General features: G+C 72.4%; 51 protein-coding genes and 1 tRNA gene (1 of these 52 only partly in view). 27 read left to right on the forward strand and 25 right to left on the reverse strand.

Features of this window, described 5'->3' with window-relative positions; all coding sequences use genetic code 11:
• Positions 1-189: 189 nt before the first annotated feature.
• Positions 190-1191 (forward strand): NAD-dependent epimerase/dehydratase family protein, encoded by a 1002-nt coding sequence (locus tag ACLQ2X_RS26555; RefSeq protein WP_425683815.1) that lies wholly within the window; start codon positions 190-192, stop codon positions 1189-1191.
• Positions 1192-1203: 12 nt separating this feature from the next.
• Here ACLQ2X_RS26555 and ACLQ2X_RS26560 read toward each other — a convergent pair whose 3' ends face one another.
• Positions 1204-2178, reverse strand: a complete 975-nt coding sequence (locus tag ACLQ2X_RS26560; RefSeq protein WP_425683816.1) for an Acg family FMN-binding oxidoreductase — start codon at positions 2176-2178, stop codon at positions 1204-1206.
• A gap of 187 nt (positions 2179-2365) precedes the next feature.
• On the opposite strand from ACLQ2X_RS26560, the gene ACLQ2X_RS26565 reads away from it, so the two are divergent.
• Positions 2366-3004, forward strand: a complete 639-nt coding sequence (locus ACLQ2X_RS26565) for a response regulator transcription factor (protein WP_354874710.1) — start codon at positions 2366-2368, stop codon at positions 3002-3004.
• 10 nt (positions 3005-3014) lie between these two features.
• Here ACLQ2X_RS26565 and ACLQ2X_RS26570 read toward each other — a convergent pair whose 3' ends face one another.
• Both ACLQ2X_RS26570 and ACLQ2X_RS26575 read right to left on the reverse strand, forming a co-directional pair.
• Positions 3015-4733 (reverse strand): GAF domain-containing protein, encoded by a 1719-nt coding sequence (locus ACLQ2X_RS26570; RefSeq protein ID WP_425683817.1) that lies wholly within the window; start codon positions 4731-4733, stop codon positions 3015-3017.
• 42 nt (positions 4734-4775) lie between these two features.
• Positions 4776-5786: an Acg family FMN-binding oxidoreductase gene (locus tag ACLQ2X_RS26575; RefSeq protein WP_425683818.1), complete on the reverse strand. Its 1011-nt coding sequence runs from the start codon at positions 5784-5786 to the stop codon at positions 4776-4778.
• A gap of 165 nt (positions 5787-5951) precedes the next feature.
• Here ACLQ2X_RS26575 and ACLQ2X_RS26580 point away from each other — a divergent pair, with 165 nt between their 5' ends.
• Positions 5952-8297, forward strand: coding sequence for a heavy metal translocating P-type ATPase (locus tag ACLQ2X_RS26580; RefSeq protein WP_425683819.1), 2346 nt, complete (start codon positions 5952-5954; stop codon positions 8295-8297).
• A 78-nt stretch (positions 8298-8375) separates the two neighbouring features.
• Here the strand turns inward: ACLQ2X_RS26580 and ACLQ2X_RS26585 are convergent, their stop codons facing one another.
• The 4 genes from ACLQ2X_RS26585 to ACLQ2X_RS26600 form a co-directional block, all read right to left on the reverse strand.
• Entirely contained in the window at positions 8376-9242 is an 867-nt protein-coding gene (locus tag ACLQ2X_RS26585; protein WP_425683820.1) for a universal stress protein, read from the reverse strand.
• Positions 9239-11641: a phosphoketolase family protein gene (locus tag ACLQ2X_RS26590; protein ID WP_425683821.1), complete on the reverse strand. Its 2403-nt coding sequence runs from the start codon at positions 11639-11641 to the stop codon at positions 9239-9241. The genes ACLQ2X_RS26585 and ACLQ2X_RS26590 overlap by 4 nt, the downstream gene beginning before the upstream one ends.
• Before the next feature lie 73 nt (positions 11642-11714).
• On the reverse strand, positions 11715-12539 hold the full coding sequence (locus ACLQ2X_RS26595) for a universal stress protein (protein WP_425683822.1): 825 nt from the start codon (positions 12537-12539) through the stop codon (positions 11715-11717).
• A gap of 83 nt (positions 12540-12622) precedes the next feature.
• Positions 12623-13423, reverse strand: coding sequence for a PP2C family protein-serine/threonine phosphatase (locus tag ACLQ2X_RS26600; RefSeq protein WP_425683823.1), 801 nt, complete (start codon positions 13421-13423; stop codon positions 12623-12625).
• Positions 13424-13573: 150 nt separating this feature from the next.
• Here ACLQ2X_RS26600 and ACLQ2X_RS26605 point away from each other — a divergent pair, with 150 nt between their 5' ends.
• From ACLQ2X_RS26605 to ACLQ2X_RS26620, 4 genes are all read left to right on the forward strand, one after another.
• Positions 13574-14581: a diacylglycerol/lipid kinase family protein gene (locus tag ACLQ2X_RS26605; protein WP_425683824.1), complete on the forward strand. Its 1008-nt coding sequence runs from the start codon at positions 13574-13576 to the stop codon at positions 14579-14581.
• A complete protein-coding gene (locus ACLQ2X_RS26610) occupies positions 14574-15575 on the forward strand; it encodes a YihY/virulence factor BrkB family protein (protein WP_425683825.1) in 1002 nt (333 codons plus the stop codon). The genes ACLQ2X_RS26605 and ACLQ2X_RS26610 overlap by 8 nt, the downstream gene beginning before the upstream one ends.
• 77 nt (positions 15576-15652) lie before the next feature.
• Complete coding sequence (locus tag ACLQ2X_RS26615) at positions 15653-17143, forward strand: phosphatase PAP2 family protein (protein ID WP_425683826.1); 1491 nt, start codon at positions 15653-15655, stop codon at positions 17141-17143.
• Positions 17144-17147: 4 nt separating this feature from the next.
• Positions 17148-17987 (forward strand): endonuclease/exonuclease/phosphatase family protein, encoded by an 840-nt coding sequence (locus ACLQ2X_RS26620; protein ID WP_425683827.1) that lies wholly within the window; start codon positions 17148-17150, stop codon positions 17985-17987.
• Between the two features lie 163 nt (positions 17988-18150).
• On the opposite strand, the gene ACLQ2X_RS26625 is transcribed toward ACLQ2X_RS26620, so the two are convergent.
• Together ACLQ2X_RS26625 and ACLQ2X_RS26630 are read right to left on the reverse strand one after the other, a co-directional pair.
• Complete coding sequence (locus ACLQ2X_RS26625; protein ID WP_425683828.1) at positions 18151-19041, reverse strand: alpha/beta fold hydrolase; 891 nt, start codon at positions 19039-19041, stop codon at positions 18151-18153.
• Complete coding sequence (locus tag ACLQ2X_RS26630) at positions 19038-20000, reverse strand: TIGR03557 family F420-dependent LLM class oxidoreductase (RefSeq protein WP_425683858.1); 963 nt, start codon at positions 19998-20000, stop codon at positions 19038-19040. Before ACLQ2X_RS26630 ends, ACLQ2X_RS26625 begins: the two co-directional genes overlap by 4 nt.
• Positions 20001-20299: 299 nt before the next feature.
• Here ACLQ2X_RS26630 and ACLQ2X_RS26635 point away from each other — a divergent pair, with 299 nt between their 5' ends.
• The 4 genes from ACLQ2X_RS26635 (at position 20300) to ACLQ2X_RS26650 (ending at position 23082) form a co-directional block, all read left to right on the forward strand.
• Positions 20300-21688 carry a cellulase family glycosylhydrolase gene (locus ACLQ2X_RS26635; RefSeq protein WP_425683829.1) on the forward strand — a complete coding sequence of 463 codons (1389 nt, stop codon included), beginning with the start codon at positions 20300-20302 and terminating at the stop codon, positions 21686-21688.
• Between the two features lie 94 nt (positions 21689-21782).
• Entirely contained in the window at positions 21783-22439 is a 657-nt protein-coding gene (locus ACLQ2X_RS26640; RefSeq protein ID WP_425683830.1) for a hypothetical protein, read from the forward strand.
• A 255-nt stretch (positions 22440-22694) separates the two neighbouring features.
• Entirely contained in the window at positions 22695-22856 is a 162-nt protein-coding gene (locus tag ACLQ2X_RS26645; protein ID WP_425683831.1) for a sigma factor, read from the forward strand.
• Complete coding sequence (locus tag ACLQ2X_RS26650) at positions 22849-23082, forward strand: sigma factor-like helix-turn-helix DNA-binding protein (protein WP_425683832.1); 234 nt, start codon at positions 22849-22851, stop codon at positions 23080-23082. The genes ACLQ2X_RS26645 and ACLQ2X_RS26650 overlap by 8 nt, the downstream gene beginning before the upstream one ends.
• A gap of 38 nt (positions 23083-23120) precedes the next feature.
• On the opposite strand, the gene ACLQ2X_RS26655 is transcribed toward ACLQ2X_RS26650, so the two are convergent.
• Genes ACLQ2X_RS26655 through ACLQ2X_RS26670 form a run of 4 tightly spaced genes read right to left on the reverse strand, consistent with a single transcriptional unit; the run spans position 23121 to position 28543 of the window.
• Positions 23121-25355, reverse strand: coding sequence for an alpha-galactosidase (locus tag ACLQ2X_RS26655; RefSeq protein WP_425683833.1), 2235 nt, complete (start codon positions 25353-25355; stop codon positions 23121-23123).
• Positions 25352-26236: a carbohydrate ABC transporter permease gene (locus ACLQ2X_RS26660; protein ID WP_425683834.1), complete on the reverse strand. Its 885-nt coding sequence runs from the start codon at positions 26234-26236 to the stop codon at positions 25352-25354. The genes ACLQ2X_RS26655 and ACLQ2X_RS26660 overlap by 4 nt, the downstream gene beginning before the upstream one ends.
• Positions 26233-27189, reverse strand: a complete 957-nt coding sequence (locus ACLQ2X_RS26665; protein ID WP_425683835.1) for a carbohydrate ABC transporter permease — start codon at positions 27187-27189, stop codon at positions 26233-26235. Before ACLQ2X_RS26665 ends, ACLQ2X_RS26660 begins: the two co-directional genes overlap by 4 nt.
• 22 nt (positions 27190-27211) lie before the next feature.
• The gene (locus tag ACLQ2X_RS26670) at positions 27212-28543 is read right to left on the reverse strand and encodes an ABC transporter substrate-binding protein (protein ID WP_425683836.1); all 1332 of its coding nucleotides are present in this window, start codon (positions 28541-28543) and stop codon (positions 27212-27214) included.
• Positions 28544-28825: 282 nt separating this feature from the next.
• Here ACLQ2X_RS26670 and ACLQ2X_RS26675 point away from each other — a divergent pair, with 282 nt between their 5' ends.
• The 4 genes from ACLQ2X_RS26675 (at position 28826) to ACLQ2X_RS26690 (ending at position 33471) form a co-directional block, all read left to right on the forward strand.
• Complete coding sequence (locus ACLQ2X_RS26675) at positions 28826-30841, forward strand: beta-galactosidase (RefSeq protein WP_425683837.1); 2016 nt, start codon at positions 28826-28828, stop codon at positions 30839-30841.
• Entirely contained in the window at positions 30841-31617 is a 777-nt protein-coding gene (locus ACLQ2X_RS26680) for a DeoR/GlpR family DNA-binding transcription regulator (protein WP_425683838.1), read from the forward strand. The genes ACLQ2X_RS26675 and ACLQ2X_RS26680 overlap by 1 nt, the downstream gene beginning before the upstream one ends.
• Before the next feature lie 56 nt (positions 31618-31673).
• Positions 31674-32396, forward strand: a complete 723-nt coding sequence (locus ACLQ2X_RS26685; RefSeq protein WP_425683839.1) for a hypothetical protein — start codon at positions 31674-31676, stop codon at positions 32394-32396.
• 100 nt (positions 32397-32496) lie between these two features.
• A complete protein-coding gene (locus ACLQ2X_RS26690) occupies positions 32497-33471 on the forward strand; it encodes a sporulation protein (RefSeq protein ID WP_425683840.1) in 975 nt (324 codons plus the stop codon).
• A 60-nt stretch (positions 33472-33531) separates the two neighbouring features.
• Here ACLQ2X_RS26690 and ACLQ2X_RS26695 read toward each other — a convergent pair whose 3' ends face one another.
• Positions 33532-33909 (reverse strand): hypothetical protein, encoded by a 378-nt coding sequence (locus ACLQ2X_RS26695; RefSeq protein WP_425683841.1) that lies wholly within the window; start codon positions 33907-33909, stop codon positions 33532-33534.
• A 291-nt stretch (positions 33910-34200) separates the two neighbouring features.
• Here ACLQ2X_RS26695 and ACLQ2X_RS26700 point away from each other — a divergent pair, with 291 nt between their 5' ends.
• Positions 34201-34623, forward strand: a complete 423-nt coding sequence (locus tag ACLQ2X_RS26700; protein ID WP_425683842.1) for a hypothetical protein — start codon at positions 34201-34203, stop codon at positions 34621-34623.
• A 45-nt stretch (positions 34624-34668) separates the two neighbouring features.
• Here the strand turns inward: ACLQ2X_RS26700 and ACLQ2X_RS26705 are convergent, their stop codons facing one another.
• On the reverse strand, positions 34669-36903 hold the full coding sequence (locus tag ACLQ2X_RS26705) for a HelD family protein (protein ID WP_425683859.1): 2235 nt from the start codon (positions 36901-36903) through the stop codon (positions 34669-34671).
• 241 nt (positions 36904-37144) lie between these two features.
• Positions 37145-38266 carry a LolA family protein gene (locus tag ACLQ2X_RS26710; RefSeq protein WP_425683843.1) on the reverse strand — a complete coding sequence of 374 codons (1122 nt, stop codon included), beginning with the start codon at positions 38264-38266 and terminating at the stop codon, positions 37145-37147.
• A 95-nt stretch (positions 38267-38361) separates the two neighbouring features.
• Here ACLQ2X_RS26710 and ACLQ2X_RS26715 point away from each other — a divergent pair, with 95 nt between their 5' ends.
• Together ACLQ2X_RS26715 and ACLQ2X_RS26720 are read left to right on the forward strand one after the other, a co-directional pair.
• The gene (locus ACLQ2X_RS26715) at positions 38362-39018 is read left to right on the forward strand and encodes a response regulator transcription factor (protein WP_425683844.1); all 657 of its coding nucleotides are present in this window, start codon (positions 38362-38364) and stop codon (positions 39016-39018) included.
• On the forward strand, positions 39015-40418 hold the full coding sequence (locus ACLQ2X_RS26720) for a sensor histidine kinase (protein WP_425683845.1): 1404 nt from the start codon (positions 39015-39017) through the stop codon (positions 40416-40418). The genes ACLQ2X_RS26715 and ACLQ2X_RS26720 overlap by 4 nt, the downstream gene beginning before the upstream one ends.
• A 3-nt stretch (positions 40419-40421) precedes the next feature.
• Here ACLQ2X_RS26720 and ACLQ2X_RS26725 read toward each other — a convergent pair whose 3' ends face one another.
• Both ACLQ2X_RS26725 and ACLQ2X_RS26730 read right to left on the reverse strand, forming a co-directional pair.
• On the reverse strand, positions 40422-42002 hold the full coding sequence (locus ACLQ2X_RS26725; protein WP_425683846.1) for a tetratricopeptide repeat protein: 1581 nt from the start codon (positions 42000-42002) through the stop codon (positions 40422-40424).
• A gap of 48 nt (positions 42003-42050) precedes the next feature.
• The gene (locus ACLQ2X_RS26730; RefSeq protein WP_425683847.1) at positions 42051-42521 is read right to left on the reverse strand and encodes a MarR family winged helix-turn-helix transcriptional regulator; all 471 of its coding nucleotides are present in this window, start codon (positions 42519-42521) and stop codon (positions 42051-42053) included.
• Positions 42522-42570: 49 nt separating this feature from the next.
• Here ACLQ2X_RS26730 and ACLQ2X_RS26735 point away from each other — a divergent pair, with 49 nt between their 5' ends.
• Both ACLQ2X_RS26735 and ACLQ2X_RS26740 read left to right on the forward strand, forming a co-directional pair.
• The gene (locus ACLQ2X_RS26735) at positions 42571-43089 is read left to right on the forward strand and encodes a VOC family protein (protein WP_425683848.1); all 519 of its coding nucleotides are present in this window, start codon (positions 42571-42573) and stop codon (positions 43087-43089) included.
• Positions 43090-43136: 47 nt separating this feature from the next.
• Positions 43137-44030 (forward strand): hypothetical protein, encoded by an 894-nt coding sequence (locus ACLQ2X_RS26740; protein WP_425683849.1) that lies wholly within the window; start codon positions 43137-43139, stop codon positions 44028-44030.
• A 66-nt stretch (positions 44031-44096) separates the two neighbouring features.
• Here ACLQ2X_RS26740 and ACLQ2X_RS26745 read toward each other — a convergent pair whose 3' ends face one another.
• Entirely contained in the window at positions 44097-44270 is a 174-nt protein-coding gene (locus ACLQ2X_RS26745) for a DUF4236 domain-containing protein (protein ID WP_425683860.1), read from the reverse strand.
• A 303-nt stretch (positions 44271-44573) separates the two neighbouring features.
• Between ACLQ2X_RS26745 and ACLQ2X_RS26750 the strand changes: the two genes are divergently transcribed.
• Positions 44574-45140 carry a flavin reductase family protein gene (locus ACLQ2X_RS26750; RefSeq protein WP_425683861.1) on the forward strand — a complete coding sequence of 189 codons (567 nt, stop codon included), beginning with the start codon at positions 44574-44576 and terminating at the stop codon, positions 45138-45140.
• Between the two features lie 10 nt (positions 45141-45150).
• Here the strand turns inward: ACLQ2X_RS26750 and ACLQ2X_RS26755 are convergent, their stop codons facing one another.
• The gene (locus ACLQ2X_RS26755; RefSeq protein ID WP_425683850.1) at positions 45151-45606 is read right to left on the reverse strand and encodes an RrF2 family transcriptional regulator; all 456 of its coding nucleotides are present in this window, start codon (positions 45604-45606) and stop codon (positions 45151-45153) included.
• A gap of 7 nt (positions 45607-45613) precedes the next feature.
• A complete protein-coding gene (locus ACLQ2X_RS26760; protein WP_425683851.1) occupies positions 45614-46528 on the reverse strand; it encodes a helix-turn-helix transcriptional regulator in 915 nt (304 codons plus the stop codon).
• Between the two features lie 150 nt (positions 46529-46678).
• On the opposite strand from ACLQ2X_RS26760, the gene ACLQ2X_RS26765 reads away from it, so the two are divergent.
• The gene (locus tag ACLQ2X_RS26765) at positions 46679-47455 is read left to right on the forward strand and encodes a glucose 1-dehydrogenase (RefSeq protein WP_425683852.1); all 777 of its coding nucleotides are present in this window, start codon (positions 46679-46681) and stop codon (positions 47453-47455) included.
• A gap of 73 nt (positions 47456-47528) precedes the next feature.
• On the opposite strand, the gene ACLQ2X_RS26770 is transcribed toward ACLQ2X_RS26765, so the two are convergent.
• On the reverse strand, positions 47529-47960 hold the full coding sequence (locus ACLQ2X_RS26770) for an SsgA family sporulation/cell division regulator (RefSeq protein WP_053653619.1): 432 nt from the start codon (positions 47958-47960) through the stop codon (positions 47529-47531).
• 272 nt (positions 47961-48232) lie between these two features.
• Here ACLQ2X_RS26770 and ACLQ2X_RS26775 point away from each other — a divergent pair, with 272 nt between their 5' ends.
• From ACLQ2X_RS26775 to ACLQ2X_RS26795, 5 genes are all read left to right on the forward strand, one after another.
• Complete coding sequence (locus ACLQ2X_RS26775) at positions 48233-48769, forward strand: TIGR02611 family protein (protein ID WP_425683853.1); 537 nt, start codon at positions 48233-48235, stop codon at positions 48767-48769.
• Positions 48770-48819: 50 nt separating this feature from the next.
• Positions 48820-48891: transfer RNA gene (locus ACLQ2X_RS26780), tRNA-Val, on the forward strand.
• Between the two features lie 396 nt (positions 48892-49287).
• Positions 49288-49596: a hypothetical protein gene (locus tag ACLQ2X_RS26785; protein ID WP_334463776.1), complete on the forward strand. Its 309-nt coding sequence runs from the start codon at positions 49288-49290 to the stop codon at positions 49594-49596.
• 424 nt (positions 49597-50020) lie between these two features.
• Entirely contained in the window at positions 50021-50335 is a 315-nt protein-coding gene (locus tag ACLQ2X_RS26790) for a hypothetical protein (RefSeq protein WP_334463777.1), read from the forward strand.
• Between the two features lie 281 nt (positions 50336-50616).
• The gene (locus ACLQ2X_RS26795; protein WP_425683854.1) at positions 50617-53232 is read left to right on the forward strand and encodes a PHP domain-containing protein; all 2616 of its coding nucleotides are present in this window, start codon (positions 50617-50619) and stop codon (positions 53230-53232) included.
• Between the two features lie 51 nt (positions 53233-53283).
• On the opposite strand, the gene ACLQ2X_RS26800 is transcribed toward ACLQ2X_RS26795, so the two are convergent.
• The 3 genes in view from ACLQ2X_RS26800 to ACLQ2X_RS26810 are tightly spaced (each overlapping or abutting the next) and all read right to left on the reverse strand, a layout consistent with a single transcriptional unit that may run on beyond the window.
• Complete coding sequence (locus tag ACLQ2X_RS26800; RefSeq protein WP_425683855.1) at positions 53284-55068, reverse strand: ADP-ribosylglycohydrolase family protein; 1785 nt, start codon at positions 55066-55068, stop codon at positions 53284-53286.
• A complete protein-coding gene (locus ACLQ2X_RS26805) occupies positions 55065-55778 on the reverse strand; it encodes a DarT ssDNA thymidine ADP-ribosyltransferase family protein (protein WP_334463782.1) in 714 nt (237 codons plus the stop codon). The genes ACLQ2X_RS26800 and ACLQ2X_RS26805 overlap by 4 nt, the downstream gene beginning before the upstream one ends.
• Positions 55775-55887: the end of a 3'-5' exonuclease gene (locus ACLQ2X_RS26810; RefSeq protein ID WP_425683856.1), read on the reverse strand. Its footprint extends 997 nt past the window's final position; only the last 113 of its 1110 coding nucleotides appear in the window; its start codon lies off the right edge, out of view; it ends in the stop codon at positions 55775-55777. Before ACLQ2X_RS26810 ends, ACLQ2X_RS26805 begins: the two co-directional genes overlap by 4 nt.

A 55887-nucleotide genomic window follows, 5' to 3' on the forward strand; every position in this document is an offset into this window, starting at 1 on the left:
CGCCACCGACCCGACCGCGATTCCGCCGCCAGAGTGCCGCCCACCACCGCCGAACCGGACACCCCACCCACACCGACGCCGACAGGGCTTGCGGGCGCCGCGCGGCTCCGGGGCGGTTCTGCCCGTGGCAGATCCGCTGACGGTGAACGGGGGTGCCGGGCGGTGGCCCGGGCCGGGAGGCTGGGGCGCATGCGACTTCTGATGCTTGGCGGGACGGGATTCGTCGGTGGTGCCATCGTGGCCGAGGCGGTACGCCGCGACTGGTCGGTGACTGTGTTCAACCGGGGCGTGCACGGGCGGCTGCCGGCCGGCGTACACCGGTTGCGGGGTGACCGCACCGCCCCGGACGGGCTGGCCGCGCTCGCCGGCGGCGAGTGGGATCTGGTGGTGGACACCTGGGACGGCGCGCCCCGCGCGGTCCTCGACGCGGCGCGGACCCTGGCCGACGCGGTGCCGCACTACGCCTACGTCTCCAGCGGCTCGGTGTACGCGCCTCCGGTCGCCGACGGGACCGGGGAGGAGGCGCCGACGGTGGCGGCCGAGCCGGACGCGGAGGACGGCGACTACCCGCACAACAAGGCCGGCGCGGAGCGGGCCGCGGTGCGGGTGTTCGGCGACCGGGCGTTGCTGGCCCGGGCCGGGCTGATCCTCGGCCCAGGCGAGGACATCGGGCGGCTGCCGTGGTGGCTGCACCGGGTCGCCCGGGGCGGGGACGTGCTGGCGCCCGGCCCCCGCGACCTTCCGCTGCAGTACGTGGACGTGCGTGACCTGGCGATCTGGCTCCTGGACCGGGGTGCCGAGCACGTGGGTGGGGCGTACAACGTGGTGAGCCGTGCCGGACACACGACGATGGGTGAGCTGCTCGACGCGGCGGTGGCGGCGACCGGGTCGGACGCGACGCTGCGGTGGACCGCGCCGGAGCCCATCCTGGCGGCCGGGGTGGAGCCGTGGAACGACCTGCCGATCTGGGTTCCCCGGGGCCACGAGTACCGCTGGCTGCTGGAGTGGGACGTGGCGCGGGCGTACGCGGCGGGGCTGGTCTGCCGGCCGGTGACCGAGACCGTCGCCGACACCTGGCGGTGGCTGCGTGAGGTGGGGCAGGTTCCGGCCCGTGCGGGCCGGCCGGCGCGCGCCCCGGTGGGTCTGGCCCCGGAACGGGAGGCGGCGCTGCTGGCCGGCCTGCCGGCCTGACCCGCCGGCGGGTCAGGCCGACACGACCGGCAGGTCGAGCACCTCGTCGACCGGACGGCGGGGGGTGGCGCGGCCCGGCTGGCCGAACCCGACCCGCATCACCATCTGCGGGGTACCGAACCGGCCCAGCGACATCCGCAGCGCCTCCCGCGCCGCCGGCACCTCGATCGGTTGGGACAGCATCGACGCGCTCAGGCCGGCGTCGGTGGCGGTGAGCAGCACCCGTTGCAGCGCCTGCCCGGCGACCACCTGGTCGGCGGGGGTGTTGCCGGGCGAGCCGAGCACCGCGACCAGCGGCTCCGGTTCGAAGTCCCGACCGGGGGCGCGGTTGCGACCACCGAACCCGCGCTGCGGCAGCAGGTCCTGCGGTTCGCTCTGCGGTCCGCCGGCCGCGGCGGGCACCCCGTCGGGCGCCGGTTCGGTGCGGATCCACTCGGCCCGCTCGGCCACGTACGCGGGGTCGCGCTCCAGCACCCGGTGGGCGCTGCGGGCCACCTCGGCGACCGCGTTCACCGCGCTGGCGCCGATGACCAGTTCCAGCCAGCACTGTTCGGCGCGGGCCGCCTCACCGAGCCGCCAGCGGGCCTCGGCCGGCACCGGGTCGGGCCAGAACGGCGCCCGGTTGCTGTACCGGCGGTCGATCGCCGCGTGCAGGCTCTGCTCGGCCGGGGTGGGCCGGCGCGGCCGGTCGGGCACGAGGCGGGCGACCACGTCCGGGTCGGTCGGGTACGGGCGCAGCCGGACGGTGGCCGGGGTGCCCGCCACGGCCAGCGCCAGGCGCAGGTTGAACAGGGCCGCGCCGGCGGCGACGCGTGCGCCCCAGCCGGTCGGGTCGGTGGCGGGCAGGCCGCGCAGCCGGTCGACGGAAACCTCGATGCCCCCGTCGACGAGTCGGAACCGCCACGGCTGGGTGTTGTGCAGCGACGGCGCCCGGACCGCGTCGACGGCTGCGTCCCGTAGCTGGGCGACGGTGTACTCGGTCGTCATGGTGGTGCTCCCTCCGTGCCGCGCCGGCTCCCCCGGCCGGGATACCACCTACGTTCCGTCAGCCGGCCCGGCCCTGAGCAGGGCCGGAGGTCCCCACCTGCACCTGTCGGTCGGTCCCGGGCGGCCGGGGGGAGGACGGGACCTTCGGCCCGTGCGTGGGCGGTGGGCGAGCGGGTAGAAAAGACGGATGATCCGGGTGTTCCTGCTCGACGACCACGAGGTCGTCCGTCGTGGCCTTGCCGAACTGCTGCAGAGCAGCGGCGACATCGAGGTGGTCGGCGAGTCCGGCCTGGCCCAGGAGGCGGCGCGCCGGATTCCGGCGCTGCGCCCCGACGTGGCGATCCTCGACGCCCGGCTGCCCGACGGCAACGGCATCGACGTGTGCCGGGACGTCCGCGCCGTGGACTCCTCGATCAAGGGGTTGATCCTCACCTCGTACGAGGACGACGAGGCGCTGTTCGCGGCGATCATGGCGGGTGCCGCCGGTTACGTGCTCAAGCAGATCCGCGGCACCGACCTGGTGGACGCGGTCCGCCGGGTCGCCGCCGGGCAGTCCCTGCTCGACCCGGCGATCACCACCCGGGTGTTGGAGCGCATCCGCAGCGGTGTGGAGCAGCCCCGGGAGTTGAAGTCGCTCACCGAGCAGGAGCGGCGGATCCTGGAGTACGTGGCGGAGGGGCTGACCAACCGGGAGATCGCCGGCAAGATGTTCCTGGCCGAGAAGACGGTGAAGAACTACGTCTCCAGCGTGCTGGCGAAGCTCGGCCTGGAACGGCGTACCCAGGCGGCGGTGCTGGCCACCCGCCTGCTCGGCAAGAACACCTGACCCGGGCGGGTCAGTCCAGCGGGACGCTCCACCGCACCTCGGTGCCGCGCGGCTCGGCCCGGCCCAGCGTGAACTCGCCGCCGAGCCGTTCGGCCCGCTCCCGCAGGTTGACCAGGCCACTGCGGGCGGCCTCCGGGTCGCAGCCGACGCCGTCGTCGGTGACGGTGACCTCGACCCGGCCGGCGTCGACGCGCACCCGCACCCGCACCCGGCTGGCCTGTGCGTGGCGTACCGCGTTGGACAGCGCCTCGCGCAGCACGGCGGTCAGTTCGGGGCGCAGCTCGTCGGGGACGGCGCTGTCGATCGGCCCGACCAGTTCCAGATCGGGGCGGTAGCCGAGCAACTCGGCGGCCACCTCGATCGCCTCGCGGATCTCCGTGCGCAGCGCCGCGCTCATCGGGGTGCGCAGTTCGAAGATGGTGCGGCGGATGTCGCGGATGGTGGCGTCGAGGTCGTCGACGGCCTGGTTGATCCGCCTGGCCGCGTCGGGGCGGGCGTTCATCGCCCCGCTCTGCAGTTGCAGGCCGGTGGCGAACAGTCGCTGGATGACCACGTCGTGCAGGTCGCGGGCAATGCGTTCGCGGTCCTCCAGGACCACGAGCAGTTCCCGTTCCTCCTGCCCGCGGGCCCGCTCCATGGCCAGCGCGGCCTGACCGGCGAAGCTGGCGAGCAGGGTGAGGTCGCCGTCGGCGGCGGGCCCGTGGTCGGGCCGGTGTGCGGTCACCAGGACGCCGTGCAGCGCGTCGGCGGCGGCCAGCGGGGAGATGACCGCCGGGCCGGTGACCACCGGCCGGGGCCAGGGCGCGGCGGCGGCGAGGTTGTCGACCTGCTCGTGCCGGCCCTCGGTGACGGCGGCGGCGAAGCTGGTCTCGTTGGCCGGCAGCACCGCGCCGACCAGTTCCCGGGCGCCCGGGTCGGCGCCGTCGACCACCTCGACGGTGAACTGCGCCTCGTCCTCGTCGTAGAGCAGCACCAGAGCCAGTTCCGCCTCGGCGACCTCACGGGCCCGGCGGGCCACGAGCGTCAGCGCGTCGGTGCGGCGCACCTCACCGAGCAGCACCGAGGTGATCTCGGCGGTGGCGGCGAGCCAGCGTTCCCGGCGGTGGGCCAGCGCGTACAGGCGGGCGTTCTCGATCGCCACGCCGGCCGCGGCGGCCAGCGCGACGACGATCTCCTCGTCGTCCTCGGTGAACTCGGCGGCGCCCTGCTTCTCGGCCAGGTAGAGGTTGCCCCACACGTGGTCGCGGATGCGCACCGGCACGCCGAGGAAGCTGTGCATCGGCGGGTGGTGCGGCGGGAAGCCGTACGAGTTGGGGTGCTGGGTGATGTCCGGCATGCGCAGCGGCTTCGGCTGGTCGATGAGCAGGCCGAGCACGCCCCGCCCGTGCGGCAGCTCGCCTATCTTGGCGTGCTGCTCGGGGCTGATGCCGTGGACGATGAAGTCGTGCAGCATCCGGTCGGGGCCGATCACCCCGAGCGCGCCGTACCGGGCGCCGGCCAGCTCGCACGCCGACTGCACGATCCGTTGGAGGGTGCTGCGCAGGTCGAGGTCGGAGCCGATGCCGACGACCGCGTCGAGCAGCGCGCGCAGTCGCTCACGGCTGGTGACCACCTCGCCGACGCGGTCGAGCATCTCCTGGAGCAGTTCGTCGAGGCGGACGCGCGACAGCGGGGACAACCCGAGCGACGGCGTGACGTGCTCGTGCCGGGACTGGGGTTCGGCGGCCATCGGGCGATGGTATCGCCCGACGGCCGCCGTGATCGGGACCGGTCAGGCCAGGTGGTCGCGGACGGCGGAGGTGTCCACGGTCTGCGCGGCCTCCAGCCGGGGGGTGTGCGGCGGGCCGGCGTGGGTCGGGTCGGCCACGCCGAGCCGCATGCTCAGGTACGGGAAGCCGAGCCCGGCGAGCATCTGCCGCAGCACCTCACGGGTGCCGTCGACCTCCACCACCCCGGACAACGGCACCAGGGACACCCCGTGGCGGGTGGCGGCGAGCCAGGCGGCGGAGAGTCCTTCCCCGGCGCGCAGCCAGCTCAGCGGTTCGTCGTCGGCGCCCCACAGGATGCCGTAGACGGCGGTCTTGTCGTGCCCGGGGCCGATGGGCAGCGAGCCGGCGCGGCCGAAGTCACGGCCCGGCACGGTGGTCTGCGGTGCCTGGTCGGGCAGCACCTCCGGCGGCAGCCCGGTGCCGGTGCCGGAGCGGCTGGTCCAGTAGGCCAACTCCTCGCGCAGCTCAGGGCTGTCCGCCTCGACGGCGGCGGCCTGCTGGGCCGCGCTGGCCAGCTGGATCTTCTGGGTGTCGTCGAGCAGTTGCAGGTTCACGCCTTCGAGGGTGGCGGCCCGGTCGATGTCGCCGAGCGCGGCGGCCGGGATCTGCTCGTCGCTGACCGGGCGCCGGTCGGTGTGCCGCACCCGCATGCACTGCACCAGGTGCATGGCGTCCGGGTCGGTGCCGGTGTGCGACAGGCCGGTGATCCGGGCCATCAGGTCCGGCTGGCGGGCGTCGGGCAGCCGCTCCACCACGGGCGTCCAGCCCTCGGCGGCCAGGGCCACCCGGGCGTGGTGCAGGGCCGCACCGCAGCTGACCACCAGCAGTCGACCCTCCGGGTCCATGGCGCTGAGGTGTCGTTCGCGCACCACCCGCAGCTCCAGCGCGTCGGGCAGCACCGTCCAGTGCCACGGCTGGGTGTTGTGCACCGAGGGGGCGTGGCCGGCCATTCCGGCGGCCTCCGCGAGGGCGGTGGTCAACGGGCGATCGGTAGCCGGCTTCTCGTGGCTCATCGTCACGACCTTTCCTGTTTTCCCCATCGTGCCCCACGCCCGGCGTACCGGGTGGGGATGCCGCCCCATCCTCGGTCATACCGGCGGGGCGCGCAGGGTTCCGTCGACCGCCGATTACCCGGATTCGCCCTGCCTGTCCCACCTGCGGGCTGAGATGATCCGCACGTGGGGACCGAACCGCAGGAGTGCGTACCCGAGCATCCGGCCCGCGTCCGGCGGGCCGGGGCGCAGTGGGCGCCGCTGGCCCTGGTCACCCTCGCCGTGCTGGTCGGGGCGGGCCTGTGGTTCGCCGGCGCACGCGACGCCGGCCGGCTGGTGTGGGCGGCGGTCACCGTGGTCGCCCTGGCGCCGGCGGCCTGGACGACGCTGCGGCAGTTGTGGCTGCGCCAGTTCGGCGTGGACGTCATCGCCGTGTTGGCGCTGCTCGGCGCGCTGCTGGTGGGGGAGTACCTGGCCGGCGCCCTGATCGCGGTGATGGTCGCCACCGGCCGGGCGTTGGAGGAGTACGCCCAGCGTCGTGCCACCCGCGACCTGCGGGCGCTGCTGGAACGCGCGCCCCGGCAGGCCCGCCGCCGCGCCGCCGACGGCCGGATCGAGGTGGTGCCCCTGGACCGGGTGGCCGCCGGTGACCGGCTGCTGGTCGGCCCGGGTGACGTGGTGCCGGTCGACGGGGTGGCCGAGGAACCGGCCACGCTCGACGAGTCGGTGGTCACCGGTGAGTCGCAACTGGTGGCCCGGGCGGCGGGGGAGCAGGTCGCCAGCGGCGTGGTCAACGCGGGCGCGGCGTTCGGGCTGCGGGCCCGCGCGAACGCGGCGGAGAGCACCTACGCCGGCATCGTCCGGCTGGCCGGCGAGGCCACCGCCCGCAAGGCGCCGATGGTGCGGCTCGCCGACCGGTACGCCGCCGCGTTCGTGCCGTTCACCCTGCTGCTGGCCGGCCTGGCGTGGCTGCTGTCCGGCGAGTTCACCCGGGCGGTCGCGGTGCTGGTGGTGGCCACGCCGTGCCCGCTGCTGCTGGCCACCCCGATCGCCGTGGTGTCCGGGCTGTCCCGGGTGGCCCGACGCGGCGTGCTGGTGCGCGACGGCGGGTCGTTGGAACAGCTCGGCCGCGCCCGTACCCTGCTGCTGGACAAGACCGGCACGCTCACCGCCGGTCGGCCCCGGGCGGCCGAGGTGGTGGTCGCGCCGGGCGGCGACCGGGACGAGGTGCTGCGGCTGGCCGCCTCGGTCGAGCAGCTCTCCCCGCACGTGCTTGCCGCCGCACTGGTCCGGCAGGCCCGCGAGCACGGCTTGCCGCTGACCGAGCCGATCGGGGTGACCGAGGAACCGGGGCACGGGGTGACCGGGCGTGTGGACGGGCGGCTGATCCGGGTGGGTCAGTTCACCGGGGAGCCGCCGCGGTGGGCGGGCCGGCTCGGTGAGCGCGCCGAACGGGCCGGACGTTCGGCGGTGTGGGTCAGCGACGAGAACGGGCCGCTCGGCGCGATCCTGCTGGAGGACCCGGTCCGCCCGGACGCCCGGCGGACCGTGCGGCGGCTGCGCCAGGCGGGCCTGACCCGGCTGGTGATGGTGACCGGTGACCGGCCGGAGCCGGCCCGGCAGGTCGCCCAGCTCGTGGGCGTGGACGACGTGATCGCCAGGTGCTCGCCGCAGGAGAAGGCCGAGCGGGTACGCCAGGAGTCGGCGCACGCGGTGACGGTGATGGTCGGCGACGGGGTGAACGACGCCCCGGCGCTGGCCGAGGCGCACGTCGGGGTGGCGATGGGCGCGACCGGGGCGACCGCCTCGGCGGACGTGGCCGACGCGGTGCTCACCGTGGACCGGTTGGACCGGCTCGCCGACGCCGTCGAGATCGCCCGGTACGCCCGCCGGATCGCGGTGCAGAGCGCCACCGTGGGGATGGGTCTGGCGGTGCTCGCCATGCTGGTCGCCGCCGCCGGCCGGCTGCCCCCGGTCGCCGGGGCGTTCCTCCAGGAGGGCATCGACGTCCTGGTGATCCTCAACGCGTTGCGCGCGCTCGGTGGCGGTCTGCGCCGGCGTGACCTGCCCCCGGACACCGTCGCGCTGCTCGACCGGTACGCCGGTGAGCACGGCGGTGTGCGGGACGTGCTGGCGCGGCTGCGGGACACCGCCGACCTGGTGGCGATCCGCCCGGACGACCCGGCGTGTGTGCCCGCGGTGCGGGACGTGCACCGCCGGCTGGTCGACGAGGTGCTGCCGCACGAGGCGGCCGAGGAACGGCAGCTCTACCCGGCTCTGGCCGGCCCGCTGGGCAGCGCCGAGGCGACCTCCACGATGAGCCGGGCGCACGTGGAGATCGTGCGGCTGGTGGAGCGGATCGGTGGACACCTGGCGGCGCAGCCGGACGGCCGGTTGCGCCACGACGAGGTGCCGGACCTGCTGGCCGCGCTCTATGGCCTGGACGCGGTGCTGCGGCTGCACCTGGCCCAGGAGGAGGAGGACTACTTCTCGCTCAACCCGTCCGACGGGTCCACCGCCGCCGACCGGTGAGTCGCGGCCGGCGGGCGGTGGGTCGCGGCCGGCGGGCGGTGGGTCGCGCGGCGACCGCGACCATCGCGCGGGAGGGTCTCAGCGCTCGCGTACCACCGCGACCGGGCAGTGCGAGTGCTGGATGAGCTGCTGGCTGACCGAGCCGAGCAGCATGCCGCGCAGCCCGCCCCGGCCCCGGGTGCCGACCACCACGAGCTGCGCCGACCGGCTCGCCTCCACCAGCAGCGCCGCCGCGCTGCCGGGGACGGCCTCGATCTCGACCGGTACGTCGGGGAAGGACTCCCGCCACGGTGCCAGCTCCGCCTCGGCGGCGGCCCGCTCCGCCGCGGCGGTCTCCTCCGGGTCGAAGTCCGAGGGCACCCGGCGGCCGCCGGGCGGCTCCCAGACCCGCAACACCCGCAGCGGCACGTCCCGCTGGGCGGCCCGCTCGACCGCGAAGCCGAGTGCCAGCAGCGCCGTCTCCGAGCCGTCCGAGCCCACCACCACCGGCCCGGACGTGGCGCGCTGCCCGTCGCGGACCACCACCACCGGACAGTGGGCGTGCGCGACGACGGAGACGGCTGTGGAACCGGCGAGCAGCCCACCGAAACCGCCGTGGCCCCGGCTGCCGAGCACCAGCATGCCCGCCTCGGCGGAGCGTTCCTGCAACACCAGCGCGGGCGGACCGTCGAACACCTCACCGTGCACGGTGAGGCCGGGCCGATCGGCGGCGGCGTCCGTTGCCGCCTGGCGGACCAGCTCCTCGACCTGCTGACGGGCGGCCTCGTCCGGCCACACGCCGGGGGCCACCCCGGGGCCGATCCAGCCGGTCACGGTCAACCACTCGAAGACGTACGCCAGCCGCACCGGCCGATCCGAGCGGCCCGCCTCGTCCAGCGCCCACTGCACGGCGATCGCCGCGTCGGCCGAGCCGTCGTAGCCGACCAGGATCTCTTCCCCACTCATGCGCCGCTCCTCACGTCCGGGTCGTTCTCACGGATCCACCGCCACTCGACGACCCGCGGATCGTCCTCACCGTACCGGCGGGTGTGGTCGCGGCACGACTGGCGTGCGTCCACCATGTCCTGCCGCAGGTGCGCGGCGCGCGAGCGCAGCTCCGGCACCCGGTCGATCACGTCGATGACCAGGTGGAAGCGGTCCAGGTCGTTGAGCATCACCATGTCGAACGGCGTCGTGGTGGTGCCCTCTTCCTTGTAGCCGCGGACGTGCAGGTTGTCGTGGTTGGTGCGGCGGTAGGTGAGCCGGTGGATCAGCCACGGGTAGCCGTGGTAGGCGAAGATGGTCGGCTTGTCGCGGGTGAAGATGGTGTCGAACTCGTCGTCCGGCAGGCCGTGCGGGTGTTCCGACGGCGGTTGCAGGCGCATCAGGTCGACCACGTTCACCACCCGGACCTTCAGGCTCGGCAGGTGCGTGCGCAGCAGCTCCGCCGCGGCGAGCGTCTCCAGCGTCGGCACGTCACCGGCGCAGGCGAGCACCACGTCCGGCTCGGTGCCGTCGTCGCTGCTGGCCCAGTCCCAGATGCCCAGGCCGCGACGGCAGTGCTGGATCGCCTCGTCCATGCTCAGCCAGTTCGGTGACGGCTGCTTGCCGGCCACCACCACGTTGACGTACTGCCGGCTGCGCAGGCAGTGGTCCATCGTGGACAGCAGCGTGTTGCCGTCCGGCGGCAGGTAGACCCGGACCACCTCGGCCTTCTTGTTGACCACGTGGTCGATGAAGCCCGGGTCCTGGTGCGAGAAGCCGTTGTGGTCCTGACGCCAGACGTGGCTGGACAGCAGGTAGTTCAGCGAGGCCACCGGCTCCCGCCAGGGGATGCCACGGGTCACCTTGAGCCACTTGGCGTGCTGGTTGACCATCGAGTCGACGATGTGGATGAACGCCTCGTAGCTGGTGAAGATGCCGTGTCGGCCGGTCAGCAGGTAGCCCTCCAGCCAACCCTGGCACAGGTGCTCGGAGAGCACCTCCATCACCCGGCCGTCGGGGGAGAGGTGGTCGTCGCCGGGAACCCCGGCGCCGACGAACGCCCGGTCGGTCACCTCGAACGCCGCGCCGAGCCGGTTCGAGGCGACCTCGTCCGGGCCGAACAGGCGGAACGTCTCCGGGTTGCGGACGATCACGTCGCGGACCCAGGGGCCGAGCGCGCCGGTCGCGCCGGCCATCGGCTCGCCCGGGGTCGGCACGTCCACCGCGTAGTCGCGGAAGTCCGGCAGCTCCAGGTTGCGCAGCAGCCGGCCGCCGTTGGCCACCGGGTTGGCGCTCATCCGCCGGTCACCGGTGGGCGGCAGCTCGGCCAGCTCGGCGACCGGGGCGCCGGCGGCGTCGAACAACTCCTCCGGCCGGTAGCTGCGCAGCCAGCGCACCAGCTCGGCCAGGTGCTCCGGGTTGTCGCGTACCCCGGAGATCGGCACCTGGTGGGCGCGGAAGGTGCCCTCGACCTGCTTGCCGTCCACATCGCTCGGACCGGTCCAGCCCTTCGGCGTACGCAGGATGATCATCGGCCAGCGGGGGCGCTCGACGTGCCCGCCGCAACGGGCCCGGCGCTGGATCGCGGCGATCTCGTCGAGTGCCCGGTCCAGGGTCGCGGCGAGCAGCCGGTGCACCGTGGCCGGATCGTCGCCCTCGACCAGGTACGGCTGGTAGCCGAAGCCGCGCATCATGTCCCGCAGGTCGTCGGCGGGGATCCGGTCCAGCACGGTCGGGTTGGCGATCTTGTAGCCGTTGAGGTGCAGGATCGGCAGCACCGCCCCGTCGCGGACCGGGTTGAGGAACACGTTCGACAGCCAACTGCCGGCCAGCGGGCCGGTCTCCGCCTCGCCGTCACCGATCACGCAGGCCACCAGCAGGCCCGGGTTGTCGAACGCGGCGCCGTAGGCGTGGCTCAGCGCGTATCCCAGCTCGCCGCCCTCGTGGATCGAACCCGGCACCTCCGGCGCCACGTGGCTCGGGATGCCGCCGGGGAAGGAGAACTGGCGGAACAGCCGCCGCATGCCGGTCTCGTTCCGCGGGATGTGGTGGTAGAGCTCGCTGTAGGTGCCCTCCAGCCAGGTGTTGGCGACCAGCGCCGGGCCGCCGTGGCCGGGGCCGGTGACGAAGATGGTGGACAGGTCCCGGTCGACGATGACCCGGTTGAGGTGCGTGTAGAGCAGGTTGAGGCCCGGACTCGTGCCCCAGTGCCCGAGCAGCCGGGGTTTGATGTGCTCGGGTTTGAGCGGCTCGCGGAGCAGCGGGTTGTCGAGCAGGTAGATCTGCCCGACGGTCAGGTAGTTCGCCGCCCGCCAGTAGGCGTCGAGCCGACGCAGCTCGTCGTCGGTCAGCGTGCTGTGCAGGTCCGGCGCGGTGTCCATGCGGCGTCAACCTCTCGCGGCTCGGGGTCGGGTGGGTGTCGGTCCGGGCCGGAGGTCCCGCCTCGTGCGGTCGTCACGACCCGCTCCCGGCGGCGAGTCCCCGTACGACGATCAGCGGGGCCGGCGAGTGGTAGAGCAGGGACTGGCTGACCGCCCCCAGCGTGGACCGCACCGGCCCGTCGCCGCGCGCGGCGACCACCGCGAGCTGCGCCGTGCGGGACCGGTCGAGCAGGACGGTCTCCGGTTCCCCGTGCAGGGTCTGGCAGTCGGCGGTCACCCTGGGGTGCCGCCGGACGTGCCGGCCGACCGCCTCCTCCAGCAACCCGTCGTCGCCGGCCCGGTCCTCCGGCTCGACCACCCGCACGGCGAGCAGCCGGGCGCCCCGGCGTTCGGCGCAGTCGAACGCGTACTCGAGTGCCGCGCGGGAGGCCTGCGATCCGTCGAAGCCGACCATCAGCGGCCCCGGCGGGGCCGCCTCGGTGCGCCCGACCAGGACCGGGCAGGTGGCGCGGGCGGCCACCGTCACGGCTGGCGTCTCGGTCGGTACGTAGGTCGGGTAGGCCGCCATGCCGCCGTCACCGAGAGCGACCAGGAATGCGGTTTCGGCGACCCGCAGCAGCGCCTCGACCGGCGAGCCCTCCACGATCTCACCGCTGACCGGCACCTCGGGCGCGCACTCGGCGGCCACCTGACCGGCGGCGGCCAGCAGGTGCTCGGCGTCCTGGCGGGTGCCGCCGGCCGGGGCCCCGCCGGGCGCCGCGGTCCAGTTGAACGCGTGCAGCAGGTGTAGCGGCCGGTCGTGGGCGGCGGCCTCCGCGGCGGCCGTGCGGACCACCGTGAGGTCCTGCGCCGACCCCCCGACGCCGACCACCACCGCGCCGTGGCTGGGTGCGGCCACCCGGCTCACCTCCCACCCCGCTTTTCACCCAGCGTAGTCGCGAGGGTGGGGGTGCCGGACCGGGTCGGCGGAACCGGTGGGGGTCAGCGCGGCTGCGGCAGAGCCGGGTGCACCCGCAGCACCACGGCGGTGGCGTTGTCCTCGCCGCCGGCGTCGAGGCTGGCGGCGAGCAGTGCCTCGACCGTGCGGGCCGGGTCGCGGCGCGCGGCGAGCAGGTCCCGCAGCCGCGGGTAGCCGATCTGGTCGCTGATCCCGTCGGTGCACAGCAACCAGGTGTCGCCGCGCCGCAGCGGCACCGCCAGCAGGTCCGGCTCCGGGCGGTCCGGATGGCCGACGTAGCGCAGCAGGTGGTAGCGGGCCTGGGCCGCCTCCGGCGAGTCGGCCGGCCACCAGCCGTGCAGCAGGCCGAGCCAGGCCATGGTGTGGTCGACGGTGACCAGTTCCAGCAACCCGTCGCGCAGCCGGTAGGCCCGCGAGTCGCCGATCTGCACCAGCCAGCCCTGGTCGCCGTCCGGCTCGGCCACCAGCGCGGTGAGCGTGCATCCGGTCAGCCCGGTCTGCGCCGCGCCGGCCTGTCGTACCCGGCGCTGGGTCTCGGCGACGGCGGCGCGTAGCCGGAGCCCGTCCACGGTGGGCCAGCCGGCGCGGACCTGCGTCACGAACGTCTCGGCCGCGGTCGCCCCGGCCACCCGGCTGCCCTCGCCGTCGCCCATGCCGTCGCAGACCACGGCCAGCGGCAGGGTCGGGTCGACGTGCAGCACGTCGTAGTTGGCGGGGTAGCGGTTCCCCACCACGCTGCCGCCGGCGATCTCCAGGGTGAGCCGGCCGGCGGTGAGCCGGCGGGCGGCCTCGACCGGCCGGTCCGGAGGGTGGTGGCGAAACATCAGCGGACCGTAGCACCGGGACCGGCCCGGGGAGGGGCAGGCCGGGTTGTGTGTCAACCGAGGTGGACGGATTCCAAACCTGTTTGCGGTTCTCGCGACGTCCCGCTCCGCCGGGTCGCCGTCACGCCCCGTGTCCTGCACACTGACGCCGTGGACGGTGCAGACGACAAGCGCCCGGGGAACGCGGAGAACCGCGCCCCGCGCTCGGCCGTGGTGGTCAACCCGGTCAAGGTGGCCGACCTGGACGAGTTCCGCCGGACCGTGGACGGCGCGCTCGCCGCCGCCGGGTGGCCGGAACCGACCTGGTACGAGACGACGGTCGAGGACCCCGGCCGGGGGCAGGCGGAAGAGGCGGTCAAGGCCGGCGCGGAGGTCGTCTTCGCCTGCGGCGGGGACGGCACGGTGATGGCCTGTGTCACGGCACTGGCCGGCACCGACGTGGCGCTGGCCGTGCTGCCGCAGGGCACCGGCAACCTGCTCGCCGCCAACCTGGGTCTGTCCAACGACCTCGCCGCCGGGCTGGAGGTCGCCGTCGAACGCGGCATGCGCCGCCTCGACGTGGGCGAGGTAGGCGACCAGTGCTTCGCGGTGATGGCCGGGATGGGGTTCGACGCGCAGATGCTCGACTCCACCTCGGAGACCACCAAGAAACGGATCGGCTGGCCGGCGTACGTGGTGGGCGCCGCCCGGCACCTGCGGGACCGGCCGATGCGCGTATCGGTACGCATCGACGGCAAGCCGCCGCTGCGGCGCCGCGCCCGTTCGGTCCTGGTGGCCAACGTCGGGCGGCTCCAGGGCGGGGTACGGCTGCTCACCGACGCCGAGCCGGACGACGGCTGGCTCGACGTGGCCGTGCTGACCCCGCGTTCGCTCGGGCACTGGCTGGCCCTGGGCTGGGCGGTGCTGCGCCGCCGGGACCGCGTGCCCGGGATGGAGGTGTTCCGGGCCCGCACCGTGGAGATCACCAGTAACCGGGCGCAGCCCCGCCAGCTCGACGGGGACCTGATCTCCGCGAGCCGGTCGCTGAAGGCGACCATCCGCCCCGAGTCGCTCTGGTTGTGCGTGCCGCGGCCCGAGGAGGACCCCGACCTGGCGGTGGACGCCGACGCGGTGGGTGAGCGCGGGGAGCATCTGATCGAGGAGGCCCGCGGTGAGTAGCACCAAGCTGGTCCCCGAGACCCGGTTGATGACCGAGGACGAGCTGTCCGCCGACGACGCCTGGCACACGCTGCGCCGGCAGGGCGGCTGGTGCCTGATGCGCGACGCGTTCGTCCGGTTCCGCTACGGCGACGGGTTCAGCCACGCCCGCGCCCTGGCGTTCCAGCTCTGCCTGGCCGTGGTGCCGTTCCTGATCGCGCTCACCGGTCTGATCACCGACCTGGGTGTCACCGAGGGCGGCAAGGTCGTCGCCGACACGGTGCTGGCGATCACGCCCGGCCAGAGCGAGTCGATGGTGCAGGAGCTGCTGACCGACAGCGAGCGCACCGAGGACGCCGGCGAGCTGGCCCTGACCCTCGGTCTGCTCACCGGGCTGGTCGCGCTGACCAGCACGATGGCGCAGATCGAGCGGGGCGCCAACCGGATCTACGGGGTGGAGCGGGACCGGCCGGCGCTGGCCAAGTACCTGCGGGCCACGGTGCTGGCGGTGACCGCCGGCCTGCCCGCGCTGGCCGGGTTCCTGATCCTGGTCGGCGGCGGCGCGATCGGCGACTCGGTACGACGGCACTACGAGTGGGGCGACCTCGCCATGGCCGCCTGGGACGTGGTGCGCTGGCCGTTGAGCCTCGGCCTGACCGTGCTCGCCGTGGCGGTGCTGTTCCGGCACGCGCCCCGACGCCGGCAGCCCGGCCTGTCCTGGCTGTTCTTCGGCGCCGGCATCGCCATCGCACTGTGGTGGCTGGCCAGCCTGCTGTTGGCCGCGTACGTCAAGTACAGCGGCGGTTTCGGTCAGACCTACGGCGCGTTGACCGGGATGATGGCGCTGCTGCTGTGGGCGAACCTCACCGGCATCGCCCTGTTCGGCGGGCTCTCCTTCGCCGCCCAGTTGGAGGCGAAGCGGATCGGTGTGGAGGAGCCGGCCCAGCCGGATCTCTGGAAGCCGGAGGCGCAGCGCGAGTCGTTGCTGGACACCGGCGAGATGACCTCGCTCTGACGCCGCGCCGACGCGGCGTGTACGGAACGGCCTGATCGGGTACAGCGCGCCTCGCAGAGGAACGAGGGAGGTGCGGTGTGACCACGGTCAAGGAAGCCGGACGCCGGCCGCTCGGCCACTTCGCCGAGCGGAGCCTGGTCGGGCTGCTCGCCGTGGGTGGCGCGGGCGTGGGATTCGGACTGTTGCTGATGCTCGTCCGGTTCCGGTGGAGCCCGTTGTACGACGCGGACCGCTCGGCGGCCGAGTGGTTCAACGACCTGGTGGCCCCGCACGGCCCGCTTGTCACCGTGCTCCAGGCGATCACCGACCTGGGTGGCCGGCCGGTGCTGATCTGGCTGGTCACGATCGCCGTGGTGGGTCTGCTGATCCGCCGCCAGTCCCGGCTGGCGGTCTATCTGATCGTCACCGGCGTGGGCGGGCTGATCCTCGACCCGTCGTTGAAGGCGCTCGTGGGGCGGCTGCGTCCGGTGGTGGACGTGCCGGTGGCCAGCGCCCCGGGCAACAGCTTCCCCAGCGGGCACGCGCTCGGCTCGTTCGTCGCCTACGGCGCGCTGCTGCTGGTGTTCCTGCCGGCGATGGCGCCGCGTTGGCGCAAGTTCGCCATCGCCGTCGCGGCGCTGCTTGTCTTCCTGGTCGGGCTGACCCGGATCGCGTTGGGCGTGCACTTCGTCTCGGACGTGCTCGGTGCCTGGCTGCTCGGCGCGGCCTGGCTGGGCGTCACCGCGTACGCGTTCCGGCTGTGGCGGCGTGAGCGCGGCCGGCCGGTGCCACCGCTGAGCGAGGGCCTGGAGCCGGAGGCGGCCGAGGAGATCACCCCGGCGCCGGACGAGGAGAAGGTGCTGGCGCACCCCCGTTCGGCGGTGGCCGAGCTGCTTGTCGGCTGGGTGATCGTGTTCGGCGCGCTCTACGCGTTCGGCACCTACGTCAGCTACCACGCCAAGGGCACCTTCTTCGACACGCTCGACACCGAGGTGCCGCGCTGGTTCGCCGACCGACACACCGATGTGCTCACCGACGTGAGCTGGTGGTGGAGCAAGTTCGGCGACACCCACGCGATCCTGCTGGTGTCGCTGGTGTTCTGCCCGCTCGTGCTGGCGGTGTGGCGCCGCTGGCGGCCGGTGCTGTTCGTGGTGCTGGCCATGTTCGGCGAGCTGAGCCTGTTCCTGGCCAGCGCCCGCGTGGTGGACCGGCCCCGGCCGCCGGTGGAGAACCTGGACGGACCGATGCCGACCTCGTCGTTCCCGTCCGGGCACATCGCGGCGACCATCTGCCTGTGGGTGGCCATGGCGATCATCGTGTTGCCGCGTACTGACAGGTGGTGGCGGTGGCTGTTCGTCGTCACGGCCGTGCTCATGCCGGTCGGGGTGGCCACCTCCCGGATGTACCGGGGCATGCACCACCCGACCGACTTCATGGGCGCGATCCTGCTCGGCGCGTTGTGGCTGTCGCTGCTGTGGTGGGTGATCCGGCCCAACGCCGACGTGTCCGAGGGCAACGAGCCGGCGATCGAGTCCGAACAGGTGGACGAGTTGGACGACGAGCTGGCCAAGGCCGCCCGGCCGGGCTGAACCGATGCTGCGGGTGATGACCTGGAACATCCGTACCGGCGGGCGGGACCGCGGCGGCGCGGACCGCCGGGACCGGATCGTCTCGGTCGTCACCGCGCAGCGCCCGGACGTGCTGGCCGTGCAGGAACTGGGCGGCATGGACGGCACCCTCGACGGCGTCGCCGAGCGGGTGGGGATGGTGGCGCACCTGGCCCGCTCCTGCGTCGGCCAGCCGGTGGCGGTGCTGGTGCGCCCGCCGCTGCGGGTGCTGTCCGCCGGGCGGGTGTGCCGCCCGCTGCACCACGCCGCCGCCCTGGTCCGGGTGGCGACCGGTGCGGGTCCGCTGACCGTGTTCAGCACTCACCTGTACCCGTACTCGGGTGGCCGGCGGCGGCTGGAGGCGGGCTGGCTGGCGGCGGCGGTGCGCCGCGCCGGGGGTGAGCTGGCCTTGCTCGCCGGGGACCTGAACACGCTGGAACCGGCCGTCGACCACACCGCTCGGCTGGCCGGGTTGGGTGCCCGGCGGCGGCACCTGCGCCGCGACGGCCGCACCGTGGACACCCGTGCGGTGGCCCGGCTGCTCGACGCCGGCCTGGTGGACCTGTGGCGGCGCGGCGGCGGCGGCGAGGCTGCCGGGCTGACCGTGCCGACCCGCCACGGTGGTGCGGAGTTCGCCGGGATGCGACTGGACTATCTGTTCGCCACCCCGGCGTTGGCCGGGCGGGTGCGCGCGGTGCGGGTGGTCCGGGGCGGGGATGCGGACACCGCCTCCGACCACTACCCGGTGCTGGCCGAGCTGGACCTCAGCGTCGGCGCAGCAAGCGCGGCGGGCGGCTGCGCCGACGCCGACGCCGACGCACCGTGAGGACCATGAGCACGGTCAGCAGCGCCAGCACGATCCAGTCGATGAGCCGGCGGCTGCCGCCGTCGCCGATGCCGTGCACGGTGGTGTGCCCGCGGCGGGTTCTACAGCACCAGGTTGAGCAGCACGGTCAGCACCACCGAGGCGACCACGGAGAAGAGGATCATCAGTAGGCAGCCGAGGCCGCCGCCGGCGGGCCGGATCTCGGTGTTCCCGATACGCATGGGTCAGCTCCTTGGGGGGTGAGAAGGGTGTGCAGGGCTTCGGCGACGGGTCCGGGCGCGGTGGTCACCACGTTGTGCGACGCGCCGGGCACCGTCACGAGGCGGGCGTCGGGCAACAGGGCGGCCACCTGGGCGAGCCACGCGGCCGGTGCGACGTGGTCCCGGGTGCCGGCCAGCACCAGCGTGGGTGCGGTGACGTGCACCAGGTCCTCCTCGATGGCGTTGCGCACCGAGTGGGACACCGTCGCCAGGACCCGCCACGGGCGGGCGTCCACCGCGTCCCGCAGCAGGATCGGTGCCTGCCACTTGGCCTCCCACAGCGCGGCGCGCAGCCACCGGCCGATCTGTCCGCGCCGGGACCGGGCCGCGGGGTCGCTCGTCGGGCCGGCCAGCACCAGCGCGGCGACCAGGTCCGGGCGGTCGGCGGCGAGCGCGGCGGCCACCTCCGCGCCGAACGAGTGGCCGAGCAGGCAGACCGGCCCCGGCCGGTACGCGGCCAGCCAGTCGGCCAGGAACGCGGCGTGCCGCGACACGTCGTACGCGGTGGCGGGGCGTTCGGTCAGGCCGAAGCCGGGGAGGTCCGGCACGTACACCGGGTGCCGTGGTGCCAGGGCGGACGCCAGCGGGGTGAAATAGCGGTGCGAGACGGCCAGCCCGTGCACCAGGACCACGGGTGGCCCGTCGCCGTCCGGGCTCGCCAGGCGGGTGTGTGTGCGCAGCCCGGCGATCTGCCGGAAGTCGCTGGTCAGGCCGGCGGCCGGCCGGGGCGCGGTGAGCGCCAGGCGTAGTTCGCCCGGTCCGAAGCGCCCCGGCGGCGACGGTCGGACGGTCACAGTTCACGCAGCCGGGGCAGCAGTTCCTCCTGCGCCCAGTCGAGGAACATCGGCTGGGTGTCGCCGCCCACCTGGACCAGCGCGACGTGGGTGAAGCCGGCGTCGACGAACTTCTTGAACGCCTCGACGTGCCGCTCGGTGTCCGGGCCGCAGGAGATCCCCTCGGCCACGTCCTCCTCGCGGACGAACTGGGTGGCCGCGTCGAACGAATCCGGGCCGGGCAGGTCGGCGTTGACCTTCCAGCCCAGGCCGAACCAGCGGAACTGGTCGTGCACGATCTTGCGGCACTCGGCCTCGTCCGGGCCGTAGCAGATGGCGACCTGCCCGTAGCGGGGGCGACCCGCGCCGCCGGCCTCCTCGTACATGTCGATCAGGTGCGGCAGCGGATCGGTGGCGATCATGGCGTCGGCGTACTCGGCGGCGAGCGTGGCCGACTGCCGCCCGGAGGCGGCGACCGCCATCGGCACCGGGCGCTTCGGCCGGTCCCAGACGTAGGCGTCGGGCACGTCGAAGTGGTTGCCGGAGAACGTCAGCGTCTCGCCGTTGAGCAGGGGCCGGATGATCTGCAGCGCCTCCTCGAACATCTCGTGCCGCTGCTGCACGTGGGGCCAGCCGCCGACCACGTGCTCGTTGAGGTTCTCCCCGGCGCCGAGGCCGAGGGTGAACCGGCCGTCCGAGAGCACCCCGACGGTGCTCGCCTTCTGCGCGACCACGGCCGGGTGGTAGCGCCGGATCGGGCAGGTGACGAACGACAGCAGCTCGGCGCGGCTGGTGGCGTGCGCGACCGCGCCGAGCACCGACCAGGCGTACGGGGAGTGGCCCTGGGATTCCAGCCAGGGGGAGTAGTGGTCGGACATGACCAGATGGTCGAAGCCGGCGGCCTCGGCGCGAATGGCGTGGTCGACAAGCTTCTTGGGGCCGGCCTGCTCGCACATCAGGGTGTAGCCGACGTTGACCATGGCACCTCTCCTCACGGGCGGATCGTCCTCGGATACCCCGCGGCCCGCGGGTCAACCCTGCTGTCCGCTTCCCGGGGCACCCGGCGAGCGGCACTTAACCGGTTAAGGAAACAGCCCGTGTGAAGACGCCACCCTTCGTGCCGGATTCGCTTAACCGGTTGCCTTCCTCGGTCCATCGCCATACGCTGATGCCGCGTCCGCCGGGCAACCGGGCGGCGGCTGCCGGGCCCAGCCGCACCGCCCCCGTCACCGCCATCGCACCCCGCTCGGGCACGGGGACCATCCCCCTGAGGACAGCCATGAGAAAACTGCTCTCCGTCGCGGGCGTCGCCCTGCTGACCGCCCTGGCCGCCGTGTTCGCCCTCGGGCAGCCGGCCCAGGCCGCCACCGGCTTCTCCGTCTCCAACGGGCGGCTCTACGACGCCAACGGCACCGAGTTCGTCATGCGCGGGGTCAACCACGCGCACACCTGGTATCCGCAGCAGACCAACTCGTTCGCCGACATCAAGGCGCTCGGCGCGAACACCGTCCGGGTGGTGCTGGCCAGCGGCGACCGCTGGACCAAGAACAGCGCCGCCGACGTGGCCAACGTGATCTCGCTGTGCAAGGGCAACCGGCTCATCTGCGTACTGGAGGTGCACGACACCACCGGGTACGGCGAGGAGGGCGCCGCCGCCACGCTCGCCGAGGCCACCGACTACTGGCTGAGCATCGCCGACGTGCTCAGGGGCCAGGAAAGATACGTCATCGTCAACATCGGCAACGAGCCGTTCGGCAACCAGGGCTACAGCGCCTGGGCCACCGACACGGCCAACGCGATCAAGCGGCTGCGTACCGCAGGCCTGACCCACACGATCATGGTGGACGCGCCGAACTGGGGCCAGGACTGGTCGTTCACCATGCGCGACAACGCCGGCACCGTGTTCGCCGCCGATCCGCTGCGCAACACCGTCTTCTCCATCCACATGTACGGCGTGTTCGACACCGCCGCCGAGATCAGCGACTACCTGGGCAGGTTCCGCACCGCCGGGCTGCCCATCGTGGTCGGCGAGTTCGGCTTCAACCACTCCGACGGCAACCCCGACGAGGACGCCATCATGGCCTACGCCCAGGCCAACGGCATCGGCTACCTCGGCTGGTCGTGGAGCGGCAACGGCGGCGGGGTGGAATACCTGGACATGACCACCGCCTTCAACCGCGACCAGCTCACCACCTGGGGCCAACGGATCTTCAACGGCGCCAACGGCATCGCCGCGACCTCCCGCGAGGCGTCGGTCTACGCCAGCAGCACTCCGACGGCCAGCCCCACCGCCAGCCCGACGGCCAGCCCGACGCCGACGAGCAGCCCCAGCCCCACCCCGCCGCCGGCCACCACGCCCCCGCCCTCCGGCGGCTGCACCGCCGCCTACACCGTGACCAACTCGTGGCAGGGCGGCTTCCAGGGCGAGGTCAGGGTGACCGCCGGCGCCGCCGCGATCACCGGATGGACGGTCCGCTGGACGTACGCCAACGGCCAGTCCGTCACCCAGGCGTGGAACGCCACGGTCAGCAACAGCGGGTCGGCGTACACCGCCCGCAACGTCGACTACAACGGGCGCCTCGGCGCCGGCGCGAGCGCCACGTTCGGCTTCATCGGCAACTCGACCGGCACCAACTCCACACCCGCGGTGACCTGCACCGCGAGCTGACCACCCGGTGGCCGGGCCCCGTGTGGGCCCGGCCACCGGCCCGTACGATCTGTCCCGCGCGGTCGGCGTACGACGACCGTCGGGAGGGGACACGATGAACATGCCGGTGACCAGGGGACGACCGTCGGGGATGGTGGTCGGCTCGCTCGTGGCCATCTCCTTCGGGACCGTGTTCGTCCTGGTCAACACCGGCGGCCTGCCCACGCCGTGGCCGCTCGTGCTGCGGCTCGCCGGCCTGCTGGTGGCCGCGCTGCTCCTGGTCTGGTTGTTCCGGACGGCCCGGCGGGCCCCGCAGGCCGCCCAGGGGCCGGTGGCGACCGGCTTCATGGACCGCCGCTACTGGATCGTGGTGGCACTGGAGGGGGTCGCGCTCTTCGGCGGCCTGGCCGTGATCAACGGAGTCCTGGACCGCCCCGCGCTGGCGGTCGCCTGGGTCGCGGTGGTGGTGGGAGTGCACTTCTTCGGCCTGGCCGCCGTCTGGCGGATGCCGCGCTACCACTGGCTGGGCGCGGTGATGACCGTGCTGGGCCTGGCCGGTTTCCTCACCTACGCGCTCGGCGGCGACGCGGGGGCGGTCGGTCTGGTCTCCGGCGTCGGGTGCGGCGCGGCCCTGTTCGCCACCGTGGCCCTGGCCCTGCGCGGGCCTGCACGGTCGGGTCCGGGTGGTCGACCCGCACCACCCGACCGCCGTGCCGCAGCGGGCGCAGCCGCTCGGGCGGCAGGAGCAGGCAGGTCCAGCCGGATCCCGTGAACCATGGCGTGGATCGGTGCATCAGAAGATGTGACTGATCCATCACGGGGAAAGGACCGTCCATGCGCGGCCGACCGCTCATCGCAGTGATGTTCGTTCAGATGCTCCTCACCGGCTGCACACCGTCGATCGATCGTTCCGGGGCCGACGCGGCGCCCGCGGGCTCACCCGCCCATAGCGCCGCCTCGCCGGCGCCGTCCCAGGTCGGTAGCCCGCCGTCCGGCGGCGGGGGATTGCGTCGCACTCGATCGGCTGTTGCTGGCGATCGGTCCGCAGGTGTTCGACCAGTGCGGACGGTTCCTGCCGTGCCGGCAGGACGCCGAGGAGGCGGCACAGGACGCGCTCATGCGGGTGGCCACCAACATCGGCCGGTTCGACGGAGCGGCCCAGCTCGTTGCTGTCCGTCGAGGTGGCTGACCCCCGCACCACGAGCGTCATCGCGGGCTCCCGCCTGGATCTGTTGGAGGCCCTGGACAGGTTGGAGGCGCACCGGCCGGAGTTGGCCGCCGCGCTCGTGCTGCGCGATCTGTGCCAGCTGGCCTATCGGGAGATGGCCGCGCAGCTCGGTGTTCCGGTCGGCACCGTCAAGTCCCGGGTCCACCATGCCCGCAAGCACGTCCGGGCGTCGTTGCAGGCCGACTGAGCGTCCGGTCTCGTGTCGCGTGCCGCTGCCGGCCCTTCTCAGCCCACGGCGGTCAGCTCCAGCAGGAGCGCCTGCTCGGGGTGCAGGGCTGGTAGTTGCAGGCCGACCGACTCCAACACCGAACCGCTCACCGTGATGCCGTCGCCGGGCCAGGCCAGCCAGCCCGGTGGGGACATCTCCAGCAGCGCCGGCTCCGGCACCCCGGCCGGTGGGCGCACCCGGTAACGCCGGCCCGGGTCCAGCCCTGGCAGCCGCACCGCGCCCGGCACCTGTGCCGCCGAGGTGGTCAGCCGGCTGACCGCGTACACCGCATGCGAGCGGTCGTGGGCGATCACGCCGTGGGCCTGCACGGCCGGGTCCGGGTGGTCGACCCGGACCACCCGGCCGTTGTGCAGCAGCGGGCGCAGCCGCTTGTGCAACGCGACCCAGGCGGCGAGTTCGGCCCGTCCGCCGGCGTCGATCGCGCTGATGTCCCACTCGATGCCGTGGTGGCCGAACAGCGCGGTGACCGCCCGGAACCCCAGGTCGTGTACGCGTTGGGTGGTGTGCGAGCGTTCCGGCCCGATGTGTGTGCCGATCAGCTCCGGCGGCAGGAGCAGGCCGGTCCAGCGCTGGATGGACAGCCGTTCCAGCGCGTCGTTGCAGTCGCTGGCCCAGACGCGGTCGGTGCGGCGCAGGATCTCCAGGTCGACCCGGGCGCCGCCGGAGGAGCAGCTCTCGATCTCCACGCCGGGGTGCCGGGCACGCAACTCGTCAAGCAGCCGGTAGACGGCCACCGTCTGCGCGTGCACGCCGGGCCGGCCGGCGTGCCCGGCCTCGGTGAGGTCACGGTTGTGGTCCCACTTCAGGTACGCGAGCCCGTCGTGCTCGCCCAGCACCGCGTCGAGCCGTTCGAGCAGGTAGGCGTACGCGTCCGGATGGGCCAGGTCGAGCACCTGCTGGTGCCGCCAGGCCGGCGGCAGCCGGCCCGGCGCCTGGAGCACCCAGTCCGGGTGGGCGCGGAACAGGTCGGAGTCGGTGTTGACCATCTCCGGCTCGACCCAGAGCCCGAACTGCATGCCGTGGCCGCGTACGTGGTCGATCAGCGGCTGCAACCCGTCCGGCCACACCTCGCCGTCGACCCACCAGTCGCCGAGCCCGGCCTGGTCGTGCCGCCGGCCGCGGAACCAGCCGTCGTCGAGGACGAAGCGTTCCACACCGACCTCGGCGGCCCGGTCGGCGAGCGCCCGCAGCCGGTCCAGGTCGTGGTCGAAGTAGACCGCCTCCCACACGTTCAGCGTGACCGGGCGCGGCGTGCGCGGGTGCGACGGGCGGGCCCGCAGGTGCGTGTGCAGCGCGTCGCTGAGCCCGTCCAGCCCGTCGGCGGAGTGCGCCGCGTAGAGCAGGGGAGTGGCGTACTCCTCGCCCGGGGCGAGCACGATCTCACCCGGCGCGAGCAGCTCACCGCCGCCGAGCGTGGCCTCGCCGGTCGGGCGGCGCTCGGCGGCCGTGACGTGGTCGCCGCTCCACGCGGTGTGCACCGCCCACACCTCGCCGTGCCGGAACCCGAACGCGGCGGTGCCGGCGACCAGCAACAGCGTGGCGTCGTGCCCGGTGCGGCCGTGCCGCCCCTCCCGCACCCACGCGCCCATCGGCCACGGATGCCGCTGCGGCGCGCGCTCCCGGCACCACCTGCCGGTCAGGTCGAGCAGTTCGGTGGCGACCGCCGGCACCGGCAGCACCGGCGTCAGCTCCCGCAGCTCGTAGCGGCCGTCGCCGTCGTTGCGCAGCCGGTGCCGCAGCGTCAGCACCCCCGCCGGGTCCAGCGTGATCTCGACGGTCAGGCTCAACCCCGCGCCCGGGTCCGCCGCCCGCACCACCACCTGTCCGGGGGTAAGGAAGGGCCCCTTCTTAACGCCTGGTGCAGGTGAAGGGTCCCCTCCTGACAGCTCGTGCCCGCTCGCGGCGGCGCCGTCGAGCGGCGCTGCGGGCTCGTCGTGCACGTCGAGGCCGGTGAGGCGGAACGCGGTGGACCAGTCCCGGCCGTCGCGGTGCCCGGCCAGGCCGGGGCGACCGCCCCAGCCGGCGCTCGCCTCGGGCAGCAGCGACAGCACCGTGGGCGTGTCGAAGCTGCTCGGCACCACCGGTGGCACCGTGGCGTCGACCAGCGCGGGCAGGTCCCCGTCGGGCAGCGGACCGAGGTCGGCGCCCCAGTGCACGACCCGGGGCAGTCCCGGGCCGCGCGCGTCGAGCACCAGGCTGGTCCGCGCGCGGCGCAGGTGGACGATCGTCATCCCTTGGAGGCTCCCAGCGTCAGGCCCCGGACGAACTGCTTCTGGAGCAGGAAGAAGATGACCAGGGTGGGGATCGCGACAAGCACCGAGCCGGCCGAGACCAGGTTGTTGTCGGTGAAGAACTCGCCGCGCAGGTTGTTCAGCGAGCTGGTCACCGGGAACTTGTCGCCGCTGCGCATGAGCACGGTGGCCCAGAAGAACTCGTTGTAGATCCAGGTGACCTCCAGGGTGGCCAGCGCGGCCAGCGCCGGTCGGCACAGCGGCATGGTCACCTGCCAGTACTGCCGCCACACGCTGGCCCCGTCGACCATCGCGGCCTCGTACAGCTCGTGCGGCAGCGCCTTCATGTAGTTGCTGAGCACGAACACGCAGAAGCCGCACTGGAACGCGACGTTGACCAGGATCAGACCCCAGTAGCTGTCGTAGAGCAGCTCCGAGTCGCTCATCCAGACCGGCAACGGGATCTCGGTGAACATCCGGAACAGCGGGATGAGCAACGCCTGCGGCGGCAGCAGGTTCGCCGCGGTGAACAGGCCGAGCAGCGCGATGTTGAGTTTCCAGCTGAACCGGGCGATCACGAACGCCACGCACGAGGCGAGGAAGAGCGTGAGCAGCACCGCCGGGACGGTGATGTACGCCGAGTTGAGGAAGTGCTTGCCGAACTCGGCGGTCCGCCACGCGGTGACGTAGTTGTCGACGGTCCAGCCGCCGAGGGAGACGTAGCCGTTGGTGGCCGTGTACTCGTAGGAGCGGAACGAGGTGAGCACCGCCCAGAGGATCGGGAACAGCCAGCCCACGGCGACCGTACCCAGGAAGACGTGCAGGACGACCCGGGCCGGCCGAAGGGGCCGACGGCGGGCGGTGGAGACGGCGGCGGTCATCGCTTGTCCTCCCGCATCACGGTCCACAGGTAGATGGAGATGAAGATCAGCGAGACCGCCAGCATGATCGTCGCCAGCGCCGAGCCGAAACCGATCCGGCTGGCCTCGCCCACCACGTTCTGGGTGACCAGGGCGGAGATCAGCTCCAACCCGTTGCGGCCCTTGTTGATGACCCAGACCAGGTCGAAGGCGCGCAGCGACTCGATCACGGTCACCACCAGCACGATGATGTTGATCGGGCGCATCACCGGGAAGACGACCCGGAAGAACGTGCTGGTGTCCGAGGAGCCGTCCACGGCGGCGGCCTCCCGCAAGGACGGGTCGACGCCCTTGAGCCCGGCCAGGTAGAGCAGCATGATGTAGCCGACGTGCCGCCAGCCGGCGGCCACCAGCACCGCCCAGATGTTGACGTGCGGGTCGCCGTACCAGTCGGTGTCGCCGCCGAAGACGCCGTTGAGCAGGCCCTGGTCCCGGCTGTAGATGAGCTGCCAGACGAAGCCGATGAGCGCCAGCGACAGCACCACCGGCAGGTACAGCGCGGTCTGGTAGAAGCGGCTGCCGCGCAGCTCCTTGTCCAGCAGCACGGCGAGGAACATGCCGAACGGGGTGGCCACCACGAACAGTGCGGCCAGCCAGAGCAGGTTGTTCTGCACGGCGGGCACGAACGGCGGGTAGATGTTCACCACGTCGTCGTAGTTCTTCGCACCGACCCAGTCGATCTCGCCGATCGGGCCGATGCCGTCCCAGTTCGTGCCGGAGAGCAGCACGGTCGCCACGGCCGGCAGCCAGACCAGGCCGGTGACGAGCAGCAGGGGCACCAGCACCATCAGCGTGATCACCACGCGGTCGGTGCGGGACAGGAGCCGTCGCCGGCGACCGCGACCACGCGTGGTGGTGGTCGCGGCCGGCGGCGGCACGGCGCGATCCGCTTGGATCAGGGGCAGGTCGGACATGATGTCCTTCCCCCTTCCGCCGTCAGCTGGTGAAGATCGACTTCTTCTGGTTCTCGATGCTGGTGAGCAGTCCGCTGATGTCCTTCGGGTCCTTGATGAACTGCTGCAACCCCGGGATCATCACGGTGGAGGCGAAGTCCGGCCGGGTGTCCCGGTCGAGGAACTGGGCGATCTCGGTGGCGGAGCCGACCAGTTCGGCGGCCTTCTTCTGGAGCGCGGTGTAGGCGCCGGTGTCCGCGCCGGTGTTGGCGACGAGCGTGCTCGGGTCGTTCTTGACGACGATGTTCGCGGCGTCCTTCGAACCCAGGTACGTCAGCAGCTTCTCCGCCGTGTCCTTCGCCTTCGGCTTGCGGGCCATCATGTAACCGTCGATCGGGGCGTCCAGGGCCTTCGCGCCGATCGTGGAGTCGACCTCCGGGAACGTGAAGAAATCCAGGTCGTCCAGGTCGGCGCCGCTGAACTGCTGGCCGACGAAGAGGCCGAGCAGGTACATGCCGCTCTTCTTCTGCTGCAACGACTGGGCGGCCTCCTGCCAGGTGCGGCCGAGCGAGTCCGGTTGGTGCATGGGGAGCAGGCCGGCCCAGGTGTCGAAGACCTTCCTCACCCGGTCGGAGGTCCACGCCTCCTTGCCGGCCATCAGGTCGATGTGGAACTGGTAGCCGTTGATCCGCAGGTTGAGGATGTCGAACGTGCCCATCGCCGGCCAGCCGTCCTTGTCGGCGAAGGCGATCGGGTTCAGCCCGTCCTTCTTCATCTGCGCGCCGAGCGCGGTGAGGTCGTCAAGTGTCCTGGGCACCTGGTAGCCGCGCTGCTGCCAGACCGACTTGCGGTAGAACATCGCCCACGGGTAGTACGACGCCGGCACGAAGTACTGCTTGTCGTCGTCGCCTGTGGACGCCTTCTTGAACGCGTCGGAGTAGCCGTCGAGCTTGCCCCACACGTCGCTGAGGTCGCCGGCCAGCCCTTTGGCCGCGAAGAACCGCATCCGGTAGCCGGCGAACCAGGTGTAGACGTCGTCCGGCTTGCCCTGCAGGTAGTTGTTGATGTTCTCCTGGAACGTGTTGTGGTCGACCGTGTTGACGGCGACGGTGACCCCGGAGGACGTCTTGAAGCCGTCCATCACCTTGGCGACGACGTCCTTGGGCTTCGGGTCCGACTGGTTCGAGCCGAGCGAGATGTTCTTGACGTCCCCGCCCGATCCGGAGTCGGAGCCGCCGCAGCCGGCGAGCAGGCCGGTGCCGAGCAGCGCCCCCGCGCCGGCCGCGCCGGCGAGCAGCGAGCGCCGGTTCAGGCCGGCGACGGACGGGGGTACGAGTCGGGCGAGGTATTCGGCTTGTGAGCGGGGACGGGACATGGGTGCCTCCTGCGTGGAAGAGGTGCGCTGCGCTCGGGGCCGTGACGGTGGTGGTGGGGGATCGGCGTTCGTGTCGGCCGTGAGGGATCCACCGAGAATCCACACGTCCAAACAAAAACAGCCGGTGGCGCTTGAAGCTACCCCTTGTCCCGGCGCTGTCAAGGGGCAAGGCGGGCCGCCCTATCGGTGGTGTGATACGGAAAAGCTGCGGTAAACGTTGGAACGACCGTCGATGTTGGAAAGTGTTGACTTGGTTGTCGTTCGGGGGCACCCTCTGCTGTCATGCGGAACTGGCACGGTGCGGGCATCTGGTACGGCGCCGACTACAACCCCGAGCAGTGGCCCGAACCGGTGTGGGCCGAGGACGTCGAGCTGATGCACCGCGCCGGGGTCAACCTGGTGTCGGTCGGCATCTTCTCCTGGGCGCTGCTGGAACCCGCCCCCGACCGCTTCGAGTTCGGCTGGCTCGACCGCGCGATCGACCTGCTGCACGCCGGTGGCATCCGCGTCGACCTGGCCACCGCCACCGCCAGCCCACCACCGTGGCTGGCGCACCGGCACCCGCAGACGCTGCCCCGGCGCGCAGACGGCGCCGTGCTCTGGCCCGGCGGCCGGCAGGCGTACTGCCCCAGCTCACCGATCTTCCGCGAGCGCTCGCTGGCCCTGGTCGAGGCGGTCGCCCGCCGGTACGCCGACCACCCGGCCGTCGTGCTCTGGCACGTGTCCAACGAACTCGGCTGCCACAACGTGCACTGCTACTGCGACGTGAGCGCCGAGGCGTTCCGCGGCTGGCTGCGCGCGCGGTACGGCGACCTGGACGCGCTCAACACCGCCTGGGGCACCGCCTTCTGGAGCCAGCGCTACCACGACTGGGCCGAGATCAACCCGCCGCGCACCGCGCCCACGTTCGCCAACCCGACCCAGCAGCTGGACTTCCTGCGGTTCTCCTCCGACGAGCAACGCGGCCAACTGCGCGCCGAGCGGGACCTGCTGGAGCGGCTCGTCCCGCAGCCGGTCACCACGAACTTCATGATCGGCACCGGGATCAAGTACCTGGACTACCACTCCTGGGCCGCCGACGTGGACGTGGTGGCCAACGACCACTACCTCGCCGCCGCCGACCCGCGCGCCCACGTCAACCTCGCGCTCGCCGCCGACCAGACCCGCGGCGTCGCCGGAGGCGCGCCGTGGCTGCTCATGGAGCACTCCACGAGCGCGGTCAACTGGCAGCCCCGCAACGTGGCCAAGACGCCCGGCCAGTTGCGCCGCAACAGCCTCGCCCACGTGGCGCGCGGCGCCGACGGGGTGCTGTTCTTCCAGTGGCGGGCCTCCCGGGCCGGCGCGGAGAAGTTCCACTCCGCGCTGGTTCCGCACGCCGGGCCGGACACCAAGGTGTTCCGCGAGGTGTGCCGGCTCGGCGCGGACCTGCGCGCGCTGGCCGAGGTACGCGGCAGCCGGGTCGACGCCGACGTCGCCCTGCTGTTCGACTACGAGGCGTGGTGGGGGGTGGAACTCGACTCCCACCCCAGCGTCGACGTCACCTACACCGACCAGCTGTCCACCTGGCACGGGGCGCTGTGGCGGGCCGGGATCACCGCCGACGTGGTGCACCCGTCGGCCGACCTGTCCCGCTACCGGCTCGTCCTGGTGCCCACGCTCTACCTCACCCGCGACGGCGACACCGACGCGCTGCGCCGGTTCGTCGAGTCCGGCGGCACCGCCCTGGTCACCTACTTCAGCGGCATCGTCGACGAGCACGACCACGTCCGGCTCGGCGGCTACCCCGGCGCGTTGCGGGACCTGCTCGGCGTGCACGTCGAGGAGTTCTTCCCGCTGCGCGCGGGCGAGACGGTACGCCTCGACGACGGCGCGGGCGCCGACGTGTGGACCGAGTGGCTGCACGCGCCGGACGCCGAGGTGCTCGCCGCGTACGCCGACGGGCCGTTGCCGGGCGTGCCGGCGCTGACCCGGCGTGCCGTCGGCGCCGGCGCCGCCTGGTACGTCGGCACCCGTCTCGACGAGGCGGCCACCGACCGCCTGGTGGCGCGGCTGCTCACCGAGACCGGTGTCCGGCCGCCGGTGCCCGCGCCGGCCGGGGTGGAGGTGGTCCGGCGTCGATCGAGCCGACGGAGCTGGCTGTTCGTGGTCAACCACACCGACGGGCCAGCCCGGCTGCCGGTCACCGGCGTCGAACTGCTCGCCGGTGACCGCTGCGACGGCGAACTGGTGGTGCCGGCGGGGGAGGTGGCGGTGGTCCGCGAGGTGGAGGTGGCGGTGGTCCGGGAGGTGGAGGTCTGATGCTCGCCCAGCAACGGCAGAGCGCCATCCTGGAGCTGATCCGCCAGCGCGGAGGCGTCCGGGTAAGCCACCTGGTCAGCCGCTTCGGTGTGTCCGACATGACCATCCGCCGCGACCTGGAGGTGCTGGCCGAACGCGGACTTGTCGACAAGGTGCACGGCGGGGCGACGCTGGCCGGCCCCGGTTCCACCGAGGAGCCCGGTTTCGCCGCCAAGTCGGCCCGGCAGCAGGCCGAGAAACGCGCCATCGTGGAGTGGGCCGCCGGGCTCGTCGAACCGGGGATGGCGGTGGCGCTGTCCGCCGGCACCACCACCGCCGCGCTGGCCGCCCGGCTGGCCGAGGTCCGCGGGCTGACCGTGGTCACCAACTCGATCCCGGTCGCCGACGCGCTCTACCAGAACCCGCGCGCCGACCAGACCGTCGTGCTCACCGGCGGCATCCGCACCCCGTCGGACGCGCTGACCGGCCCGGTCGCGGAGGCGGCGATCGCCGCGCTCAACGTCGACCTGCTCTTCCTCGGCGTGCACGGGATGAGCCCGCGGACCGGCTTCACCACCCCCAACCTGTTGGAGGCGGCGGTGAACCGGCGGCTGATCGGCTCGGCCCGGCGGCTTGTGGTGCTCGCCGACCACACCAAGTGGGAGACCATCGGCATCGCCACCATCGCCCCGCTGGAGGAGGCCGACGTGCTGATCACCGACGCCGCCCTGTCGCCGGAGGCCCGCCGGCAGCTCGGCGAACAGGTCGGCGAGCTGGTGGTGGTCCGGGCGGACTGACGGGTGGGCCGTTCTGGGCTACTCTCTCCCCCGTCAAGATCAACGGGGGAGACATGATGGATGGTGGACCACAGTTCCCGCAGGTCCCGGCACAGCCGGAGGGCCAGCGACCACAACCGGCGAAGCGCAGCGGCCGCAAGGTCCTGCTGGCGGTGATCGGGGCACTGCTCGCCTGTGGCGGACTCTGCGGCGTCGGTCAGCTCATCACCAATGTGATCAACCAGGACGACCTGGAGGGCCGGGGTTCCCCGGTGCCCTCGCCGACGGTGCCCGAGTCGCCGAAGCCGACGTGGCCGAAACCCAACCTGCTCTACGGCCGGCCCGACCCGAGCATCCGCTACACGCTCGAACAGAACGTCCTCAACTCGGCCGGCGTGCTGAAGCCGATGACCAGCCGGTGCGACAACAAGGGGTTCACCGGCGAGCACGGGGCCACCTTCGACTGCACGGTCACCTACGCCGGGCTCGACGTGGTCTTCACGGTCGTCGCCAAGCCGTCGGGCTCCTACACCTTTGAGTGGACGGCGAGCGCCAAGCAGACGGTGGTCACCCGGGAGGGCTTGCTGGCCCACTTCCACCGCCGCTACCAGGGCGACTGGAGCGACAGGCGGTGCGACGAGTTCCCGGAGGTCGCACTGGTGCCGGCGGACAAGCCCCTCCCGCAGGTCTGCTACGGCAAGATCGAAGGCCGGATCAAGACCAGCACGATCCGGATCACGCCGCAGGACGACGCGCCCGCGCACCTGGAGACCGAGCACCAGGACGAGGGACTCCAGTGACCCGCCCTGCCTCACAGCCACCTTTCAGTTGCGGCATTTAGGGTGCCCTGACCACGCCTCCGACGGTCCATGTCGGAGCGCCGTCCTGCGGGAGTGACCGATGGTCTTCAAGAAGATGTTGAGCGCGTTCGGCGTGGGTGGGCCGAGCGTCGACACGGTGCTCACCAACCCGAACACCCGTCCCGGCCTGACCCTGGACGGGCACGTCAACCTGGTCGGCGGCGACGGGCCGGCGCGCATCGAGCAGGTCACCATCGGCCTGGTCACCCGGGTCGAGATCGAGAGCGGCGACAGCGAGTACGCCGGCGTCATGGAGTTCCACCGGATGCAGGTCAGCGGCGCGTTCGAGTTGGCGCCCAAGCAGCAGCTGTCACTGCCGTTCCAGATGGCGGTGCCGTGGGAGACCCCGATCACCGACGTGTACGGGCAGCGGCTGCGCGGCATGACCATGGGCCTGCGTACCGAACTGGCGGTGGCCCGGGCCGTCGACAAGTCCGACCTGGACCAGGTGTCGGTGCACCCGCTGCCGGTCCACGAGCGGATCCTCGAGGCGTTCCAGGCGCTCGGCTTCCGGTTCAAGCACGCCGACCTGGAGCGGGGGCACATCTACGGCGTGCCGCAGACGCTGCCGTTCTACCAGGAGATCGAGTTCTTCGCCGCGCCGCAGTACGCGCGGACGGTCAGCGAGGTCGAGCTGACGTTCGTGACCAGCCCGCAGGGTGTCGAGGTGATCCTGGAGTGCGACAAGCGCGGCGGCTTCCTCAGCGCCGGGCACGACGTCGTCGGCCGCTACTCGATCCCGCACGGCGAGGCCGCGCGCACCGACTGGGTGCCGGTCGTGGACGGCTGGTTGCGGGAGACCACCGGCCGCTACGGCAACCTGCGCACGCAGGGCTTCGGCATGCCGCACGGCGGTGGCCACGGCTACCCGGGGCACCACGGGCGGCGGGGGCCGGGCATGGGTGGCATGGTCGCGGGCGCCGCGCTGGGCGTCGCCGGCGGCATGGTCGCCGGTGAGATGATCGAGGGCGCCTTCGAGGGCGGCGACGACTCGGGGGACTTCGGCGAGGAGTGACCGCACGCGACGACGCCCCCGGGACGGATCCCGGGGGCGTCGTTCGTTCGCGGGGTGCGGTCACTTTCCGCCGCGACGCTCCTTGCCGGAGCGGCGTGCGCTGCCCGCCTTGGACAGGCCTCGGCTGACCAGGTACGCGCCGGTCAGCGCGGTCAGGTACCACCAGGCCTGGTTCGGGTTGTTGATGTTCAGGCCGTTGGCGGTGGTGCCCTTCCAGAACGCGGCGATCGCGACGAGCGCGACAGCGGCGGCGTACACCCAGAACTCGGTGGTCAGGAACGCCTGCTTCGTCTCCGTACCCGGGGACGGCATCTGCTCCCGGTGACCGTCGTGCATGGACGGCATCGGACGGGTCGACGTGTCGTGCATGCTCGCCCGGTTCTGGACGTCGTTCGCGGGCCGGTTCATCGGCCTGGTGGATGCAGCCTGCGTGCTCATCTGGTCCTCCTCGGATTTGATGAGTCTTTCCCTGCCCACCCCTCGCCCCGCTACCGCGGTCGGCCACGGCGCGGTTCGCGCTCGGTGGCGGGGGCACCCTGGGTCTACCCGGCGTCGCGGACAAGGTAACGCCGGATTCCCCGACACCGGGCCGTCCCGTGCCGGCCGGCCCGAGGAACCCGACATCCGGCCACGAACCGGGCAACTCGGCGCCGGTTCCGGTTCCGGTTTCAGCCACCCACCCTCGGGCACGCCACACCGTTATCCCGACCGAACTGCGAGGTGGTTGACGTGCGTGAGGACGACATGCGGCAGGACGCCGCCCGGCGGGCCGAACAGCGCATCGCCGGCGGGGTGTACGGCGAGGGCGCGCTCGACGAGGTCACCGTGCCGCAGACCGACGTGGAACGGATGCGCCAGGAACTCGACCCGGACGACCCGGCGCACGTGCCGGTGGACCCGGCCGTGCTGCGTGACGGCGGGCCCACCCGCGGCCAGGGCGCGGTGACCACGACCGGCGGCACGGCCGGCCCGGCGAGCGTCCGCCGGGTGGCCCGCCAGCCGGAACAGCACCGGGACACGGTGGCGCCGACCACCACCGGGGACGCCGGCACGGGCGGGTTGAGCACCCCGGCCGGCGGCTCCACGAGCGACAACTCGTCGAGCGGCGCCCAGGTCGGCAACTTCACCGACGAGGGCGCCGATCCGGGCTGACGGGTGCCGACGTGGCACGTGCGGCCCTCGCCTGCACCGCAGACGTCAGGCGGGGGCCGTGCCGCACGCGCGAAGGATGCCCAGTCGCTGGGTGGCGCGGGTCAGGGCCACGTAGAGGTCGCTGTGGCCGCGCGGGGACTCCGCCACGATCCGGTCCGGCTCGACCACCAGCACCGAGTCGAACTCCAACCCCTTGGCCTGCTCGGTGGTTAGCACCACCACCCGGTTGACCAGCTCGGGTTGCTCGCCCACGGCCGCCTCGGGCAGCGCGGCGACGATCGCGGCGCCCAGTTCGTCCACCCGCCCGGTCGGCACGAGCACGCCGAGCCGCCCGTCGCCGAGCGACGCTGCCTCCCGGGTGGCCGCCGCGACCAGTTCCGCGACGAGCCGGTCCGCCGGGACGGACCGGTCCCACGGCGGTACGCCGGTGGCGCGTACCGAGCGGGGTGGGCGCAGGCCCGGGTCGATCTCGGTGAGCACGTCGGCGGCGACCGCCATGATCTCCGCCGGCGTCCGGTAGCTGACGGTCAACTCCTCCAGCCGCCACCGGTCCGCCACGTACGGGGCCAGCGCCTCCGCCCAGGACGGGGTGCCGGCCAGCGCGCCGGTCTGGGCCACATCCCCGACGATCGTCATCGACCGGCTGGGGCAGCGGCGCATCAGCAGCCGCCAGGCCATCGGCGACAGTTCCTGCGCCTCGTCCACGATGACGTGCCCGAACGCCCACGTCCGGTCGGCGGCGGCGCGCTGGGCGGTGGTGAGCCGGTCGGACTCCTCCTGCCGTTCGGACAGCCGGTCGGCGTCGATCAGGTCGGTGACGCCGAGGATCTCGCCGCCCTCCGCCTCGTCCTCCACGTCGATGGAGCGGGATCCGCGCCAGATCTCCAGCACACCCTCGGCGTACTCGCGTTCCAGCGCCCGGACCCGTTCCCGGCGGGCCACGGCGGCGCGTTCGTCCTCGCCGAGCAGCTCGGCGATCTCGTCCAGCAACGGCACGTCGGCCGGGGTCCAGCCGCCCGGCTCGCGGTGCAGGGCGGCCCGCTCGGCGTCGGTGAGCATCGGCGCGGCGGCGGCGATCCGGTCCGGCGATGCGTACAGGTCGGCCAGCAGACGCTGCGGGGTGAGCACCGGCCACAGTTCGTCGAGCGTGGCGCGGATCTCCGGTTCCTCGCGCAGTTCCCGGCGCAGCTCGGCCCGGTCGGCCTCGGAGAGCAGGTTCTCCCCGCCGAGCGGGTCGGCGCCGATCCGCTCGGCCACCTGACCGGCGAGGGCGTGCACGATCTCCACGTCGAACAGCGCACGGGCCAGGTTGTGCGGTCGGCCGGTGCGGCGTACCCGGTCCCGGGCCTGGCGCACGGTTTCCGGGTCGAGCGTCAGCACCTCCCGCTGGGGCAGTTCGATGCGGAGCGGCTCGTCCGGTACCCACTGCCGGTCCCGAACCGCCCGGGCCAGCACCTCGGTCAGCACGGCGCGGCCCTTGAGCGCCGCGGTGGTGGCCGGCTCGGTGCGCCGGGCGTGCACGCCGGGGAACAGGTCGGCCTGGGTGCGCAGCAGGACCCCGGTCTCGGCGAGTGCGGGCAGCACCTGGGAGATGTAGCGCAGGAACGTGGCGTTCGGCCCCATCAGCAGCACGCCCCGGGTGGAGAGCTGCTGGCGGTGGGTGTAGAGCAGGTACGCGGCCCGGTGCAGCGCCACCGCGGTCTTGCCGGTGCCGGGCCCGCCCTGCACCACCATGACCCCCGGCAGGTCGGCGCGGATGATGCGGTCCTGCTCGACCTGGATGGTCTCGACGATGTCGCGCATCCGCCCGGTCCGGCCGGCGTTGAGCGCGGCGAGCAGCGACGCCTCACCGGTCAGCTCCTCGTGGGCGGTGGGGGAGGCCGTGGTGATGTCCAGCACCTCGTCGTTGAGCCCGGTGACCTTGCGGTCGTGGGTGCGCAGGTGCCGGCGCCGGCGTACGCCCTGCGGGTTGGCGGCGGTGGCCAGGTAGAACGGGCGGGCGGCGGGGGCGCGCCAGTCCATCAGCAGCGGGTCGTAGTCGCCGGCGGTGTCGAAGATGCCGATCCGGCCGATGTAGCGGCTGGCGCCGTCGTCGCCGTCGAGGCGGCCGAAGCAGAGGCCGGATTCGACGGCGGAGAACTGCTCGACCTGGTCGGCGTACATCGCCACGGTGACGTCGCGCTGCGAGCGGGCCTGCTGGGTGCCGCCGGTGTGGCGCAACTCCTCGTCGAGGCGGTGCGCGGCCTGTTCCCGCAGGCCGTCCAGCCGCTCGTAGAGCATCGAGACGTATTCCTGCTCACGATCGATCTCGTGGTCCTGGCGCAGGTCAGCCGACACGTCGGAGTGCGTTGACAATCCGGCTCCTCATTGACTACAATTCCCGAAAGGAATGGCATTCACAGCCATTCCTTTTTTGTGCCTGAACTGAGAAAGATAGCGCGCCGTCGGTCGTCCGACCAAGCCCGGACACGGTCCGGGGCCCGGTCGGCGTGATGCCGACCGGGCCCCGGGCACCGCACGGTCAGCCCTTTGCCACCTGGTAGAGCCGCTCCGGCGTGACCAGCCCGGCCAGCACCCGGCCGTCGTCGGTCAGCAGCACACTGAACAGCTTGCCGCTGAGCAGCTTGCCGCTGCCCCAGTCGCCGTTGACCTTCGGCAGATCACCCAGCACCCCGGCGAGGGCGTCCGCGCCGGGCTTCGCGCCACCCGGGGCACCGGGCTTCGCGCCGCCCGCCGCCGCGGCGGGCTGGTCGAGCTTGGCGACCACCACCGTGGTCCAGCCGGTGCCGACGGTACGCACGTCCGGCCGGTCCGCGTCCGGCTTGTCGGACCGCCCGGCCGCCGGTCCGGGCCGCTCGTCGGCCGAGGCCTCGGTGACCTTGACGCCGGGCGGCGGGTTGAACCGGAACTGGTCGTCGGCCGGGGTGCGGAAGTCGACCTGGGTGAACGCCACCTGCAACGCCGGCTCGTCCTGCCCGTCGGCCAGCACCTGGAAGCGCAGCGGCACGTGCTCCTTCGCGTCCAGCGCGATCCGCACCTGGTGCACCAGCGAGGTCTTGTCGCGTGGGGTGAGCACCAACTCGTACGCGTCCCGACCGGCCACGGTGGCGGTCCGGCCGACGGTGACCGCGGTGGTGGGGTCGATCGCCTCCAGCGCCCGGTCGGCGGCGTCGGCCGGGGTGGCCGGCATGCTCTCCCGGTCGGTGGCGCCGGCCGGCAGCGTGCGGTGCGTGGCGGTGTTCTCCCGGCTGTTCCAGGTCCACACGTCCCGGCCGTTGCGCAGCACGTCCTGCTCGCCGAGTGTGTCGACCAGGGCCACCCGCTGCCGCTCCTCGCCGGCGTACCAGACACGCAGCGTGTGCGTGCCGCTGACCAGACCGGCCAGCCCGTTGCCGGCGGCCCGGCCGGCGAGCGCGGCGATCGGCGGCAGGCCCAGGTCGGCACGCTGCACCACGGTGCCGGAGAGCCCGTCCAGCCGGGACGTGCGCAGGTCTTCCAGGAGTTGGGCGGCGCTGCGCGGGGGCAGCGCCGGGTCGGCGCCGGCGGCGAACGTGCCGACGGCGGCGCCACCGCCGATCACGGCGACCCCCGCGGTCACCGGGACCAGCCAGCGCAGTACGGAGCGGTTCTTCATCACGGTCATAGTGTGCACCTCCTGCGCCCCATGCTGCGCGATCATCGCTGTGACGACGCTGAGGAGATCCCCTACGGGTGCCCCCGTGGTGGCACCCTGGACCGGTGCGGTTGCTGGTGGTGGAGGACGAGACGCGGCTCGCCGCCGCGTTGCGCCGGGGCCTGTCCGCGGAGGGTTTCGTGGTGGACGTGGCGGCCACCGGCCCGGCCGGGCTGGACGCCGCCCGGCACGGCGAGTACGACGCGATGATCCTGGACGTGATGCTGCCGGGCCTGTCCGGCTACGAGGTGGTGCGCCGGCTGCGTGCCGAGCGGCGTTGGCTGCCGGTGCTCATGCTCTCGGCCAAGGACGGCGAGTACGACCAGGCCGACGGCCTGGACTGCGGCGCCGACGACTACCTCACCAAGCCCTTCTCGTACGTGGTGCTGCTAGCCCGGCTGCGGGCGCTGCTGCGTCGGGGCGCCCCTCGACGACCGGCGGTGCTCACGGTCGGTGACCTGCGGCTGGATCCGGCCCGGCGGCGGGTCACCCGGGCCGAGGTGGAGGTGGTGCTGACCAGCCGCGAGTACGCGCTGCTGGACTACCTGATGCGCCGCCCCGGCGAGGTGGTGTCCAAGACCGAGCTGCTGGACCACGTCTGGGACGCCTCGGTGGACACCGCGCCGAACGCGGTGGAGGTCTACGTCGGCTACCTGCGCCGCAAGATCGGCCGGGAGCGGTTGGAGACGGTCCGCGGCGCCGGCTACCGGCTGGCCGCATGAGCCGGCGGGTACGCCGCCCGCTGCCGCGGCTGGGCCTGCGGGCCCGGCTGCTCGTGGTGGGTGTGCTCGGGCTCGTCGTGGGGTTCGGGCTGGGCGGGGCGCTGCTGCTCGGCGCGCTCGGCTGGACCTTGCAGCGCTCGGTCGACGAGGAGGCGCTGCGCACCGCCGACGCGGTGGCCCTGCTCACCGCCGAGGACGCGTTGCCGGACCCGCTGCCGGTGGCCGGCGGGCAGTTGCGGGTGCAGGTGGTCGACGCGCAGGGCCGGATCCGGGCGGCCTCGATCGACGCCGACCGGCTGGTGCCGATGCTGGCCCCGGACCGGTTGCGCCCGGGGCAGCCGCAGCGGCTCGTGGTGGACGGGCGGCGGGTCGGCATGCCCGGCCCGGTGCGGGTGGTCACCGTGCCGGCCGGCACCCCGCAGGAACCCCGCACGGTGCTGGTCGCCAAGTCGCTCACCGACGTGCGGCACAGCCTTCAGGTGGTGCGCAACCTGCTGCTCGTCGGTTTCCCGCTGCTGGTGGCCGGGCTGGCGGTGGTGGCGTGGCGGGTGGTGGGCGCGACGTTGCGCCCGGTGGAGCAACTGCGCAGCGGTGCCGCGGAGATCACCGGGCGGGCGGGTGCCGAGCGGCTGCCGGTGCCGGCCGGGCGGGACGAGATCCACCGCCTCGCGGTCACGCTCAACGACATGCTGGACCGGCTGGCGGCGTCCCGGGACCGGCAGCGCGCGTTCGTCGCCGACGCGGCGCACGAGCTGCGCAGCCCGCTGACCAACATGCGCACCGAGTTGGAGGTGGCCCGCCGCCTCGGCGGCGACACCGACTGGCCGACGGTGGCCGACGACCTGCTCGCCGACACCGAGCGACTCGGCCGCCTGGTCGACGACCTGCTGCTGTTGGCCCGTCTCGACGAGCAGGCGGGTCGGCCGGCGCCGGTCGGGCCGGTGGAGCTGGGGGAGCTGCTGCGTGGGGTGGCCGCCCGCTATCCGTCCCCGCCGGTGCGGTTGACGCCCCCGGACGGGCCGCGGTGGGTGGAGGGGGACGCGGGGGAGCTGCGCCGGGTGCTGGTGAACCTGGTGGACAACGCGCTGCGCCACGCGCACGCCGAGGTGCGGTTGGCCGTCGGCGGCCCGGACGGGGCGTACCACCTGGTGACGGTGACCGACGACGGGCCGGGCGTCCCGGCGGCGGAGCGCGAGCGGGTGTTCGCCCGGTTCACCCGGCTCGACGACGCGCGGGCCCGCGACGCCGGCGGCGCCGGCCTGGGCCTGGCCATCGCGCGTGAGCTGGTGCGCCGTGCCGGTGGCACGGTGGAGTTGGCCGACGCGACGCCGGGCGCCGCCGCGCCGGGGCTGCGCGTGACGCTACGGCTGCCGGCGCTGGCCGAACCGGACGGACAGTGACGGTCAGCGGCGGCGTGTGCAGACCGGGTCGGTGCGGGCCACCGTGTCGGTGGACCAGGCCAGCGCCACGGTGAAGCAGTAGTCGGTGGTGCGGTCGAGCCCGTACACGACGTAGGTGGCGGAGCCGGCGGGCAGCGTGGCGAAGGTGCCCTGCGGCTGTCCGGCGCGGCTCCCGGCGACCACCACCGGCCCTTCCGCCCCGGGCGGGTAGGTCCAGCTCAGCAGGATGTTGTCGCGCCGGTCGGTGAGCGTGAACCGCCCCGGCGGGGTGCCCGGCGCGGCGGCCTGCGGGGTGCCCGGCGGGGGCGTGCCGGTGGCCGGCGGGCCGCTGGCGGCGGGCGGCGGGGAGCTCGCCGTCGTCGGGGTGTCGGGGTCGCCGCCGTCCACCCGGGACACGCCGGCGATCACCGCGATGGTGCCGAGCAGGAGCGCCACCACCACGCCGAGCACCACCAGCGGCAGCCAGGGCAGGGCCCGTCGGGGTGCGGCCGCCTGCCGGGGCACGTGCACGGGCAGGTGTGCCGAGGGCTCCTGCGGCACGTGCCGCACGCCGGGCGCCTCGTCGTCGGTGAGCCCGACCACCGTCGGCGGCAGCGGGTCCACGCCGGGTCGCCACGGCTGCTCGTTTGCCCCGTCGGGCGGCCACGGGTAGTCGTCGAACCCGTCGGCCTCGGGCGGGGTGCGTGGCGTCGGCACGCGCCCGGGGTCGGCGGCCCGGCCCGGCGGGTGGTAGAGCGGCGCGTCGACCGGGTCGTCGAGCGCAGGCGGCGTGTAGGGCGGCAGGTCGTGCGGGCCCTCGTCGGCCGACGGGACCCGGGCGGCGGGCACCACGGGTGCGGCGGGCGCCACGGGTGCGGCGGGCGCCGCCGGGGGCGGCGGTCCGGCGGTGGCGCAGGCGTGGTCGGGGTCGGCCTCCGCCCGGGCCAGTCCGGCCACCTGGCCGGTGAGCGGGTCGTCGGCGTTCAGGTGTTGGCGGGCCAGTTCCTCGGCCAGCGCCAGGTGGTCGTGGGCGTCAACGTACCGGCCGCAGTCGCGTTCCATCGCGCCGAGCTTGGCGAGCATCTTGATGCCGCTGGGGTGGCCGTCGCCGTAGACCTCGCGGTGCAGCTCCCACGCTTCCTGCAACCGGTCGCGGGCCACCTCGCACTGGCCGCGCGCGTATTCCACGGTGGCCAGGTCGGCGTGCGCGGCAAGCACCCGTTGGGACTCCGGCCCGTCGAGGGCGGTCAGCCCGATGATGACGTCGGAGTACAGCCGGGCGGCCCGGGCGTCGCTGCCGACCCGGTGCAGCACCGCGGCCAGGGCCGCGGCCGCGGTGACGGTCCGTTCGTCGGAGCGCCCGTAGAGCCGGCTGGTGGCCGCGTACGCGAACGCGGCCCAGCCCCGGGCGGAGTGCGGTTCGCCGAGCGCGACGAGCACCCGGGCCTGTAGGCCGGCGGCCTCGGCCAGCTCGGGTGAGGCTTGTTCGGGTCGCGGGTCGGCGTCGCTGAGCGCGTCGGCGAGCAGCTGTCGCGCGCCGGGAAGGTCGCCTTCGGACACCAGGTGGTGCGCCTGGACGGTCAGGTCAGCGAAGCCGGAGGACACGCCCCATCGTGCTCACCCGGCGACGGTATGTACAACCCCTGGAGTGGATCAGTTTGGTGGCGATCCGGTCAGGTGCTCGGCGAGGGTCTCGCTGATCCGGCGGAGCTGGTCGACCTGGGCGGGGCTGAGCGCGTCGAACAGGTGTCGGCGCACCCCGGCGACGTGGCCGGGCGCGGCGGCGGCCAGGGTGGCGAAGCCGTCGTCGGTGAGCACGGCGATCTGCCCGCGCCGGTCGGTGGGGCACTCCTCCCGGCGGATCCAGCCGGCGGCCTCCAGCCGGGCGGCGGCGTGCGAGAGCCGGCTGCGTGAGGAGCCGGTGAGCTCGGCCAGCTCGTTCATCCGCAGCCGCCGTCCGGGTGCCTCGGAGAGCCGCACCAGGATCTCGTAGTAGGCGTGTGGCATGCCGGCGTCGTGTTGCAACTCGCGGTCGAGCGTGTCCATCAGCGCCCGGGAGGCGGTCAGGAAGGCCCGCCAGGTCCGTTGCTCGTCAGGGTCCAGCCACCGGGTCATGACGGTCATCATACCCCCCTTTGTTGAATGCTCAACTAAATGCGGGTACGGTCGGCACATGGGAATCCATCGCCTCAACCACGCCGTCCTCTACGTCAGTGACCTGGAACGCAGCGTCGCCTTCTACCGCGACGTGCTGGGCTTCCGCCGCATCCCGATGACGCCGGACGGCTTCCGGGGCGCGGCCTTCCTCCAGGCGCCCGACTCCACCAACGACCACGACCTCGGCCTGTTCGAGATCGGCGGCGCCGCGGCGTCCGAGGCCGGCCGGCGCACCGTCGGCCTCTACCACCTCGCCTGGGAACTCGACACGCTCGACGAACTGGCCGTCACCGCCGAGCGGCTGGCCGCCGCCGGCGCGCTCGTCGGCACGTCCGACCACGGCACCACCAAGAGCCTCTACGGCCGCGACCCGGACGGGTTGGAGTTCGAAATCGTCTGGATCGTCCCGGCCGACCGGCTCGACGACGCCGCGCTCGCCGCGCGCAAGCGAATCGGCCGGCTCGACCTCGACCGCGAGCGGCAGCGCTACGGCGGCCAGACCCGCGGCGGCGTGGGTGTCTCCGTCCCGGCCTGACCGGGTTCCCGACCGGCGCCACCCGCCGGTGGGGTAGAAACGGCACCATGCCGACCGACGCCGTCCTGCGCGAGCTGCTCGTCCGACAGCTCGACCACTGGCTCCCCACCGCGCTGCACCGGGCGCGACGGGCCACCCTCGCGTACGCCGGTGGGGACGCCGCCGGCGCGGAGGCGGCGCTGCGGGTGGTGGCCGAGTTCGCCGACCGGCTGCGCGGACGGCGGCTGACCGTGCTGGTGCTCGCCGACGGCGACCCGGAGCTGCCGGCGCGTCTCGGCGCCGTCGAGGTGGCCCTGCCCGCCGACGTTGCCGTGCACGTGGTGACCGGCCCGCCGGACCGGCTCCCGGTGGCGCTCAAGGCGGCTGGTGCGGCCGGCGCGCCGCTGTTCACGGTCGTGGACGGCGCCGACCCGGACCCGGGCCTGCTGGCCGCTGTCGCATCCGGTCGTCCGGCCGAGCTGTTGCTGGTCACCGCGCCGCACCGGTCGTTGCGCCCGGCGCTGACCGCCGCCGGTTTCCCGCTTGTCACCGAGGTCGAGCTGGTGCCCGAGGGCGGGCCGGCGCGGCTGCTCGGCTACGCCACCGGCTCGGACCGGGGCCTGGAGGCGGTCAAGGAGGCGCTCTGGGCGGTCGACGGGTACGCCGGGGTGCGGTACCGCGACCCGGCCGACCCGGCGGGGCGGCTGCTGGACATCTCGCTCGACCCGGAGCCCGGCCCGCTGCGCCGCGAACTGCTCGCCGAACTGGATCGCGGCGGGTCGCGTACGGTCACCGAGCTGCGGCGTTTCGCCATGACCTCGACCGTCTACCGGGCGGCCGACGCCAGCCGCGCGGTGACCTCGCTGCTCGCCGCCGGCGCGGTGACCCGTGACCCGGAGCACGGCCGGCTCGGCGGGGATGTCGTCATCGCCGCCGTCCCCGGCGCGGAACCTGCGGCCTGAGCACGGCGGCACAGACACCGGTCGGGGCGCCGGCGAATCGCCGACGCCCCGATCCACGTACCGGTATCAGGTCTTGTCCTGCTTCCAGGACAGCGGCCCCGGAAGGTCCACGCGGTGGGCGCGGGTGTTCGAGTTCCAGGACCAGCGGCCGATCTTGATGCTCCACGACGAGAAGCCGTTCTGGGTGAAGTGGAGAATCAGCGGGCCGTACTTCTTGCGCTTGCGGAACTGGACGCCCATCGGGGGTGCCTCCTTCGTCTCCACTGCCTCTGCGGGATCGAACATGCCCGGTCCGTCGATTCGCGAAACCCGGTCGCGGTCCGGCCTGGACGGTGGGCGCTGCACCCGGCAGAATCTCTATTCAACGGGTAGGTGTTAAGGAGTGCTAAATGCTGGTGGGATGGGCTCGTGGCGAAGTCGGCGGCGGCAGTCTCACCTGTTGGAAGAGCTTTGACCGACCGGGAGGGCGGTCGGCAGCATGAGGACATGTCGCAGCGGAACGAGTTCCCCCGCACCGCCGGGCCCCAGCGGGCGGGTCACCTCGTGACCACCGTGGACCGGCCCGACGCCGGGGCCGTCGAACTGCGCCCGGTCGACGTCGACTCGTTCCGCGGCCTGCTGCGCCGCCAGGCCTCCACCGTCACCGTGGTGACCACCCCCGGCCTGCGCGGGAACCGGATCCGACCGGACCTGCCCCCGGCCGGCTTCACCGCCACCTCGTTCACCTCGGTGTCGCTCGACCCGCCGCTGGTCTCGGTGTGCCTCGGCCGCGCCTCGTCGAGCTGGCCGACTGTCGAACAGGCCGAACACGTCGCCGTGCACCTGCTCGCCGCCGGGCAGCAGGAGATCGCCGAGATCTTCGCCACCAGCGGCATCGACCGCTTCACCGCCCACCCGGGCTGGGCCACCGGGCCGTTCGGGGTGCCGTTGATCGGCGACGCGCTGGCCGTGCTGCTGTGCCGGGTGGTCCGCCGGATCGCCGCCGGCGACCACACCATCCTGCTCGGCGAGCCGCTCGCACTCGGCGCGGGCGAGGACGGCGACCCGCTGCTGCACCACCGCGGCCGCTATACCACCACGCTCGACGAGCGGCCCGGCCCGTCGTGGTGACCGCGGCACCTCACCGCGGCTCCCACGCGTCCGGCTGAGCGGTCAGCCGCCGCACGTGCGCCGGCAGCCGACCGCTGACCAGCTCGTCCAGGCTCACCTCGTCGACCACCCGCCGCACCGAGGCGCGTACCGCCACCCAGAGGCGGGGCAGGTTCTCCGCCGCGCCCTCGTACCGGGTCTCCTCCGGGCGCAGTCCGCGTACCCCCGCCAGGGGGCCGTCGACGGCGCGCAACACATGCCCGATGGTGATGTCCCGCGGCGGCCGGGCCAGGGTGTAGCCGCCCTCGGCCCCGCGCTGGGCCCGGACGACCCCGGACCGGCGCAGATCGGCCAGCACCGCCTCGAGGAACTTGCGGGGCATGTCCTGCTCCGCCGCGATGGCCTGGGTGGACAGCAGGGCGGGGTACGCGGTGGCCAGGCTCAGGGCCGCCCGGACCGCGTAGTCGCCGCGCGCGGATATCTGCACCCTGCCATCATGCCTGGCCGGCCGGGGCGGGGGAGTCGGCGGGCGGGCGCGGTCGCACCAGACGGACGGGCAGGGGACGCTCCCGGTCGGCCCGGAACGTCCCCGGGCTCACCCCGACCTCGCGGGTGAAGAACCGGCCGAAGTTGGTCGGCTCGGGGAAACCGAGCGCCCGGCCGATCCGGGCGATCGACTCGTCGGTGGCGGCCAGCAACCGGCACGCCTGCAACGCCACCCGCTCGTCGATGACCTGCTTGGCGCTGCGGCCGGTCACCGCCAGGCAGGCCCGGGTGAGGGTCCGCACCGAGCAGCCCAGCTCGGCGGCGTAGTCCTCGACCCGGCGGGTGTGCCGGTAACCGCGCTCCACCTCCCGGCACAACCGCCGGAACGTCTCCGTCTCGGCCCGCGGGGTCGGCGTGCCGCCGGGGTGCGGCAGCAGGGCCAGCCGCAGCAGCAGCACGGCGAGCTGGTGTCGCAGCAGCGCCTCGGCGGCCGGCAGCCGCGCGTGCCGGTCGGCGTCCACGGCCAACTGGCTCACCTCGTTGATCACCGCGTCCGCGTCCTCGCCGGCGAGCTGGCGGTGCGCGGGCAACGCGTCCGGATCCACGTCCAGGCCGCGCAGCGCGTCCGGCCCCCAACCCACCACCGTCGCGTCGAGCTGCGAGCCGAGGCAGCGCAGCACCTGACCGGGGCGGGCGCGCACCAGGGTGCCCGGACGGCAGGGCAGCGCCCGGAAGTCCAGTTCCGCGCTGCCGTGACCGTGGGTGACGAGGATCAGCAGGTCGCGATCCAGCATGGCCGGCCGGGGCCAACCCGGTGCGGGCGCGAGGTCGTCGAGCGCGCCGGTGACGATCGCGCCGGGCCCGAGGTGGGGCGCCGACAGCCCGGTGCGGGTGGCCGGGGAGGGCTGACCGGTAGTGACCATCACCCCGACGGTAACCGGCCCGGGCGCACGTTGCATCCCGACGGTTTCACCGCTCTTGTCGCCGTGTGCCGCGGACGGTTACGTTACCGATCGGTAAGGACCGGGCCGGCGACCGGCCCCGGCCCCGAAGGCGACGGCGATGGGATGGGCATGACGGATCTGTTCTCGGTCGACGGCAAGACGGTCTTGGTCACCGGCGGTTCCCGGGGGATCGGGCTGATGATCGCCCGGGGCTTCGTGCGGGCCGGCGCCCGGGTGATCATCTCCTCACGCAAGGCCGACGTGTGCGAGTCGGTGGCCACGGAACTCTCCGCCGAGGGACACTGCGAGGCCATCCCGGCCGACCTGGGCGACGACGAGGGTGCCCTGGCGCTCGCCGAGGCGGTACGGCAGCGCCACGACCGGCTGCACGTGCTCGTCAACAACGCCGGGGCGACCTGGGGCGCGCCGCTGGAGGAGTACCCGGGCAGCGCCTTCGACAAGCTCTGGGCGGTCAACGTCAAGGCGGTGTTCCGGCTCACCACCGCGCTGCTGCCGCAACTGCGCGCCGCGGCCGACGCCGACGACCCCGCCCGCGTGATCAACATCGGGTCGATCGACGGCATCCGGGTGCCGTGGATGGAGGTGTACGCCTACTCCGCCACCAAGGCCGCCGTGCACATGCTCACCCGCGGCCTGGCCCACCAGCTCGCCGGCGAGCAGATCACCGTGAACGCGATCGCACCGGGACCGTTCGAGAGCAAGATGATGGCGTTCGCCCTGGACGACCCGGAATCGCGCGCCGCCATCGAGCAGCAGGTGCCGCTGGGCCGGATCGGCCGCCCCGAGGACATGGCCGGCACCGCGATCTACCTGGCCTCGCGTGCCGGCGCGTACCTCACCGGAGCGGTCATCCCGGTCGACGGCGGGATCACCACGCGCGGCTGAGCGCGTACCCGGTGCGGACACGGCCCGGGGCCGCGCGGACTCGGCAGATCCGCGCGGCCCCGGGTGTGCCGTGTCAGCGCCCGGCGAGCAGCCGGGTCACCGCGGTGTCGACGTCCAGGTGCTCGGCCTCCCGGCCGCGCGGAACGACGACGTAGGTCCGACGCAGGAACCGCACCAGCACACTGCGCGGGACCTCGAACAGGGCGTTACCGTCCGGGGACGACAACGCCAACGCGACGAAGTCACCCCGCGGAGTGGCCCACGGCCAGACCCGGACATCGCCGATACCGGCCGGCTCGTCGAGACCGGTGACCAGCAGCTCGCGGGCGAACGACCAGCTCACCGCCTCGCCGCCGGCGGACTCGGCATGGAACAGGACATGGACCGCATACGGGTCAGCAGGGTCGTAACGCAGGCTGGCACGCACCGGCAAGGCGGTGGCGTCAGGCGCGACGAGCCTTAGCGACGTCTCGACCTCTACGGTCGTCGGTCGGATGACACTCATGGACGTTCTCCCCCCGGCACCGCTGCGGAACGCGCGTGTCCCGCTTTTCCCATACTCAGGTGCTGCTCCTGGCTACGCTCCGCCATACGCTGACTTCACCCAGTGGTGGGAAGGGGGTCGGAAAACCCTCGGGACCGCTCAGCCCCGCGTAGGATTTCCGGTTCGCCCACTCCGTCGTCCCGCCCGGCAACGGGTGGTTCAGTCGTCGACTTACTCCGGTAACGTCCAGTCGTCAGCGGGGGTGACGGTCCCGGGCGACACTGGGGGTGGAAATGGTCACGGGGAGCTCCTCGGCGACGTCGAGGACCAGGGCCGAATCGCCGAAAGGTGCGGCCCGAGCAGCCGAAAGGCGGGGGTACGAGGTGCCGGTGCACGAGCGTTCGAAAAGCGCTCCCACGCTACGCCGTGGGCCGCGTGGCTGGCGCGGACGGCTGCACACCACGCTCGACCTCATCCGTGCCAACCCCACCGGCCGCGTCGCCCTCAAGATCTTCATCGGTGTCCTCGGCGCCCTCGTGGTCACCGTCGGCGTCGCGCTGATCCCTCTGCCCGGCCCGGGGTGGCTGCTGGTCATCGCCGGCCTCGGCGTCTGGGCCGTCGAGTTCCACTGGGCCCGACGGCTGCTCGCGTTCACCCGCCGACACGTCAACGCGTGGACCCGCTGGATCACCCGACAGTCGCTGCCGGTGCGCTTCGTGCTCGGCGCGATCGGGCTGGTGTTCGTGTCCGTGGTGGTGTGGCTGTCGCTCAAGTACAGCCTCGGCATCGACGTCGTGGCGCGGGCCCTGCACTACCTCGCAACCCACTGAGACCCGGTTTTTGGTCCGGGCCGGCGATCGGGTAGAGTCATGCGCGCTGAGGGCGATTAGCTCAGCGGGAGAGCGCTTCGTTCACACCGAAGAGGTCACTGGTTCGATCCCAGTATCGCCCACCGTAAGTATGTGCAGGTAGGAAGCCCGTAGCCGGATTCACCGGTAACGGGCTTCCGTACTGTTGCCCCTTAAATTGGGAGCAGATTGGGAGCAGGCAGCTCCCTGCGTACCGGCGCCAAGCCGGAATGGCACCGCCCGGCTCATGTAACCCGTTGAAAGTCGAGTACCGAGCACGGCTGATGCCACGCGGCAACAACTCAGATGCTCAGGACCAACATGCCGAGGGCCCCGGGACCAGTCCGGTGCGCAGGCGTGCTGGGGCGGCAGCTTTACTAGAAAGTAAGTGTGGACACAGCTGCGCGTTGCGCCCTGGCTGTGACCTCGCCGTAGCCTTCGAGAAAGCTCGTACGTAGATCCGGGCGCAGCGGCCAAATCTGGGTGGAGAGTCGTATGAGGTGAAGGGCGGCGAGGCCGCAGCGACTGTGATCGAAGTCGATCAGCCGGACGGTTCCGTCCTTGTTGTAGATCGTGCCTTCGAGATGGACTCGGCCGAGGACGTGATCGACCAGATGGCGCCGAGGACCGCCGACATGGTCTCGCACAACCCGCACGCCGACTCCATCCAGGACCGGGGCACCGAGACGCCGGGGTGGCTGAGCTTCTTGCGGCTGACCACCGACCTCGGGTCGGTGACCGTCTTGGAGTCCACGGACGGGTTCGGCCGCACCGTCGCTGCTTACCAAGGGCTCGGGATCACGTTCTAGCCGGCTGTGGGAGCTCGCGCAGATCTCCGACGAGCGGAGCGTCACGCACGAGAGTCCCGAGGACCTGTTCGCCGCCGCGATCAGTTCCCGACCGCCTCGATGAGCTGTACGCCGCGGCGGTCAATCTGAGCGAGGTCCAATCTGAGCGAGGTCGTTGACGGCGAGGGCGTCGCGCTGGTCGACACCAAGGGCTACGACGATCCCGAGATGAAGCGCATGTTCGCCGCGGTCTCCGATCTCGTCTCCGAATGGCGGGCCGTACGTCGCCGAGCCGACCGGATACGTGCGGATCTGGACGACAGCGGGGACGAAGAGTGACCCGCGAGGGCGGGCGCTGAGCCCGGAGGCGTATGACACCGCCTGCGACCTTGCCGGCGCGAGCCTTCTGCGACGAATCCCGGCGGCTGCGACGCTGCTACAGATCGTGGAGGAGAAGCTGTGGTCGGAGTTCGTGGCGGCCGTCTACATCGCGGCCGACTCGAACAACGCCGTTCGCTACGTCTTGAGCGCGGTCCGGTCGGGACTGGCCAGCGTGAACGACCGTATCCAGGAGCATGTACCAGCCGGTCGGGCCACACGCTGGACCCGCCTGATGGTGGTGCCGCTGATCCCGGACACCGAGGTGACTCTCGTGCGTCGGGTCGAAGGACGCGTCGGCGCGGTGCTGCAGCCGTTGGACACGATGCGGCTGCCGACCATCAGGGCCAGAAGGCCTGCAGGCTTCAGCACGCCTCGGTAACGGAACGTGCGGATGGTTGGCTTCGTCCTTGAACGGTGCGGCCGACCACCCCGCCAAGCCCGAACGCCTCGGCGGATCGGACGGCTGGTCGAGCCAATGGTCCGGTGAACCTTCATCCGGTTGGCGCCTGTCCGTACGTGTGGGCGAGTGTCGCCCCTCTTCTTCAGCTCACCGAGCGTTAGGGTATCGAGCCGGACGCTCAGACGGCGGCGAATGATCACGGAGCGAGTGCTTTGACGTCAGCAACGGCACCAACGGAAAGCAGCCAGGCAGCATCGCCAGTGAGCGCGAAGCACGGACCCGCACGGTTCTGGGCCGTCGACCTCCACGTCCACACCCCAGCCTCGCGCGACGTCGACGTGCACACCTACGGCGCCACCGAGGCCCGGCAGATCGTCGACGCGGCGATCGCCGCCGGACTCCACGCGATCGCCGTCACCGACCACAACACAGCGGGCTGGTGCGACCGGATGGCCGAGGCCGCTCGCGACACGACGCTCGTGGTGCTGCCCGGTCTGGAACTCAGCACGGCCGAAGGGCACCTCCTCGCCATCTGGGAGGTGGGCACCCCGGCCCAGCATCTCGAGGACGTGCTCGTCGAACTCGGCGTTGTCCGCGCCGACCACGGTGACCTCCAGAAGGCCCTGGACAAGGGCTTCGGCGATACCGCAAAGATCATTGCCGCCCGAGGCGGCCTGGCGATCCCGGCGCACGCCGACCGGGAGAAGGGCCTGCTCCGCCTCGCCGTCGCTGACCGGATCAACCAGACGCTGCTCGACGACGCCATCAGCGCGGTGGAGATCGTCGACGTCACCGAGGCCGAGCGGATCAAGACGCGGCTCGACGGCCGGCGCGAGCTTGCGCTTGTCCGCAGCTCGGACACCACCGCACCCGGCGTGAGCTGGCATGTCCTGCGCGGCATCGGTCATCGTCGAACCTGGATCAAGGCGTCGCGGCCCGACCTGCGCGGCCTCCGGCACGCACTGGCGGATCCGGAGTTGCGTGTCCGCCTGGACGAGCCCGGAGCGCCGGAGCACACGGTGATCGAGTCGGTGACCGTGACCGGTGGGTTCCTCGACGGGCAGCAGTTCCGGTTCTCGTGTGACCTCAACTGCCTGCTTGGCGGGACCGGCGCCGGCAAGTCGCTGCTGATTGAGCTGGTCCGGTTCGCCCTCGACCAGCAGACCGACGCTGGCGACTTCCCTCAGGTCCGCACGGAGGTCGACTCCCGGCTCAAGTACGCCCTCACCTCCGGCTCGACTGTCGAGGTCGTCCTCACCCGTGGCCACGCGCGGTGCCTCGTGCGCCGGGCGTACTTCGAGGACGGCTCCACCCAGCCGGAGTTCATTGGCGACACCGAGCAGCTGACGGGCCTGGCCGGCCGGATCGCGATCACCGGTTTCTCGCAGAGCGAGGTGATCGAGTACGCTCGAACGCCGGTCGGCCGGATGGCGCTCATCGACGCCGCGCTCGACCTGACCGAGTTCGAGATCCGCGAATCGGACGCGGTCGGCCGGCTCATCGACAACGGCCGACTTATCGGCTCGCTCGAGTCCAAGATCGGACAGGTTCGCGCCAGGTTGGAGACCCTCCCAGACGTCGAGAAGCGGCTGGAGGAACTGTCCGGCCTGTTCGACGGCGAGACCATCAAGATGCAGGCAAGGTGGAGTGCCGAGAAGGCCCTCTTTGAGCCGGTCGTCGGCATCCCCGAACTGAAGATCACCGCCCGTACCGAAGGCGGGGACAAGTTCCGGGGCTCGGCCGCGGTCGCCGACAATCAAGATCTTTACCAGCGAGTGCAGGCGGCGTACAAGCAGCTGCGGGAGGCGACCGAGGCGGCCAACGCGCAGGTAGCCCATGTCCTGTTGGTGGTGAACAAGGAGCTTGTCGCCGTCCGGCAGGAGTGGGTCGAGCGGTACCGGAAGTTCGACCAGGAACTCGCCGAGGCGGTCAGTCGCATCGACATCGACAACAAGGGCCTGGCCGCGCTGCGCACCCGGCTGGTGGAACTTCAGACGGAGAAGGCGAAGCTCGACGCCCAGCGGACCCAGCTCAACGACGAGTTTCTGCCGAACTTGGCCGTCGCCACGACCTATCGGGAAGAGTTGATCGCCGAGCTGCTCGAGGCGCGCAAAGCACGCCGTCGGCGGCGCGAAGAACGGATCAAGGCGCTCAACAAGCTGATGGGCGGCATTGTCCGGATCAAGATGCTCTCTGAGAACGACGACTCAGCCTATCTGGCCGACCTGACCGCCATCGCCAAGGGATCCCGGCTGCGCGCCCCGGTGCTCAAGCTGATCTGCGAAAAGACTCTGCCGGTAAAACTGGTTCGCTCGTTCCTCGCCGACGACGTCGACGGCGTGTGTACCGCTACCGGCGCCGAACGCAAGCACGTCGAGACCCTGTTCGACCACGTGCGGGAGAAAGGCATCATCGAGGACTTCCTGCGTTTGCAAACCCTCGACCTGCACGACGGCCTGTCCGTCGAGTTCCGCAAGCAGGCCAACGATGGCTATGTGCCGATCGAGCGGCTCGCGCACGGCCAGAAGTGCACCGCCATCCTCATTATCGCCCTCGCCGACGGCAACGACCCTCTGATCATCGACCAGCCCGAGGACGCGCTCCACGCCCCGTGGATCGAGGAATACCTTGTCGCGAAACTGCGCGACTTGCGCGGTGGCCGGCAGTACATCTTCGCCACCCGCAGCCCTGGCCTAGTCGTCTCCGCCGATGCCGAAATGATCATTACTCTCACCTCGGACGCGAACAACGGCGTCGTCGAAGCTACCGGCTCCCTCGAACGCCACGACCTCAACGTCCTGACGCTGTACCACCTGGAAGGCGGTCCCGTGCCCTTCAAACGCCGAACCGTCAAGCTCGGTTCGTCGATGAACTAGCTCGGCTACGCCGACAAACAGCGGGCGCAACGAGGACTGTCGGCTTCCTTCTCAACGTTCTGGCTTCATGTCCCGTTGAGTACGGGTGTGGCGTTGGCTGACCCGCACGATGCGTCCGTCCGGGTCCTTGACTTCGAGGACGTCCTGAGGACCTCCCTCACCGTGTTGGGTCTTCAGTCCAAGCCGTCTTGCAACGTCGGAAAGTAGGCTAACCGTGATCTGCACGCTGACTGATGCGGTGTCGATCGGAGCATCGGCAGCCTGTTGCTGGAGTAGAAGCCCCGGACCGATGTGAGCTGTGCCGGAGCGTACGGGGATGTCACGCCCGATGAGCTGGGCGTAGAACGCGGCTGACCGAGTGAGGCTCCGGGCGGCGAGGATGACGGCTGCTTCCGGCGATACATCTTTATCCGCTGAAGCGGTGGCCGTGGGCGCGCTTGACTCGTCGTGGCGTCTGCCGCTTTGTTGGTCGGCGGGGGCGAGTGGGGGCGGGGAATCAGGTACCGGCGCGTCGATGAGGACGGTCTGACCGTCGCTAAGCTGCAGTCGTGTGCGAAGAACGCCGTCATCGAGGGCCTTGAGCTCGGCGATGCGGAAACGGCGCCCGTCAGGGAATTCGTGCAGCTTTGAGGAAGCGTTGTCGGCGGACGCGTTGAGCAGCGTGCGTTTCAGCCCTTCGCGTAGGTGACGTGGCTGGAATTCCGGCCAGTGATGAGGGTCCTTAATTCGCGCTTGGCTGTGTTCGGCGATCTTGACGAGGTAGGCGGCGTCCTGAACGGTGAGTGCGAGATCGCCGAGCCAGTCGATGCCGTGCAAGGCGCCGAGTATCGCGCCGGTCATCGATGCCAGCGTGTCGGTGTCGGCTTTGCGCAGGAACGCCGCGGTTAGCAGGCCGCCTTGAGGGCGGGCAGCGAATCGACTTGCTAGGTAGATGGCGGCTGTTGCGGTGACAGTCCCGGAGCCGTTGACCTTGGGATCAGTGCAGCCGATTCGTTCGAGGGTGCTCTCGGGGTTGCTCATCGCGCCCTGCTGCAGCGAGTCCGCGATGATTTCTAACAGTTGCTGTGCTTCTTTGTTGGTGTCGCGCCAGGCGTCGGCGAAGTGATCTAGTTCGCTGCTGGTGGCCCAACTGGCAGGCAGTTCCTGGAGGATCTGGTCGGCGTCGATTAGGCCGCCAGCGGCCGCTCCGATGCTGTCGCCGAATCCGTGGGTGGCTTGTGTCTGGGCGGCGTGTCGCAGGGCGAAAGCGTAGACGAGTGCGCCGACCAGGGCTCGTGGGTGCCCGTGAGTGGTGATGCCGTCACGCACGACACGTTGAATGAGGGCGCGGGGGGTATCGGCCCACAGTACGTGGGGAGCGATGCGCATGGCGATCCCGTTGGCGCCCGCGTTGCGGTATCTGTCCCGTGCATCTTGGGAGCGGGCCGACTTTCCAAGATCCCAGGGTGGGCGGCCGGAGGCCCATGCCCCGGCTGCGCGCAGTACTGCCCCGCCGCCGCCGCGCTGGTAGAGCAACCAGGTCGGAAGTTCGGCCTCAGTGAGCCGCTGCCACCAGCGGTCACCGGCCAGGCAAGCGCGGGCGGTCGCGAGTAGCAGCTGCGTGTCGTCGCTGTATTCGCCTGGCTGCACAAGGTCGCGGTAGCGGCTGGAGTAATGCCCGGCGTGGCGGATCCAACTGCGGAAGGTCATCTGCGGCTTGACGCGGTCGCGTTCCTTCTGACCGCCGATCAGGCCGCCGCGGGCTTCCTGCGGCCAGCCGAGCGCGTCGCCGACCGCGGCGCCCAGGAACATGCCTGTCGCGACCTGCGCGCTCAGGCGGGTGTTTGCAGTCATCATGCCGCCTTGGGAGACCAGGGGGTCTCGCTAAAGTATTGGCTGTTCTGAACAGCTCTGGTGATCGACCACTTGTCGAACATGTCGGACGAGATCACGTAGTTCACGTGGTCCGGCAGGGCTACACCAAAGCGGTCCAAACGTCCGTACTCCTCTTCTGCCGCTGCCTCACTGGGGAACACGATCGCACGGATCACCGACATTGGCACCGGCGCAACGACCAGCACTTCAGCTTGTACGTCGGTCGGGCTGCCGGGGTCGTGGTTCGGCCCGCGGGTGTACACCTTCTGCCCGACCACCGTGTCCGCATAGCAGGCGCGAAGGCCGTCGACACCCGGCCGGGCGATGCCGGCCGACGCTGCGGCGTTGCGCGGGCAAAACAGCGTGCCCGAGGCTGCGGCGACCATTTTGTCCAGAAGCAGGCAGACCCAGTCAGGGTAGTTCACCGAGGCCGCCTTGCCCTTGGCTCTGTCGAAGTAGAAACCGTTCGGGTACTGGAGGCTGCAGCACACTCGGTCGGGTCGGCCGTCCAACCGGTCTAGGTCGGTGGCGCTGTAGCAGGCCCGCACGTCCTGGGCCAGGTCAGCGACACTGCGCAGGAGACCGTCGACGATGATGTGGGGCAGATTCCGGGCAGGGGTGAAGTGAGCCAGCCGGGCAAGTTTCATCTCCGTCAGCTCGGCGGCGACCGCGAGGTCGAGCGGCGCGGTCATCGGGCTACCGTCACCTGGTAGAGGCCCGAGCTAGCTGACGGGAGTAACGGGGTCAGCTCACCGGTGTGGGTGATGATGAGTTCGTCGCGGGCGCGGGTGACTCCGACGT

The organism is Micromonospora sp. DT31, assembly GCF_049841795.1.
In the GTDB taxonomy this organism is placed as follows: Bacteria; Actinomycetota; Actinomycetes; order Mycobacteriales; family Micromonosporaceae; genus Micromonospora.

Bases quoted from the DNA above. Each gene is read 5' to 3' on its own strand.
- ACLQ2X_RS26555 (WP_425683815.1), top strand. From the start codon at position 190: ATGCGACTTCTGATGCTTGGCGGGACGGGATTCGTCGGTGGTGCCATC.
- ACLQ2X_RS26560 (WP_425683816.1), bottom strand. From the start codon at position 2,178: ATGACGACCGAGTACACCGTCGCCCAGCTACGGGACGCAGCCGTCGAC.
- ACLQ2X_RS26565 (WP_354874710.1), top strand. From the start codon at position 2,366: ATGATCCGGGTGTTCCTGCTCGACGACCACGAGGTCGTCCGTCGTGGC.
- ACLQ2X_RS26570 (WP_425683817.1), bottom strand. From the start codon at position 4,733: ATGGCCGCCGAACCCCAGTCCCGGCACGAGCACGTCACGCCGTCGCTC.
- ACLQ2X_RS26575 (WP_425683818.1), bottom strand. From the start codon at position 5,786: ATGAGCCACGAGAAGCCGGCTACCGATCGCCCGTTGACCACCGCCCTC.
- ACLQ2X_RS26585 (WP_425683820.1), bottom strand. From the start codon at position 9,242: ATGAGTGGGGAAGAGATCCTGGTCGGCTACGACGGCTCGGCCGACGCG.
- ACLQ2X_RS26590 (WP_425683821.1), bottom strand. From the start codon at position 11,641: ATGGACACCGCGCCGGACCTGCACAGCACGCTGACCGACGACGAGCTG.
- ACLQ2X_RS26600 (WP_425683823.1), bottom strand. From the start codon at position 13,423: ATGTTTCGCCACCACCCTCCGGACCGGCCGGTCGAGGCCGCCCGCCGG.
- ACLQ2X_RS26620 (WP_425683827.1), top strand. From the start codon at position 17,148: ATGCTGCGGGTGATGACCTGGAACATCCGTACCGGCGGGCGGGACCGC.
- ACLQ2X_RS26630 (WP_425683858.1), bottom strand. From the start codon at position 20,000: ATGGTCAACGTCGGCTACACCCTGATGTGCGAGCAGGCCGGCCCCAAG.
- ACLQ2X_RS26635 (WP_425683829.1), top strand. From the start codon at position 20,300: ATGAGAAAACTGCTCTCCGTCGCGGGCGTCGCCCTGCTGACCGCCCTG.
- ACLQ2X_RS26640 (WP_425683830.1), top strand. From the start codon at position 21,783: ATGAACATGCCGGTGACCAGGGGACGACCGTCGGGGATGGTGGTCGGC.
- ACLQ2X_RS26655 (WP_425683833.1), bottom strand. From the start codon at position 25,355: ATGACGATCGTCCACCTGCGCCGCGCGCGGACCAGCCTGGTGCTCGAC.
- ACLQ2X_RS26660 (WP_425683834.1), bottom strand. From the start codon at position 26,236: ATGACCGCCGCCGTCTCCACCGCCCGCCGTCGGCCCCTTCGGCCGGCC.
- ACLQ2X_RS26665 (WP_425683835.1), bottom strand. From the start codon at position 27,189: ATGTCCGACCTGCCCCTGATCCAAGCGGATCGCGCCGTGCCGCCGCCG.
- ACLQ2X_RS26670 (WP_425683836.1), bottom strand. From the start codon at position 28,543: ATGTCCCGTCCCCGCTCACAAGCCGAATACCTCGCCCGACTCGTACCC.
- ACLQ2X_RS26675 (WP_425683837.1), top strand. From the start codon at position 28,826: ATGCGGAACTGGCACGGTGCGGGCATCTGGTACGGCGCCGACTACAAC.
- ACLQ2X_RS26680 (WP_425683838.1), top strand. From the start codon at position 30,841: ATGCTCGCCCAGCAACGGCAGAGCGCCATCCTGGAGCTGATCCGCCAG.
- ACLQ2X_RS26685 (WP_425683839.1), top strand. From the start codon at position 31,674: ATGGATGGTGGACCACAGTTCCCGCAGGTCCCGGCACAGCCGGAGGGC.
- ACLQ2X_RS26690 (WP_425683840.1), top strand. From the start codon at position 32,497: ATGGTCTTCAAGAAGATGTTGAGCGCGTTCGGCGTGGGTGGGCCGAGC.
- ACLQ2X_RS26695 (WP_425683841.1), bottom strand. From the start codon at position 33,909: ATGAGCACGCAGGCTGCATCCACCAGGCCGATGAACCGGCCCGCGAAC.
- ACLQ2X_RS26705 (WP_425683859.1), bottom strand. From the start codon at position 36,903: ATGCTCTACGAGCGGCTGGACGGCCTGCGGGAACAGGCCGCGCACCGC.
- ACLQ2X_RS26710 (WP_425683843.1), bottom strand. From the start codon at position 38,266: ATGACCGTGATGAAGAACCGCTCCGTACTGCGCTGGCTGGTCCCGGTG.
- ACLQ2X_RS26720 (WP_425683845.1), top strand. From the start codon at position 39,015: ATGAGCCGGCGGGTACGCCGCCCGCTGCCGCGGCTGGGCCTGCGGGCC.
- ACLQ2X_RS26730 (WP_425683847.1), bottom strand. From the start codon at position 42,521: ATGACCGTCATGACCCGGTGGCTGGACCCTGACGAGCAACGGACCTGG.
- ACLQ2X_RS26735 (WP_425683848.1), top strand. From the start codon at position 42,571: ATGGGAATCCATCGCCTCAACCACGCCGTCCTCTACGTCAGTGACCTG.
- ACLQ2X_RS26740 (WP_425683849.1), top strand. From the start codon at position 43,137: ATGCCGACCGACGCCGTCCTGCGCGAGCTGCTCGTCCGACAGCTCGAC.
- ACLQ2X_RS26745 (WP_425683860.1), bottom strand. From the start codon at position 44,270: ATGGGCGTCCAGTTCCGCAAGCGCAAGAAGTACGGCCCGCTGATTCTC.
- ACLQ2X_RS26760 (WP_425683851.1), bottom strand. From the start codon at position 46,528: ATGGTCACTACCGGTCAGCCCTCCCCGGCCACCCGCACCGGGCTGTCG.
- ACLQ2X_RS26765 (WP_425683852.1), top strand. From the start codon at position 46,679: ATGACGGATCTGTTCTCGGTCGACGGCAAGACGGTCTTGGTCACCGGC.
- ACLQ2X_RS26770 (WP_053653619.1), bottom strand. From the start codon at position 47,960: ATGAGTGTCATCCGACCGACGACCGTAGAGGTCGAGACGTCGCTAAGG.
- ACLQ2X_RS26775 (WP_425683853.1), top strand. From the start codon at position 48,233: ATGGTCACGGGGAGCTCCTCGGCGACGTCGAGGACCAGGGCCGAATCG.
- ACLQ2X_RS26800 (WP_425683855.1), bottom strand. From the start codon at position 55,068: ATGATGACTGCAAACACCCGCCTGAGCGCGCAGGTCGCGACAGGCATG.
- ACLQ2X_RS26805 (WP_334463782.1), bottom strand. From the start codon at position 55,778: ATGACCGCGCCGCTCGACCTCGCGGTCGCCGCCGAGCTGACGGAGATG.